This window comes from Nocardia sp. 348MFTsu5.1 (genome assembly GCF_000383535.1).
GTDB lineage: Bacteria > Actinomycetota > Actinomycetes > Mycobacteriales > Mycobacteriaceae > Williamsia > Williamsia faeni.
The window spans coordinates 403,701-445,504 of record NZ_KB911511.1; the positions used below are offsets into that span (position 1 = coordinate 403,701).

The following is a 41,804-nucleotide window of genomic DNA, read 5'->3' on the forward strand; positions in this document are numbered from 1 at the left end:
GACATGTCGTGATCGATCAGAAGCACGCCGATCCCGCTGCCCGAGATCCGCCGCAGTTCGTCACCAAATGCCTTGCTCTCGTGGGTGTCGAGTCCGGCCGCCGGTTCGTCGAGCAATACCAGGCGGGTACCCCCGACGAGCGCGCGGGCGACGCCCACCATCTTCTGCTGGCCCAGGGTCAGTTCGCCCGGCCGCCGATCTGCGACATCGGTGAGCCCAACGATCGCCAGCGCCTCCCCGATGGTCTTCGCGGGCGGTTTCGACCCGGTGAACACATCGGCGACCAAAGCCTTCAAACCCGGACGTTGTACTGCGACAGCGAGGTTTTCGGCCACGGTCAGGTCGACGAACAATTCGCCGGCCTGCCACGTGCGCGCCATTCCGGCGCTGCGCCGGCGATGTGAACTCTGCTTCTCGATGTTTGACCCGGACAACAGGACTTCGCCGGTCGCCCTGGTGAACCCGGTGACGGCGTCGACAAACGTCGTCTTCCCGGCGCCGTTGGGGCCGATCAGTCCGACGATCTCGCCGGCCTCGACCGACAGGGTGATGTTGTCGTTGGCGACCACACCGCCGTATCGCACCGAGAGATCACGCGCCTGGAGTAGCGAGGTGGTGGATTCATCCGACATGGGAACTCGCTTTCGGTTCGGAGTTGTCGTTCGGCGGCTGCGGCGGCGAAGTTTTCGTCGCCGGCGATGTGCCGAACCTGGCCTTGATGTGGGCCACTGACTCCTGGACGGCACCGACGAGCCCGACGGGGTTCAGGACGGCCATCAGCAGCAGGCCACCGGCCGCGATCAGTTGGTAGTACTGCCCGAGATCGAGTGTCTGGGTGAGGAATACGTATCCCACGCCGAGTGGCCCGATGATTCCTGCGATGAATGCGCCCCACACCGACGTGATGCCGCCGACGTAGGTCATCGCCAGCAAGACCAGCCCGACCACCACGGTGAATGATGCCGCCGATAGTTGTCCACGGCTGTACCCGATGAGGCAACCACCAACGCCGGCCAGGAATGCCGATAATGCAAAGCCCAGCAATTTGGTTGCCGCGACGTTGATCCCGACCGAGGCCGCCGCGCGTTCGTTGGACCGGACCGCCAGAAACGCCCGGCCGGTGGATCCGGCCATGAACCGCATGACGATCAGCGTCAGCACGCCGACGACCACCAGCACCATCATCGAGAATGCGAACGTGGTCAGTTCCGTTCCCTGCCGTACCGACAGGTCCCAGCCGAGCAGCTTCGGATCCTTGATCAGGTTGCCCTCGAACGGTGTGATGGACGGATTGTTGAACAAGAAGCTCTGAATGGCCAGGGCTGCAGCCAAAGTCACCACCGCGAGCTGTGCACCCCGGATCCTCAGAGCCGGGATACCCACGACCACACCGACCGCGGTGGCGAACAACGCCGAGATCAAGATGCTGAACGGGAACGGCACACCCCAGTTGGTGGTCACCTTCGACAGCGCGAAGCCGGCGGTACCGGCAAACGCCATACTCGCCAGCGAGATCTGTCCCAGATAGCCGGTGAGCAAAACGAGAGACAATGCGATGAGCGACAGGATCATCGAGGTCACGATCCCGAAACGCCAACTGCCGGAGGTCAACAGGACGGCGATCACCACTGCGGCGATCACCGCGATAACCGGGATCGGCCGAATTCGGGGAATCGTCACCGCCGGCATCTTTGCCTCACCCAGCGAGCCGCGAGACGGGATCTTCCCACCGAGAAGGAACAGTGCGACCACCACGATGACAAAAGGAACGGCGTCACCCACACCGGTCTGCGCCCAGCTCGGCCACCAGTCGAGCGTGCTCGCCCACAGGATGACGGCCTGGAACGATCCCAGTACAAGGCCTGCGGCACAGGCGATCCCGAAGGACGTGAGCCGGCCGACCAGAGCCACCGCCAGCGCCGGGATGATGTAGAACGTGTAGCTCGCCGAGTCCAGGCCGATGGTGTACGCCCCGAGGACGACGATCAAACCCGATGCCGCACCGGTCATCACCCAGACGATCGCGGCAAGCCGGTCCGGGGAGAACCCCGCCAGCCGCGCGGCGAGTTCATCCTCCGAGCCGGCCCTCGTGGCGACACCGAGTGTGGTCAGCCGGAAGTAGGCCCAGAACAGCGCCGAGATGACGATCGCGGTGGCCGCCAGCAGCAGGTCACTGACGTTGATGACCGCACCGGCGAGTTCAAATGTCTTCTCCGGCAGTACCGGCAGCGCCGTCAGCGAATCGGTTTCGAATCGCAGGGTCACCAGCGCCTGGATGAAGAGCATCAGACCGACAGATGCGACCACTTGTGCCAGCGCGGGGGCGCGCCGGAGTGGTCGGAAGATCAGAAGATGGGCCAACAGGCCCCAGATGGCCGCGGTGGCAACACCGATGATGATCGCCGGGACCATCGCCGTCGGATCATCCTCGCTGCCCAGCGAGATCTTGCCGATCGGCAGCACAAAGGTGCCGTCGGTGCGCAGTGCGGCAACAACATACACCGCCCACAGGGCTATGGATCCCTGCGCGAAGTTGATGACCCCGGTCGCGGCGTAGATACCGACGAGAGACGATGCGAACACCGAATAGATCGCTCCGACAGACAGACCGAGGAAAACGAACTGAATAAATTGACTCATGAGACCGTGGTCACCTCACTCCCCTTATGGACTCGGATGCCCCTGACACTGTGTGCGCGGGGTCAATTCGGGGGTGTACCGCACGACTCCTGTCGCGCAGCACACCCCCGAATCTGTAGTGCGTGCCTCTCCGCTACTAGCTGGCACCCGGAATCATGGCCAGCACCTGGGGGGCCGGCTGGATCAGACCGCCACCGATCGGCGCAGTCTTCTTGTCCGCGGTCACCTCGAAGACGAACATCTCCGTGGTGCAGTTGGGGCTTGTCGCCTTACCGCACCCGAGTACCGGTCCCAGCCAGCTCTGGTAGCCGTTGACGGCCTTCAGCGCGGCCAGCACGGTCGGTCCGGTGATCTCGGCCGGAGCCGCTGCACCCAGTGTCCTGGCGAAGTCGACGAAGGTGGCGAAGGTGCCATAGGCGTAGAAGCCTCCGTTGCCACCCTCATCCTCGACGTATTTGGCTGTGATATCGAGGTTTTCCTGCATCGCGGGCGGGGCCGCATCCTTGGACGGCGCCAACCAGATCGGCGAGTAGGTCTGCGATCCGACTGCTTGCGCACCCATCGTGTCGATGAACTCGGTGCACGCCGCCATGAACATGGTGTTTTTGAAGCCGACGCTTTGCAGCGACTGGGCGAGCTTGGTGCAGTTGGCGTCGGTCTGCGAGGTCATCAGGCCACCGACATCGGGGTTGGTCGAGTTGATGGTGGACGCCAATGCGGTGTAGTTCGGGTTGGTCGCCGAGTAGTAGACGCTGTTCACGTCGAGCCCGAGCTGTGCTCCGAGCGGCTTGAGGATGCGGTCGAACGTCTGGTGCGCAGAAGCGACATCGACATTGGCGAGGGTCAGCGACGTCTTACCCTGCTGCTTCAGCGACTGCATGACACCGATGAGGAACGAGGCTTGCGGCGGCCCGAAGTACACCCTGTTGTCCGGTGAGGCGCCGGTGACCGAGTCGAACGGAATCTGTCCGACCAGTGGGATGTTGGCCGATTTCAGAATGGGCAGGGCCGCACTGGAAGCGGCGTCGTACCCGTCGATGACCGCGACCACGCCGGCCTGGACGAGCTGGTTGGCACAACCGATGGTCGATTCCGGGGCCGTGACGTCGACAGCGCAGTTGACGACCTCGAGTGGACGTCCGGCGACGCCGCCGATGGTGTTGTTGATGTAGTTGACAGCCGCCTTCTGTCCGGTCTCCACACCCGGCTGGGTGATCGGCCCTTGCGAAGGATTCAGGAAGCCGACCTTGATCGGCGCACCGGTCGCCTTGGTACCGCTCTCCGAAGGAGCTGCACTGCTGTCACTGCCGGAGTCGCTGTCGTCGCTACAGGAGACGACGGAAAAGACACACACCGCTGCGATAAATGCAGCCGCTATCCGGCCGGTTCTCTTACGCATTTACTTGCCTTTCCCGGCGGCTTGTGGTCGCGATGGATATGCGCGGACAACATCGGTCAGCAGCGCTGAGACGATGTTCGGGCACACACTTGATCCCGGCCAGGCCCTCCGAGTTACACGGGGTTGCAACCGAATAGCGTCTTGCCATCCGTCGTGCCCAATCCGGGTGTGATCTGGGCCACTCGAAAAGTAGCCCTTGCCTTACAGCCGTGTCAAGGTGCAGTTCGGGGCACTTTTCAATGGTGCATTTCGGCCCGGAATCGTCCGTCGAATGCATAGAATGCCGAGGTCAAAGCGGGTCGATCAACCGTTTTAATTCATTCGCTTTGCACACTAACTGCCGTAGGTCAAAGGGCCTACGCGAGTGAGCCACACGGTCGTATAAAGCCACCGGAATGAACCTGCTGTCCGACTTGCCGTCTATATTTTGACAACAAGGTGCGTCAGACGAAGAACAGCGGAGTTGTGTGGGTGTGAAGCGGATAGGCGTGGTGGAGGACCACTCGTCGGTTGTGTTGGGCCTGAAGGCCATGCTGGCCGATCATCCCGGATTGGTGGTGGCGGCGGCCACCCCGACCGTGGCCGAACTTCTCGCCCTACGCACCGAATTGGATCTGGTCCTGCTGGACCTTCGTCTGTCGGACGGATCATCGCCGACCTCCAATGTCGACGAACTCCGCGCCGCCGGCCTACAGGCACTCGTCTTCACCGGCGCCGAGAACCCCTACCTCGTTCGTCTTGCCGCGAAAGCCGGTGTGCTGGGCGTGGTTCGGAAGACCGAGCGCACCGAGGTGGTCGTCGCGGCGATCGCCGCCGCCGCCGACGGACGCCAGGTGGTGACCACCGAGTGGGCGGCTGCGATCGACGGCGACCCTGGACTCCCCGACGTCGGTCTGAGTCCTCGTCAGCGCGACGTCCTGAGCCTGTACGCCTCCGGCGAGAAGGCCGATCGCGTCGCCCGGTTGACCGGTCTGACGCCCCATACGGTGAACGACTATCTGGCGCGTATCCGTGCCAAATACGCCGACGCCGGCCGCCCGGCCGGAACCAAGATCGAGCTGTACAAGCGTGCCGTGGAGGACGGGCTTCTTCCCATGCCCGAGGCACCGGAGCCATGAGTTTACAAGCGCTGCTCTGCCCGAACGACCTCAGAGGCGGGGAGAACACGACACGCCTCGCTCGAATGTTCGCCCGCTTCATCAGCGTCGGCTATCTCGTTTACCTGGCCATCCTGCTTCCGTCCATCTCCATGCTGGCCCCCCTGATGAGTTGGTGGTGGACACCGGTCGCCGTCGCTCTGGTCTTCGGAACCGGACTGCTCCCCGGGGCATTGTCGTTTCGATCGGACCCGAAGCCGATGCGTGTCTGCAGCGGCATCGCGGCGGTGATGTTCCTGGTGGTGGCCGCGAGCTGGCCGGTGGCGTGGAACGGACCGCACATCGGCGCCGACGACGGGGTCTGGCTGGCATTCTTCCCCGGGGTGGCCAGTATCGCCGCGGTGATCGCGTGGCCGGCCATATTGGTCTTCGGCCACCTGGTGATCGGCTGCGTCGTGGTCCAGGTGATCAACTATGTGGCCCGAGGCGAGACCGAGGTGGCGATGCTCGCCCCGGAGATCATGTTCGCGATCATGTTCTGCACCCTGTTCGTGGGCGGCGGTCTGATGGCGATGCGAACCGGACGACTACTCGATTCGACCACTGAGAAAACACATGCCGCAGCCGCGGTGGCCGCAGCCGGACACGCTCGCACGGTCGAACGCGAGAGATTCGACGCCCTCATCCACGACAGCGTGATGTCGACGTTTCTGATCGCTTCCCGCGGCCAACCGCAGGACATCGTCGGCGCAATGGCAACAACCGCACTCACCGCACTCGACAACATCCGCACCGAAGCTGTTCCGGATCAGCACTTCTCGGGCAATCAGGCGATTACACACCTTCGTGCAACATCTGTCGAAGCCGACGACAAGGCACTGTTCCGTGTCACCGAGGGACCCGAGCCGGAGGTTGCGGACCTGCCCGCAGAAGTGGTCCGCACCATGGGATCCGCACTGTCAGAGGCCTTGCGCAACAGCAGACTCCATGCCGGCCCGAACACCACGCGCACCGTGGATGTCAATGTCACCGAGACCGGCTTGGGAGTTGTGGTGGCCGACGACGGACGAGGGTTCGATCCCGATTCGGTTGCCCCGCATCGTCTCGGTGTCGCCGTCAGTATTTTGGGACGGTTGCGCAACCTTCCCGGCGGGACGGCCCACGTCGACAGCCGTCCGGGTGCCGGGACTCGCGTGTATCTGGGTTGGGACGCCCGATGATCGGCTCGTCGAACGCACTCGACGACCCCAACGAAATCCAGGATGCCGGTTCGCTGTTGGGGCTTCACACCGTGGCCGCGCAGATCCTCGTGTTCGCCTATGTCGTGACGTTTGCCGTTGTCAGCTGGACCGATCCGCCACCAGGTGGATTCTGGTACGAGTTCGCGGCGTGGTTTGTGGTCAGCATCGGAGCGGTGGCATTGATCCTGATTCCCGGCGATCCCATTCCGTTGTCCGCAACCCTGGGTCTCACCGTCGTCGGACCGATTGCCATCAACCTCAACCTGGTCAAGACACCTCTGCCCCTCGAAGGGCACCTGCCGCTGTGGGCACTGGGTGCATCAACTGCCATCTACGCCTACATGTGTGTCCGCGGACGCACACTGTGGGCGTGGATCGGGATGCTCACAACGCTGGCGAGTTGCATGGTCTGGACCTCGGCGGGCGGTGAAGGCGCGTTGTACGGGCTCTCGATCTCGGTCATCAACCTCGCGCCATTGTTGATGGCCACGTTCTTCGCCTGGACGATTCGACCGGCGGCCACCAGTATCTTCGAACTCCGAAGGCAGGGGACGCTACGCGTCGCGGCCGAGGCCGCCGGTGTCGCGATCCTCGAAGAACGCGATGCGCGGCTCGCAGAACTCGACGAACTCGCCCGGCCACTCCTCGAACAGATGGCGATGCCCCAGCCGCTCACCGAGGAGGTGCGGCTGCGGGCAAAGCTCATCGAAGCCCGCCTGCGCGACTCGCTCCGCGCACCTGCGCTCGATACGCCCAAGATCGAGGCCGCCGCCCGGTTGGCCCGCACCCGTGGGGTCGATGTTGTGCTCCTCGACGACCACGGCCTCGACGACACACCCCCCGCGGTCTGCGCGAAGATCTACCGCGCCGTCACCGACGCCCTCGACCGCGCAGATACCGGCACCCTGACCATCCGGGTACTCCCACCACAGCGAGACACCCTGGTCACCGTCCTGCACAGCACACCCGACGCCGTCACCCGCCTCGAGTACGGGCACACCGGCGAGGTCCTCGCGCCGCGACTGTAGGCGGCGCCGGGGGCACTACAATCTCGGCGTGTATTTCTCACGTTTTGTTGCCATCGGCGACAGTCAGACCGAAGGTATCGGTGACGGCGATGACGTCAGCGGCCACCGAGGATGGGCCGACCGCCTCGCCGAACAACTGTCGATGATCAATCCCCGGCTCGAGTACGCAAATCTCGCGGTCCGGGGACGGCGGACCCGGCAGATCCGCGATACGCAGCTCGAACCCGCGATCGCGTTGTCACCGGATCTGATCGCCGCGCCGCTCGGGATGAACGATGTGCTGTCGAACTCGATGCTCGACGACGTTCATCAGGATCTCGACCACATCTATTCACGGCTCGCCGCAACCTCGGCGACAGTCATCATCTCGACCTTTCCGAACATGGCCAAGACCGTTCCGATCGCCAAACGCCTCGAACCACGCCTGCTGGCACTGAACGCCATGATGCGCGAGTTCGCGACCACCTACGACTTCGTCCTGGTCGATCTGCACGCCGCGCCGGTATTGGTCGACACGCGTTCGTGGTCGATCGATCGACTGCACGCATCGCCGTTCGGCCATGAGCGGTTCGCGGCCGGCGCAGCGCATGCACTCGAACTCCCCGGCAGCGACCCCAACTGGGGTCGCGCCCTCGACCCCTTGGTCCCGATGTCCTTGGCACAGAAGTCGATCCGTGAGGCACAGTGGGCACGCGCGTTCCTCGTCCCGTGGATGATCCGGCGCGTTCGCGGGGTGTCGACAGGTGACGGGTTGAGTGCAAAACGTCCTGAGCTGACGCCCGTGAGACAACAGTCGACCTGAAAACCAAAACCGCGGCCCGGTTCCCCTTTCGGAGAACCGGGCCGCGGTCTGTGTTCAGCGAACCGAATCAGCTAGCTGTTCAGTATTTTTCGCCCTTGGCCGCTTTGTCGACCAGAGACTGCGGCGGCTCGAAGTGGCTGCCGTACTTGCTCGCCAGATCTCGGGCGCGATCGACGAAGCCCTGCAGTCCACCCTCGTATCCGTTGATGTACTGGATGACACCACCGGTCCACGCGGGGAAGCCGATTCCGAAGATCGAGCCGATGTTGGCATCGGGCACGCTCGTCAGGACACCTTCGTCGAAGCACTTGACCGTCTCGATGGCCTCGGCGAAGAGCATGCGCTCTTTCATGTCCTCGAACGGGATCGTCTTCGAGCCCGAGTTGAACGATTCACGCAGGCCCGGCCAGATGCGGACGCGCTTGCCGTTTTCGTCGTACTCGTAGAAGCCCTTGCCGCCGGAACGGCCCGGACGACCGAGCTCGTCGACCATCTTGTCCACCACAGCAGAGGAGCCGTGCTCGGGGAGCGGCTTGCCCTCGTTGGCGAGCGCCTTCTCGGTTTCCTTGCGGATCTTCTGCGGCAGCGTCAGGGTCAGCTCGTCCATCAACTGCAGCGGCGGCGCCGGGTATCCGGCCTGCGAACCCGCCTGCTCGATGAACACCGGATCCACACCTTCACCGACGGCCGCGATGGCCTCGTTCACGAAGGTGCCGATGACCCGCGAGGTGAAGAATCCACGGCTGTCGTTGACGACGATCGGGGTCTTGCGGATCTGCAGTGTGTAGTCGATGACCTTGGCCAGGACAGCGTCAGAGGTCTTGGCGCCCTTGATGATCTCCACCAGTGGCATCTTGTCGACCGGCGAGAAGAAGTGGATTCCGATGAAGTCCTCGGACCGCTTCACGCCCTCGGCCAGGATCGTGATCGGCAGAGTCGAGGTGTTCGAGCCGAGCACCGCGTCGGGTTCGACGATGTCCTCGATTTCACCGAACACCTGCTTCTTGACCTCGACCGACTCGAAAGCGGCCTCGATCACCAGGTCGACACCCTTGAAGTCGGCCGCATCCACGGTAGGGGTGATCCGGGCGAGCAACGCGTCGGACTTCTCCTTGGTGGTCTTGCCACGCGAGAGTGCCTTCTCCTCGAGCTTGATCGAGTAGGCCTTGCCCTTTTCTGCGGCCTCGATGTTGATGTCCTTGAGGACGACCTCGATACCGGCCTTCGCCGAGACGTAGGCGATGGCGGCACCCATCATTCCGGCGCCGATGACACCGACCTTCTTGGCGGTGAACTTCTCGAAGCCCTCGGGGCGCGATCCGCCACCGTTGATGTAGTTGAGATCGAAGAAGAACGCCTTGATCATGTTCTGCGCGACCTGGCCGGTGACCAGCGAGACGAAGTAACGGGTCTCGATGATGTCCGCGGTGTCGACGTCGACGTATGCGCCTTCGACGGCGGCGGCCATGATGGCCCGCGGTGCGGGCATCGGAGCGCCCTTGATCTGCTGACGGAGCAGCGACGGGATGGCCGGCAGCAGCTGCGCCATGGCCGGGCTCGTCGGTGCGCCACCGGGGATCCGGTAGCCCTTCTTGTCCCACGGCTGTGCGGCTTCGGGATTGGCGGCGATCCAAGCCTTGGCGGCCGGCACGAGCTCGTCCACGGAGGAGACGACCTCGTCGACCAGACCGGTGTCCTTGGCCTTGGCAGCGTTGAAACGGTTGCCCTGCAACAGGACATTCATCAGAGCACTCTGGATACCGAGCAGACGCACGGTACGGGTGACACCACCGCCGCCGGGCAGCAGGCCCAGAGTTGCTTCGGGCAGACCGATCTGGAGGCCCTTGACATCGGCTGCGATGCGGTAGTGGGTGTGCAGCGCGATTTCGAGGCCGCCACCGAGTGCGGCGCCGTTGATGGCCGAGACAACCGGCTTGCCGAGGGTCTCCAGCCGGCGGAGCACGGCCTTGATCCCGTTGGTGTGGTTGCTGATCTGGGTTGCCAGCTCGACCTTGTCGATGCCGCTGCGGTCCGAGGTCATGTCCTTGAGGTCGCCGCCGGCAAAGAAGGTCTTCTTCGCCGAGGTGAGGATGACACCGGTGATGCTGTCTTTTTCGGCCTCGAGCCGGTCGACGGTCGCAGCCATCGACGTGGTGTAGAGGTCGTTCATGGTGTTGGCGCCCTGGTTCGGGTCGTCCATGGTGAGTACAACGACGCCGTCGCTGTCCTGCTCCCAGCCGATCATGTTGTCAGTCATATCTTTTCAAGTTCTTTCGTCAAAGTGGGAAGATGCCTGTCGAGTAGGTCGCAGAGCCGACCGATCTCTCAGACACGCTCGATGATGGTCGCGATGCCCATGCCGCCGCCGATGCACAGCGTGACCAGGCCGTAGCGGCCGCCGGTGCGCTCGAGCTCGTCGAGGCAGGTGCCCAGGATCATTGCGCCGGTGGCGCCGAGGGGGTGACCCATCGCGATTGCGCCACCGTTGACGTTGACCTTCTCGTGCGGGATCTTCAGGTCCTTCATCCACTTCATGACAACCGACGCGAACGCTTCGTTGAGCTCGAAGACGTCGATGTCGTCGACGGTCAGTCCGGCGCGCTTGAGGGCGAGTTCGGTGGCCGGGGTGGGGCCGGTGAGCATGATCGTGGGCTCACTGCCGATCTGAGCGGTGGCGACGATGCGGGCGCGCGGGGTCAGTCCGGCCTTCTTGCCGGCTGCTTCGCTACCGACCAGCACCACTGCGGCGCCGTCGACGATGCCCGACGAGTTACCGCCGGTGTGAACGTGATTGATCTTTTCGACGGTGACGTACTTCTGGCGCGCGACGTCGTCGAAGCCACCCATGGCGGCCAGGCCCACAAACGCAGCCTTCAGCTGGCCGAGGCTCTCGACGGTGCTGCCGGGACGACGGTGCTCGTCGTGATCGAGCACGGTGACACCGTTGATGTCCTTGACCGGGACGACGGACTTGGCGAAGTAGCCGGCCGACCAGGCGGCCTCGGCGCGACGCTGCGACTCGGCGGCGTAGGCGTCGACGTCCTCACGCGAGAAGCCCTCGAGGGTGGCGATCAGGTCGGCACCGATGCCCTGCGGAGCAATGTAGAGATCGAACATGGTGGTGGGGTCGGTGAAGATCGCGCCGCCGTCACTGCCCATCGGCACGCGGGACATGGATTCGACACCGCCGGCAATGACCAGGTCATCCCAGCCCGAGGCGACCTTCTGTGCCGCCAGGTTGGTGGCTTCCAGGCCGGATGCGCAGAAGCGGTTGACCTGGGTGCCGGGGACCGACTCCGGCAGACCGGCCAGAAGCGCTGCAGTCCGCGGGAGCACGCCGCCCTGCTCGCCGAGCGGCGACACGATGCCCAGGATCACGTCGTTGATGTCGGCGGTATCCATGTCGGGGAAACGAACCTTGAGTTCGTTGATCAGGCCGACCACGAGGTCGACGGGCTTGACGCTGTTCAGCGAGCCCTTCCGTTGCTTGCCACGAGGCGTACGAATGGCCTCGTAGATGTATGCATCAGTCACGCTGGGTTTCCTTTCAGATGAACTGCGCTGTCATTCGCGCCCGCCGATAACAATGACCAGGCTAACGCGCTGTAACTTATTTGACCATACCCCGAGTACAAACCCGCATTCAAGGGTCAATCCATGCGCTAGGGTTGATTCACAATGTCTCCACATCCCGATGTCGGATCCGGCAGGACCGCAAGTCGCACTCGCCGTCCTGCCGACCGCAAACGCCAACTGGTCGACCGCGCGGCCGAACTGTTCCTCGACCGCGGGTACGACCATGTCTCGGTCACCGACATCGCCAAGGCCGCCGGTGTGACCGGCCCGTCGATCTATCGGCACTTCGCCGACAAACAGGCCATCCTGTTCGCCGCGGTGATGGCCGGAGTCGAAGAAATCGAGACCTGCACCGACACCGCGCTCTCCCCCGCCGCCGACGGCGAGGTCCCGATCGACAAGGCGATCGAGAAGCTGTGCGCCCTCGGTGTCACCAACCCGAACGCGGCCGCGTTGTGGCGATGGTCGTCGGCTCACCTGTCGCCGGAGCAGAACGACGAGGTCGCGAGGCGTACCCGCAAGGTGCTGCACCGGTGGTCCGGCGCGGTCTTCGCACACCGAACCGGACTGTCATCCCGCGACATCGACCAACTCGCCTGGACCATCCTGAGTGTGAACGGCAGCGTTTCGGTACACCGGACACGCATCTCGACGTCCCGCGCGGTGGCCCGCTTGGTTGTCCTGGTCGGCCGCGTCGTCGAACTGAGCCCGGGCCTGGCCGCACCGATCGACCCGTTGCCCCGCGCGCTCGCCGAGCCGTCCGGACGGCGAGACGAGATCCTGGACGCCGCCGCCACATTGTTCGCCCGGCGAGGCTTCGCCACGGTCGGAGTGGATGAGATCGGTGAGGCCGTCGGAATCTCCGGACCCAGTGTCTACAACCATTTTCCGAGCAAACAGGCCATCCTGATCGGGATCAGCCAGCGCAGCGCCAACCGACTCGAGGCGAGCGCGATCGCCGCCTATTCGGTGGCGCAGGATCCGACCACACTGCTCGGCCTCCTGGTCGACTCCTACGTTCAGGTCCTCACCGCAACACCGGACCTCTCCGTCTCCTTCAACAGCCGCAGCGTGCTCGAGAGCATCGACAATGGCGATCTCATCACCTATCAGCGCCGGTACGTGGCACGCTGGGTGAACCTGGTCGAGCAGATCGAGACCGACCTTCCCAACCCGGAGGCCGCAGTGACCGTGCACGCAGCACTGACCATCGCCAACGACGCCATGCGATTGCGCCGGAACTGGAACCGCCCCGAGATGCCGGCGCTGTTGGCCTACCTGATGAAGGGCGTCCTCGGTCTTCCCCAGGTACCCGCGATCGCGGTCCGATCCGCGTCATGACCGAATCACCGGACATCGCCGCTTCCGCCGGGATCACCGCCGACTCGATCGAGACGCAACTCCTCGGCGGTGAACGCCTTTTCACTCTGGAAGACATGTCCGCCGCGCTGAACATCTCGGAACAACATGCGCGCCGGATGTGGTCGGCCTTCGGCTTCACCATGGACTCCGCCGACGACAAACTGTTCACGGCCGACGATGTGCAGGCCTTGCAACTCGTCCATGACGTCGATGCGGATCGATCACCCGAGCTCGAGGTGGCCATGGCACGAACCCTCGGCCAGACGATCTCACGTCTGACCGACTGGGAGGCGCACAACATGGCCGAACGCATCCGGTCCACCGCCGAGAACGACAGGGACAGTATCGACCTGGCCGCCATGGTCAAGGCGATCTCACGGGTTCAGACACTCATCTGGCGACGACACCTGGCCTCCGCGTTGCAGAATGCCCTGGCCACCACTGACGGCGTGAACCGAACCCTCACAATCGGATTCGTCGATATCGTCGGCTACACGAGCCTCTCACGCCAGATCGACATGAACGAACTCGACAAACTGCTGGAGCGCTTCGAGACCAACGCCTATGAAGTGATCTCCTCTCGAGGTGGTCGGGTGGTGAAAACTCTGGGCGATGCGGTCATGTTCGAGGTCGAGGACCCGATCAAGGGCGCCGAGATCGGCATTGCGCTGCAACAACTTTCCGATGAACACGATCTGCCGCCACTACGCGTGGGGATGGCACTGGGAACCGTACTCACCCGTCTGGGCGATGTGTTCGGTGAGCCCGTCAACATCGCATCCCGACTGACGGGTTCGGCCCGCCCCGGCACCATCCTCGTCGACAGCACTCTGGCCTCGGCCGCCCAGGACGATCGGTTCTTCTTCAAATCGATCGGACCGCTGAGTGTTCGTGGCTACAAACGACTCCGGGCCCGCACCCTGGAGTTGAACAAGAAGTCCGCCGACGCCGGCTGAACCGGTTTGTGCTTCATGCCCCTTCCGTGGGCAGCAACGTCAACCCCATGTCATAGGTCACCTGGTAGCGGGCGATCTTGCCCTGAGCGTCGAGCTGCACCACCCCGACAAAGTCCCCCGCGGCGGTGTCGTTTTCGGTGACCAGGCCATACGCGAACTGCATATCGCCATCTGTTGCGAACCGCAAGATATGATGCTCACGGTCGACCGGCGGACGTGCCCGCAGGTTTCCGAGCATCACCACACGACCCTCAGCGTGCTTGACGCCGGTGGGAAGCACCAGAACCGCCTGAACATCTTCGGCCATCATCTCGACGGCATCTTCTAAGCGGCCGCTGTTGACGGCGATGTAGTAATCCTCGATTTCGGAACTCATACAGTAAATTTAGTTTTCGAAACGTTCTCTTGTCGAGTTCGCCGGGTGGGGCCGACATTGACCCTAATTCATCTCAGGACAGTTAGAGTCAGCGGACACGTGTACATGTCTTACTGCAGGGGGCACTATGACCGCTGATACCGAGGTGCGTCGCGAAGGCCCGCGCTCCAAGCGAACGCTCATCCTGTCGGCGGCGATCGACCAGTTCGGCAAAGTCGGTTACGAACACACCAAATGGGCCTCGATCGCCGACGAGGTGGGCATCGGCCAGACCGCGCTGTACCACTACTTCGAGTCCAAAGCGCATTGTCTGTTGACGATCATGCGCCTCGAGCTCGCCGATTCGGCCGAACGAGTCACCGCCGCCACGGCGGGTATCTCAGATCCTGCCGAAGCGCTGCGCGCAGCCGTAGCCGCGTCACTGGAGGCCACGCCCACCGATGCATCTGCGCGGCGAATCCTGCAGAACCACATGGATTTGCTGGCCACCGAGCGCCACTCCGTCAAAGAAGAGGACGAACGCCTGCGGTCGCGCCAGCTCGTCGGCGAGATCGAGCAGGACTGGGCCGACATGATCACACGCGGCATCAAATCCGGCGACTTCGTCGATTCCGACCCACATCTGCTGGCTCGTCTGGTGCTCGCCCTGGTCATCAGTGTCTGGCGATGGTACCGACCGGGCGGAAAGATCACGCTCGACGAGATCACCGCGCTGGTCACCGACGCCACATTGCGGGTCGTCCGGAAGTAGACCCGGCGCCACAATCGTCCCCTGCAGAGGTGCTCGAGGGCAGATTTCCCTCGGGCCGCTCTGTCGGGACAGTTTTCAGGGGCTCACTGCTGCGTCGGTCTAGCGAGGGCGGTACAGCGTGACCTCGCTGGCCTTGATCACCAGATAGACCTCGTCGTCCGCCACCAAGCCGAGATCGGCGACGGCGGCCCACGTTATTGCCGCGGCAACCGTCTGTGGTCCCACCCCCGTGTCCACGCGGGCCAGATCACCCTGAGGAACTATGCGCGCGACAACCGCTTTCACCACATTTCGGGGGCTGCCCACCGGCGGTGTCCGGTAGATCGCCACCGCGGCCGGTGAAAACGCGGCCATGACGGGATCACCGACGGCCGGCCGGGTGTCGGTCAAACCGGTGATTCCGAAGGATCCGGCATCGAGTGCGTCGCCATCCCACTGCCCGGCAACAAGATTGAGGCCGGCCAGCTGTGCAGCAAACTGATTTGCGGGGCTGGTGAGCAGCTCACGCACCGGACCACGGTCGACGATCTTGCCGTCGCTCAAGATGATCGCCGAGTCGGCCAGCGTCACCGCATCGGCGATGTCGTGGGTGACCAACAATGTCGTGCGGGCCCGATCGGCGAGAATACCTCGCAACAACACCCGGATACGTTGGGCCACATCGACATCGAGTGCACTGAATGGTTCGTCGAGGAGCAGGAGCGCCGGATCGGCTGCCAGGGCCCGCGCCAGGGACACGCGCTGCGCCTGGCCACCTGACAGCTGCGCGGGCTTGCGATCCGCCAGGTCGATGGCATCGACCGCTACCAGCCACCGCTCTGTTCGCGCCTTCACTTCGGCGCGGGGCAAGTGGGCTGCCGCCGGGGCGAAGGCGACGTTCTGCCGGACGGTCAGGTGAGGGAAGAGCATGCCCTGTTGCGACAGCATCGCGACACCGCGCTTATGCGGCGGGACAAACACTTTCGGTCCGATGAGTTGGCGTTCTCCGACAGCGAGCGAGCCGTCGGTGGGCTTCAGCAGACCGGCCAGCAGGTTCATCAACGTGCTCTTGCCGGCACCGTTGGGGCCCAGGATCGCGACCGTGGCCCCGGCCGGAACCGTCAGTTGCAGGTCCAGGAAGGGCACCTCACTGCGGAGTTCGGCGACCAGATCTCCGGTCATACCGCCATCACCTGTCGGGAATCTCGCAGGTGCACTGCGATGACCACGAGCAGGGCAACAAGCACCAGCACCATCGAGAGCGGCAATGCTTGTTCCGGTTCGCTGATCGATTCCACATAGATCGCCAACGGCGCGGTCTGGGTGACGCCCTGCAGGTTGCCGGCAAACGTGATCGTGGCCCCGAACTCACCGAGCGCTCGCGCAAATGCCAGGACCATACCGGAGAGCAGCGCCGGAAACACCAGCGGCATGGTCACTTTCCACAGGGTGTGGGTCGGTGAGGCACCCAACGTGGCAGCGACCTGTTCGTACCGACCGCCGACGCTGCGCAGTGCGCCTTCGAGACTTATCACCAGAAAGGGAAGTGCCACAAAGGTTTGCGCCAGGATCACGGCGGCGGTGGAGAACGCGATGTCGATTCCGATCGCACTCAGATGTTCACCGACCAGACCGAATTTGCCGAAGGCATAGATCAATCCGATACCGCCGACCACCGGCGGAAGCACCAGCGGCAACAACACGACCGCGCGCAACAACCGGACAACCACGCCCGTTCGGCGTGCGAAGACTATCGCCATCGGCACACCCAGCACGATGCACAGCACAGTGCTGACACCTGCAGTCTGCAAACTCAGCTTCAGTGCATCCCGCGAGACGTCGGAGGTGATGTTCTCCCAGAAATCACTCCATGGCGTGTTGACCGCCAGCGCGATGAGCGGCAGCAGGACCAGGGCCACGCCGAACGCGGCCGGGATGTACAGCCAGGCCGGAACAGCTTTGAGCCCACTGGTTCTCAACTGGCGGGACCAAAGCCCATCGACCGCAGCAACGCCGCACCCTGCGGACCGAGCACCATGTCGACGAACTTCTGCGCGGCTTCTTTGTTCTCGCTCGCAGCCACTACCCCGATCGGGTACGTGTTCACCACTGCGGCGAACGCGGGATCGGAGATAGCGGTCACGGTGTCGCCGGCACCGGCTGCGTCCGTGACGTACACCAGTCCGGCGTCGGCCTGCTTGGTCTGAACCTTGGTGAGAACACCGGTCACCGCCGTCTCCTCACTGACGGGTTTGATGTCGACTCCGGTGTTCTCTTCGACCTGCGCAGTGGCGTTGCCACACGGAACATCGACGGCGCAGATCACCGTACTAACATCCGGCTTGGTCAGATCGGCCAGACTCTGAATGTTCTTGGGGTTACCGGGCTGGGTCACGATGGTGAGCACATTGGTCGCGAAGATCTGCGGATCACTCACCGCGTCACCGAGTTTGGCCATGTTCTTCTCATCCGCGGTGGCGATCACGTCCGCAGGCGCACCCTGCTGGATCTGTGTGACAAGGGCCGAAGATCCGTCGAAGCTGAACTTCACCTCGATGTCCGGGTTGTCCTGGGAGAACTCCTCCGCCAAAGCGGTGAAGCTGTTCTTGAGCGACGCCGCGGCGAAGACGGTGAGCGTGACCTTCTCGGTGCCGGACGCGCTGGTGCCACCGGTGTCATCGTCGTTCGACGAGCACCCCACCAGAAGCAGCGTCGCCGACAGCAGCAGAGCGAGGACAGCGATGATCCTGGACTTCATTCGAAAGGCCTCGTTTCGACGATGACGTTCGTGGCTTTGACGACGGCCGTTGCCACCGAACCGGGTTTGAGATCGAGTTCGCGCACCGCGTCGGTACTCATCAGTGAGGTGACCTCGAAAGGGCCACACTGCATCGTCACCTGGCTCATCACCGGATCCGACTTCACCTCGGTCACCAGACCGACAAAGCGGTTGCGGGCCGAGCGTGCGACGGGTGCGTCGGATGATGAGACCACCGGCGCCCGCTGGCTTGCGAGCCTGGCCAGTTCGGCACCGTCGACGACCTGGCGGCCACTCGCATCGGTATGGGCAGACAGTTCAGCCGAGGCGATCAGCCGCCGAACGGTGTCGTCGCTGATGCCCAGGAGTTCTGCGGCTTGGCGGATTCGCAGGTCGGTCACCCGTTGAGATTCGTCCGCTGATGCGGATCTGTCAAGCCGATATCACCGCAAGTGCGGACAGATCTGGCCAACACAATCGTTCCGGAGCACGCTGGTCCATGTCCGTGAAGCCCTCGCGCCGCCTGCCAGGAGGAGACCAACGCAATGCCTGCCATCGACTCACAACCCGACGGCGCTCCCGTCTGGTTCGACCTGTCCAGCTCCGACCCGGCTGCCGCCGCGAAGTTCTACGGAGACCTGTTCGGCTGGGGCCAGTACGAACTGCCGGTGGAGTTCGGCGGCTACTCGTACTTCACGTACGAGGGCAAAATGGTCGCGGGACTGGGCCCCAAACCCCCGGGTGAGGAAATTCCCGATATCTGGTGCACGTACTTCCAGACGTCGGACATCGAGAAGTCCGTGACGCAGGTAGCCGCAGCAGGCGGTTCGGTACTCGCCGGACCGATGGACATCCCCCTACAGGGATTCATGGCCTTCGCGACAGACCGTGCCGGCGCGGTGTTCGGGCTCTGGCAACCGCGCGAGCACCGGGGCTTCGGGATCTTCATGGAACCCAGCGCCCCCTGCTACTTCGAACTTCAGACCACCGACTACCCCGCCGCTCTCGAGTTCTATCGTGATGTCCTCGGCAATCCGGTGATCACCGTCGCCGACACCGACGACTTCCGCTACAGCCAACTCGCCCAACAAGACCTGGAGGCCGGCGAACGTCATGCCGGCATCATGGATGCGTCGAAGGACCTGCCGCCCGAGGTGCCCTCGCACTGGTCCGTCTACATCGGAGTCGAAAGTGCGGACGCCACAGCTGCCAAGGCCACCGAACTCGGCGGCACCGTGGTCCAGGCTCCTGAAGACACTCCGCATGGACGCATCGCCACACTCGGTGACCCCTGGGGAGCAACGATCAAGCTCTATCAGCTCAAGGTGTGAGACTCGCTCTGGCCTCGATGAGTTTTCACGCGCACCCTGGTCTATGCCTGTGAAGCTTTAATCGCCGCCCGGAGGAGACCATCACCATGCCCACCATCGACTCACACCCCGACAGCGTTCCCGTCTGGTTCGACCTGTCCAGCTCAGAGCCCGTTGCCGCCGCGAAGTTCTATGGAGACCTGTTCAACTGGGACTGCACCGAACCCAACGAGGAGTTCGGCGGGTACGCAACGTTCAGCTATCAGGACAAGCGCATCGCCGGCATCGGTCCGAAGATGGCTCCGGATACACCGGACTACTGGGGGATGTACTTCCAGACTTCCGACATCGACGCCTCCGTCAAAAAGGTTTCCGAAGCCGGCGGGAGCATTCTCGTCGAATCGATGGAGATCCCCGAGCTGGGAAAGATGGCCATCGTCACCGACCGTGGCAGCAACCCCGACACCTCGCCGGGCCTCAATCCCCACGGAGCGGTATTCGGCTTCTGGGAACCCCAATCCCACAAGGGCTTTCAGCTCTATAACGAAGTCAGCGCACCCTGCTACTTCGAATTGCAGACCACCGACCACGCCGCGGCGGTGGACTTCTACGGCCAGGTTCTGGACAGTCCGGTGGTGACGGTCAGTGATACCGACGAGTTCCGCTACAGCCAATTGGCCCAACAGGGCCAGGGGCCCGGCGAAGGGCACGCCGGGATCATGGACGCGTCGAGCTACCTGCCGCCGGAGGTGCCATCACATTGGGCCATCTACATCGGAGTCGAAAGTGCGGACGCCACCGCCGCCAAGGCCACCGAACTCGGTGGCACCGTGGTCCAGGCTCCTGAAGACACCCCATATGGACGCCTCGCCACCATCAGCGATCCCTGGGGCGCGATGATCAAGCTCCATCAAGTTGTCGAATCATGATCACCCCGAACTGACTGCACCCGCCGGAATTCCGGCCTCCACGACGATATTTCGAATGGGCGGAGCCACCCGATCCTTGACTTCAAGCGCACTTGAAGTCGCAGGATCGGGGGCAACGCTCTGCACCCAAAGCGACTGAAGGGGAATCCAAGTGTCCGTACTTGGCAGCAAATCCATCGGGATCGGCAAAAAAATCACTGGCACCGTGTCAGACCACGTCGCTACCGTTGCACCCATGACTTCCACCGCCATCGCCACCGATTACGCCGTCGAGGCCATCGACCTGGTCAAAGAGTTCGATGGTGTCCGAGCCGTCGACGGAGTGAGCTTCCAGGTTCCGCCGGGTTCGGTTCTGGGCCTGCTCGGTCCCAACGGGGCCGGCAAAACCACTGTGGTCCGCATGATGACCACGCTGAGCAAACCCACCTCGGGCACCGCGAAGATCGCGGGCTACGACGTAACAGAACACCCCGACCTGGTACGCAGCAATATGGGCCTGACCGGGCAGGCCGCCACGGTCGACGAACTGCTGACCGGCCGGGAGAACCTGTGGATGATCGGGAATCTGTACGGACTCCCCCGCAAGCAGGTGCGCTCATCCGGCGATGCGCTTCTCGAGCAGTTCTCGCTGACGGACGCCGCTGATCGGGTGGTCAAGACCTACTCAGGCGGGATGCGTCGCCGGCTTGATCTGGCGGTCAGCCTCCTGGCATCCCCACCCGTCCTGTTCCTCGACGAACCGACCACCGGCCTCGACCCGAGGAGCCGGCAGGAACTCTGGGATGTGCTGCGATCGCTGGTCAACAACGGCACCACCCTGCTGCTCACCACGCAATACCTCGAAGAAGCAGACCAACTCGCCGACGACATCGTCGTCATCGACAAGGGCAAGATCATCGCCGCCGGCACGCCGCTGCAACTCAAGGAACAGTCCGGCAAGGCCAGTCTGGTCATCACGGTGTCGTTGTCCGACGACCTCCCCGAGGCGACGAGGCTGCTGCGAGAGAACAGCGGCGAGGTCTTTGTCGACGAATCGGCACGCCAGCTCTCCGCGAGCGCCAACGGGATTCACGACCTGACCAAGATTGCCGGAATCTTCGAACGCAGTGAGATCGAGGTCGACGACATCGGACTCACCCGCCCCAGCCTGGACGACGTCTTCCTCTCCCTCACCGGACACCGCGCAGAAGACGCCGACGACGAGGAGAACAACTCATGACCACAACTGCCTCTGGTACCAAAGCCAAACAAACGCCGTCCACCTTCACCGCCGGCAAACCGGATCTACTCCGGGAATCACTGGTGATGGTGCGGCGCAATCTGATTCACACCAAACGGCAGCCCGAGATGTTGTCGGACGTGACCATACAGCCGATCATGTTCGTGCTGCTGTTCGCGTATGTGTTCGGTGCGTCCATCAACCCCGGGTCAGGTTTCGACTACAAAGAGTGGTTGCTGCCCGGGATCATGGGCCAGACGATCGCGTTCTCCGCGTTCATCGTTGCGCTGGGCCTGACAAACGACCTTGAGAAGGGCATCATCGACCGATTCCGGTCGCTGCCGATGGCAAAGTCGTCGGTGCTCGTCGGCAGATCAGTGGCCGGATTGATCCACTCATCGATCGGCATCGTGGTCATGGCGCTCACCGGTTTGCTGATCGGGTGGCGCATCCACGAAGGATTTGCGAAGGCGGTTCTCGCGTTTGCCCTGGTCCTGATGTTCGGGTTCGCGATGGTCTGGTTCGGCATCCTCATCGGTTCGATCATGAAATCACCAGAAGCCGTCAATGGCGTCATGTTCACCCTGCTGTTTCCGCTCACGTTCCTGTCGAACGCCTTTGTGCCCACGGCACCGATGCCCGGCTGGTTGCAGACGGTCGCAGAATGGAACCCGATTTCGTCGCTGGTGCAGTCGATGCGTGTGCTCTGGGGTAACGGCCCGGCCGCGCCCGCGGATGCGCCGTGGCCTCTGCAGAACCCGGAGCTCTCGACAGTGTTGTGGTCGATCGCGCTGACGCTGATCTTCGCCCCATTCGCCTTGCGCGCCTACCACAACCGCACCACCGACTGACCGTGCCAATCCGTCGACCGTGCCGAAAAAACCGTCGAGCGTGCCCCAATTACCATTGACCGTGCCAAAGATGTTGGCGCACCGGTAGTTTCGGCACGCTCGGCGGTTTTTTGGGCACGCTCGGCGGTTTTTTGGGCACGCTCGGCGGCGGTTTGGGCCCGCTCGGCGGAGGTATCTTAGGCAGTACGGGCGAGGGCCTCGATGGGATCGCTGTAGATCGCATCGAGTGAGACCGCACCGGCGGCCTGTTGCTGAACCGTTGCGCCGGAACGGGACACGCGGACGTCGCGTCGCGGGGCGACGGAGGTTTCGCGGACCGCCTGGGCGACCATCGGAAGAGTCGAGGGCGCATCGGTGAATGCCTGGCCACCGAGAACGATGTGATCGGGATTGAAGATGTCGCCGATCAGACCGACCGCACGACCCAGGATCACCGCACGTTCGGCCAGGATTGCCCGGGCGACGTCATTGCCCTCGGCCGCGAGTTGGTGCACCTCGTCGACGTTGTCGATCGCAAGGCCGGCCGCAATCGCGGCATCCACGATGCCGGTGTCACTGACCGTCGACTCGAGCTGTCCGGTTCCGGTCGGATCGAGCAGTTCGGTCTTGCCGACCGGGAAGTGTCCGATCTCCGGGGGTCCACCGGCCGGGGTGTAGACGCTGCCGCCGACGGTGAATGCGATACCCACCGATTCACGGGCGTAGAAGTAGACGAAGCTGCCACCCTCTTTTGCCGGGTCGACCAGCAGTTCGGCCTGGGGGTTGAGCAGCAGTTCGGCGGCGGCCATGGCTTCCACGTGGGAGGCCACCGAGATCGGGAGTCCGATGACCGACGCGAGCACCTCGCCGACCGGTGCGGAATCCCACGCCAATCGCGGATGGGTGTTGCGTCCGGCCTTGTCGACCCGACCGGCCAACGCCACGCCTGTCCACAGCATCTTCTTGTTCGGCCAGCGCGACAGGAATCGCTTGGCACTCAGACCGATCGACGTCAGGGTCTGCTCCGGCGTATCGGCAACCGGTGTCGGGATCTGAATGGCACCGACAACACGGTGGAAGAGGTCGTGGGTGGTGATAGACGTGACCTTGAGGCCGATATGGATGCCCACGGTCAGGAAGTCTGCGGTGTTCAGCTCGAACGGCAGACGAGGGCGGCCGATGGCGCCTGCCGGAGCAAGATCGGCGCGTTCGCGCAGCAGACCGGCCTTGAGAAGTGCGCTGACCTGCCGGTTCACTGTCGAGATGCTGAGCCCCGAAGCGCTTGACGCCGCATCGCGGAACACCGGTCCGTGCAGACGCGCAGCCCGCAACACAACTGCTGCCGGCTTGGTCGACAGATGTAGCTGCGGGTTCGCGATGTGAATCTTGGCTGCCTTCTTCGGGACGGGAACGCCCTGCGGACGGGCAGGGCGACCGGGCGCGGTGACGCGAGAGCCGACGAGGGGTCGCGAACCGCTGCGCTCGGACGGGCGGACGGGGGTAGAGCGGGTGTCGGTGGAGCCAGAAGTGATGCGGTGATCAAGTGTTGCAGTCATCGGAAGTCCTCGTGGAATGATCGCGCCAAAAACCCCATGGTTTCGGTGCGAAGTTTGTTGATGCGGAAAATGCCGCGAGCGCGGCGAGATCAGATCAGGACATTCGACAACAGAGGACGCGAGCGAGTGGCAGACGACATCCCAGCGCGGTGATCACATAGGTGACCTCCGGGATGTGGTGACCGGTGCTCGACATAGGCAAAAACATATCAGCGACGCGACCCGGCTGCCAACAATCCGCCTGGCGGCCGCACGTGATGTGAACCGGATCCGGCAGCGCAGCCAACACCCGCCGAAGACCGGTTCACCGGCGACAATAGACCCGGCGCCCTTCCGCTCGTCGACTTGGAATCACAGCGAACGAAATTGTGGAAAGGGATCGAGGCCGCGGCCCACACTGGGTTGCGATCCTCGTTTCCAACAGAAAGGCACGTGCCGTGTCCCTGCATTTCCACTGGTTCCTGCCGACGTACGGCGACTCCCGGAATCTGATGGCAGGTGGTCACGGTTCGGACATGTCAGGCGATCGTCCGGCGACGCTGCGTTATCTGAAGCAACTGGCCGGCGCTGCCGAGGTCAATGGCTTCGAAGCCGTCCTCACACCTACCGGCATGTGGTGCGAGGACGCCTGGTTGTCGACGGCGATGCTCCTGGAGACCACTGACACCCTCAAGTTCCTGGTGGCGATGCGCCCGGGCCTGACCAGCCCGACGCTGGCGGCACAGATGGCAGCCACCTACCAGTGGCAGTCCCAGGGACGACTCCTCCTCAATGTCGTGACCGGTGGCGAATCCTCTGAGCAGCGCGCATTCGGCGACTTCCTCTCGAAGGACGCCCGCTACGAACGGTGCGGCGAGTACCTCGACATCGTCCGGCGTCTGTGGACCCAGGAAGGGCCGGTCGACTTCACCGGCCGGCACCTGCGGGTGCAGGGTGCCCAGCTCGCCCGTCGGCCCGATCCGTTGCCCCCGGTCTTCTTCGGCGGGTCCTCGGCGGCGGCCGGCGCCGTAGCCTCGAAGTTCGCCGACACCTATCTGACCTGGGGCGAGAAGCCCGACGCCGTCGCCGCCAAGCTCAACTGGATCCGCGGGCTGGCCGCTGCCGAAGGGCGCGAACTGACATACGGGATCCGGCTGCATGTCATCTCCCGCGACACCTCCGAGCAGGCGTGGGCAGAAGCCGACCGACTGCTCGGCGCGCTCGATCCCGCGGTGGTGGCCGGCGCTCAGCAGAACCTCGCGCAGTCCGAGTCCGAGGGACAGAAGCGGATGCTCGAACTCCACGGTGGCGGGGCAGCTTTCAACGCCGAAACCGGTGCCCGGTCATTGGAGATCTACCCCAACCTGTGGTCCGGCGTGGGCCTGGTCCGCGGTGGTGCCGGAACCGCACTCGTCGGATCCCACGATCAGGTCGCCGACAGGATCGCGGAATACGCCGCCCTGGGCCTCGACCACTTCATCCTCTCGGGTTACCCGCATGTCGAGGAGGCCTACCACTTCGGTGAGGGCGTTCGTCCCCGGCTGATCAAGCGCGGATTGCTCGACGCCGACGATCACGCACCCGAACCGGTTCGTGGAGCATTCCTGACCTCGTACGAGCCCGCCAGCGCCTCCTGACAACCCGGCCTCAACAACTTCTGGAGAATCCATGACCACCGAAAAGATTGCCGATCAGATCAAATTCGCCTACTGGGTGCCCAACGTCAGTGGCGGCCTGGTCACCAGCGACATCGAACAGCGCACCGGCTGGGACTTCGAATACAACAAGAAGCTGGCCCAGACGGCGGAGAACAACGGCTTCGAATACGCCCTGTCCCAGGTGCGGTACATGGCCTCCTACGGCGCCGAGTTCCAGCACGAGTCAACAGCTTTCAGCCTCGCACTCCTGGGAGCCACGGAGAAGCTGAAGGTCATCGCGGCCATCCACCCCGGACTCTGGCATCCCGCGGTACTCGCAAAGTTCGGTGCCACCGCCGACCACCTGTCCAACGGACGCTTCGCGATCAATGTGGTGTCCGGCTGGTTTTCCGGTGAGTTCAAAGCCCTCGGTGAGCCGTGGCTCGAGCACGACGAGCGTTACCGCCGCAGCGCCGAGTTCCTCGAGGTGATCCGGAAAATCTGGACCGAGGACAACGTCGAATACGCCGGCGACTTCTACCGGATCCGCGACTTCACCCTCAAGCCGAAGCCGCTCAACACCCCGGAGCGCCCGAATCCTGAACTGTTCCAGGGTGGTAACTCCACCGCGGCCCGCAACAACGGTGGCCGCTACGCCGACTGGTACTTCTCCAACGGCAAGGACTTCGACGGCGTCACCGAGCAGGTGGAGGACCTGCGGGCCGTCGCGCGAGCGCACAGCCGTGAGGTCAAGTTCGGACTCAACGGATTCATCATCGCCCGCGACACCGAGGCCGAGGCACACGACACCCTCCGCGAGATCATCTCGAAGGCCAATCGTCCTGCGGTGGAAGGCTTCCGCGACGCGGTACAGCAGGCGGGTGCGTCGACCTCCGACAAGAAGGGCATGTGGGCCAATTCCTCGTTCGAGGACCTCGTCCAGTACAACGACGGCTTCAAGACCAAGCTCATCGGCACCCCTGAGCAGGTCGCCGAACGGATCGTCGCCTACAAGCGCCTCGGAGTCGACCTGGTTCTCGGCGGCTTCCTGCACTTCCAGGAAGAGATCGAGTACTTCGGAGCCAAGGTGCTCCCGCTGGTTCGTGAGATCGAGGCGGCCGACAAAGCCGCAGGTGTCAGCGCGTCGTGAGCAGCACCGCAATCGCGACCCGGATCGACTCTGCGGAACAAGCACTTTCGACCGCACGCACCCTGGCGGCACACTTCGCCACCGGGGCGGTGGCACGCGATCGCGACCGCAAACTCCCGTACCGCGAGCTCGACGAGCTCTCCGCCAGCGGTCTGCTGGCGATCACCGTGCCGGCTCAATACGGCGGCGCCGACCTGGCCCCGAGCGTCGTTGCCGAGGTCTTCCGGATCCTGGCCGCGGCCGACCCGAACATCGCGCAGATCCCCCACAGCCACTTTGTGTACCTGAATCTGTTGCGACTGGCCGGGACTCCGACACAGCAACGGGATCTGTTCTCGGATGTTCTCGGCGGCGGTCGTATCGCCAACGCGCAGTCCGAGCGCGGTGGCAAGACCATTGCCGCCATCTCCACAACCATCAAGCCCGAATCGGGAAATCTGCGGCTCGACGGTTCGAAGTTCTACTGTACGGGTTCCCTGTACGCCCATACTCTGGCGGTACTCGCCCGACTTGAGGATCCGTCCGGTGAATCAGGTTTGGAGCCAGGCGAATACGTGGCGTTCATACCGGCTGACATCGCCGGTGTCCGCATCGTCGACGACTGGAACGGCCTCGGGCAGCGCACCACCGGCAGCGGGACAATCTCGTTCGAGGCGGTCACCGTACATCCGAAACAACTGGTGGCGCGGGCCAAGGCGATCAACGCACCGGCGGGCTACGGCGCCTTCGCCCAGTTGCTGCACGTGGCGATCGACGTCGGCATCGCTGCCGGCGCCCTGCGCGCCGCAACCGGATTCGCCCGCACGAAGAGCCGTCCGTGGTTCGAGGCCGCCGTCGATCGGGCCATCGATGATCCACTGCTGATCCAGCGTTTCGGTGAACTCGCCGTCGAGGTGCGGACCGCCGAGGCAACACTGGTCGCTGCCGGCCACGCCGTCGACGCCACGTTCTCGTCGACACCGGCCGACGCGACGGAGCGTGCGGCGGAAGCCTCGATCGCGGTCGCGACGGCCAAGATCGTTGCCGACCGGGCCGCCAACGAGGTGTCGTCGGCGCTGTTCGAGGTGTCGGGAACACGCAGCGCCGCCGCTGATCTCGGACTCGATCACTTCTGGCGCAATGCCCGCACCCACACCCTGCACGATCCGGTGCGCTGGAAGTATCAGCACATCGGGCGGGCTCTGCTCCACGATGCACCACCGCCGCTGCACGGCGTCATCTGAGATCAGATCAGGAGTCTGAGTCCTCGGGTTTGTCGAAAGTCACCGTGACCTGCTCGAACCCCTTGAGCCGCTGAGCTTTCGCCTGCCTGGTGTAGGTCTTTCGATCTCCACGGGTGAGGTCTACCTTGTCGGTGAAGGGGGTCAGCAAGGCGCGCGGATACAGCCGGTGTTTACGCACCACGTTGATCTCGCCGGATATGACGATGGCCGTCGCCGCCAGGTAGAAGTAAGCGAGCAGACCCAGGACCACCGCGAAAACACTGTTGGTGGTGCTGGCGTTCTTGACCACGACGTTCACGTAGACCGTTCCGAATGTCTGCAACAGCTGCCACACCACGCCCATGACAACCGCGCCGGGCAACACATCGCGATAACCCACCCTCTCGGATGTCGTACTCAGCCGGAATGCAACGGCGAAGATCGCCGAGTTCACCATCACCACAGTGATCGCCACCCCGGTGCTCTGCGACACGTTCAGTGGGCCCGCCAGACCGCCAACAGTCGACAGCACCGTCGTCGCGATCAGCGCCAGGGCGATGAGGATGAGCAGCACCAGACTGCGCAGACGCGACAGGATCGGATTGGGCCGGCTGTTCCGCGGTACCTGCCAGGCCGTGTTCATCGCGTTCTGGGTGGCCTGACCGATGCCGGAAGCACCATAGAGCGCACCCAGCACACCGATGACGATGGCAGGGGTACCGCCGCTCAATTCCTGCGGTGTCCCGAGCTGGTCGCCGATGACCGGGAACTGGCTCAGCGCCGAATCGATCACGGTCTTCTGTAGTTCGGGATCGCCATCCAGGACGATCCCGACGGTGGTGACCAACAGCAGCAAAATGGGGAACATCGACAAAAACGCGTAGTACGTGATCAGGACCGAGAGATATCCACCTTGATCATCGACGAATTTGTAGATTACCCCGATCCAGAACCCCAGGATCGGGTGCCGCCTCTGCAGCTTGTCCAAACGCTCGATCATCACAGCACCCCAGTCCTACGTGGCGCCGTTTCGAAGATTCATGCGCTGGCGGACAACGCTACCCGAGTGCACTACTCCAGCCGGTCCAGCAGCGACCGTGCGTCGTGTGGCGCACGCACTTTGGCGTCGTTGTCGAAGTAGACATACACGTCGGCACCGCGGGCGCGCTCGGAGAAGCGCGATGCCCACCGGTCGAGGGCGTCATCGGTGTAACCACTGGTGTAGAGCTCGCGATCGCCGTGGAGCCGGGCATATACGAAATCTGCGGTCACCTCATCGATGACCGGGAACTTACCCGCCGAATCGGCGAGAACCAGGGCGATCCCCTTCTCCCGCAACAGCTCTGGTACCTCCGGGTTGTCAAAACTCGGATGACGCACCTCCATCGCGTGCCGGAGCGGTCGATCGGCATCGGTGGTGGTCCAGGCCCGCCCGGCGACATGGTCGCTGTGGCCCTCGGACATGGCTGCGGCCTGCGCGGTGGTCCGCGGCAGCAGGTCGGCAAACGCCGCAACGGCTTCGGGATCGAACGGCAGATTCGGGGGCAGCTGCCAGAGCATCGGCCCCAGCTTGGGCCCGAGCGCCAAGACCCCCGAGGCCAGGAACGTCGCCAGCGGTTCGTCGACGCCGACCAGGCGCTTCATATGCGTGATGAACCGGGGCCCCTTGACGGAGAACACGAAGTCGTCGGGAACCTGCTGCGCCCACTTCTGATAGCTCGTCGGACGTTGCAACGCGTAGAAGGATCCGTTGATCTCGACCGAGTTGAGAGTGCGGGACAGATACTCCAGCTCGCGACGCTGCGCCAGGCCAGGTGGATAGAACGCACCTCGCCAGGGCGGATAGACCCACCCGGAAGTCCCGACTCGAATCACTTCTCAACATGTACACCACGAAGCGCCCGAATTGCCCTTTTGGGCTGGTCGGTGTCGGACCACTCCCGTAATCTGTGTGGCATGACTGTCGAGGCAACAGTAAACGCGGACTTCCTGGAAATCGCCGAGCCGTTCCGCCGCGAATTACTCGCGCACTGCTATCGAATGATGGGCTCTCACCACGACGCCGAGGACCTGCTCCAGGAGACCTACATCCGGGCCTGGCGCGGATACTCCAACTTCGACGGCCGCGCCTCGGTTCGCACGTGGCTCTACAAGATAGCCACCAACACCTGCTTGACCGCACTGGGTTCCAAACAACGCCGGCCGTTGCCCTCAGGTCTCGGTGGCGACTCGTACGACCCCCAGGCCCCGCTGCTACAGGATAACGAGGTGCCCTGGCTCGAGCCGTTTCCCGACACCGAGGAGACGTTGTCCGAGACCGCGGATCCGGCGAACATTGTCGGCGCCCGCGAATCGATCCGGCTCGCGTTCATCGCCGCGCTCCAATACCTGCCCGAGCGCCAGCGGGCAGTCCTGATCCTGCGTGACGTGTTGCAGTGGCGGGCGGCAGAGGTCGCCGAGACGCTCGACCTGACCACCGCGACCGTCAACAGCCTGCTGCAGCGGGCCCGGGCACAGCTCAAAGAGGCCTCACCGGAACGTGACTCCGTCACCGAACCCGACGACGCAGCACAGCGGGAACTGCTTCAGAAGTGGGTCGAGGCCTTCGAGACCTACAACATCGATGCCATCGTGGCACTGTTCACCGACAAGGCCATCTGGGAGATGCCACCGTTCACCGGTTGGTACCAGGGACCCGCCGTCATCGGCAGTCTCATCGAGCACAACTGCCCGGCCGAAAAGGCCGACGACATGGTGCTGCTCCCGGCGACCGCCAACGGTCAGCCGGCATTCGGGTTGTACATGCTCGATCCCGAGGACGGTGTACACCGCCCTTTTCAGCTGCAGGTCCTCGACATCACACAATCCGGTGTGGCGCATGTCGTGGTGTTCTTCTCGGAAACGATGGAAGACGATTTTGCCCGATTCGGGTTGCCGGCAACCGCATCGCCGACAACCCGGACGGCTGGTGCTCAGCCGTTGATCGCCGACTGATCCATCCAGGTGACCTCCCATACGTGACCGTCTAGGTCGCGAAAGCTCCGGCCGTACATGAAGCCGTGGTCCTGCGGGTCCATCCAGGCAGAACCTCCGGTTGCGAGGGCCTTGTCGGCCATGGCGTCCACAGCCTCACGCGACTCGGCCGACACCGCAATCAGGACTTCACGGTCCTTGCTCGTGTCGGTGATCCCACCGGTGATGAAGTCCTGAAACCGGGCCGGTGTCATCAACATCGCGACGGTCAGTTCGTTGATGACCAGGCAGGCCGTGTTCTCGTCGCTGAACGTCTCGTTGAATTCGAATCCCAAGCCCGTGAAAAACGTTCGCGTGGCCGGGATGTCAGTAGCGGTGGTGTTCAGGAACAACATGCGGGACATAGGTGACTCCGTTTCGGCTGTATTTGTCTGTGCACTGGGGCAGACCGTGCCCACTCTAGAACTTAATCGCAGAACGGAGGAATGGACGCCGGTCCGCGCAGGTTGCACAAAGGAATCCATCGGTTGAGCAATCAAAGGGGTCATGAGTGAAAATCGGAATCATCGGCGCGGGTTTCATCGGCGGGACGCTCACGCGTCGCCTGACACAGTTGGGCCACGAGGTTCGAGTCTCCAATTCGCGAGATCCTCAGACTCTTGCCGAGCTGGCCGCGGAAACCGGTGCAGAGGCGGTCTGGGCAAAAGACGCCGCCACCGACGCCGATCTGGTGATCGTGAGCATTCCGCAAAAGAACACGCCTGACCTCGCCGACGGGATCGTGTCGGCCCGCAAACCCGGTGCGCCGGTCATCGAGACGAACAACTACTACCCCCAGCAGCGCGATGGCAAGATCGCAGCCATCGAAGACGGAACACCCGAAAGTGTTTGGGTCTCAGAGTTGTTGGACGCGCCCGTGCACAAGGTCTTCAACGGCATCTACTGGAAACACCTGTTGGAGAAGGGCGTTCCGGCGGGCACCGCAGGGCGGATAGCCTTGCCCATCGCAGGCGACGACGAAGTGGGGAAGAAAGCCGTCTCCGCCCTCGTCGATGAACTCGGGTTCGACCCGGTCGACGCCGGTTCTCTCGCCGAATCCTGGCGGCAGCAACCCGGAACCCCGGTGTACGGCAAAGACTTCGGCATCGACGCAACCGTCGAAGCGCTGGCGCAGGCATCACCGGACCGCACGGCAGAGTGGCGAGCCTGAACTGACAAAAAGCCCACCTTCTTCTGAAGAAGGTGGGCTTTTGTGAATTCAGGCGAGAATGAGCTCGATGCTGTCGACGAGCGCGGTGACCAGCTCATCGAGTGAATCCGACCCCAGCACCCCAACCATCTCATCCGAACGCATGCTGATCACCGACTCGACCAGACGGAACGGCAGATGGCGTCGCGCGTCGGACTCGTCACCCAGTACTTCACCCGCGAGCCGTGCGTAGATGCGAGCCAAGTCGCTACGGGCACTTCGAAATTCGGCAAAACGATCGGTCCGCAGCTCCGGTAGCAGGTAGAGCGCACCGAGGTTCCAGCGAGACCCGGCCAGTTGTCCGGCGTCGAAGCGAGCCAACGTCAGCAACCGATCCAGTGCGGAGCCTTCGGCATCGATCAGGTCCACTGCGTGCTCGAGCGGCGCGAGGACGGTGTCCTGCAACAGCGACTCGAGGATGTCGTCTTTGGTCTTGAAGTGGTGATAGAGCGAGGCCTGACGGATACCCACCGCCTCGGCGATCATCCGGGTTGACGTACCCGAATATCCACGCGTCGTGAACAACTCGGCGGCGGCGTCGAGTATCTCGTCGCGCGCCGTCGCCCCACGGCGGCGCTGTTCCACCAACCGTGGGCGTCCGGGCCCTGCCGCAACCTGACTCACGCACTCACCTTACTGCCGCCCGGGCACATCCTGATGGACCCCGCCGCTACGTAGGCCCCCCACCTGCAACGCAGTGCAATTCCGGAAACATAATTGTTTCACGTGGTAGCACCCCGTTAACAAACCTGTCACTCGATAGAAACTGCCAGGCGATTATCTATCACTCGACAGGTTCACCGGGCCGCAGAGTCCACGACCAGGAAGATTCTCCATGACTGCAACAGCGCAACCACCCTCGGCTCCGGCCACCGGCGGTACCTCGCAGATCGGCGACTCCGACGACCTCTCCGCGTTCGGTTACACCCAGCAGTTGCACCGGTCGCTGGGTACGTTCGCATCCTTTGCGGCCGGATTCTCGTTTGTCTCGATCCTGACCACGATCTTCCAGCTCTTCGGCCTGGGCTTCTCGTTCGGCGGGCCGGCCTTCTTCTGGACCTGGCCCATCGTCTACATCGGCCAGTTCGGCGTTGCACTCTGCTTTGCCGAGATCGCGGCACGCTACCCGATCTCCGGTGCCATCTACCAGTGGTCGCGGCGCATGGGCGGCGAGGTCATCGGATGGTTCGGCGGCTGGTTCATGATGCTGGCGCAGATCGTCACCGCATCCGCTGCCGCCATCGCATTGCAGGTGGTCATGCCGTCGATCTGGGACGGCTTCCAGATCATCGGCACCGACGCCGCACTGACCAGCACCAGCGGCGCGGCCAACGCGGTCCTGCTCGGCTCGATCCTGCTCGTCATCACCACCTTCATCAACTGCATCGGCGTCAACTGGATGAGCCGGATCAACAACATCGGCGTCACCTGCGAGATCGTCGGCGTGATCGCGGTGATCCTGGCACTGTTCACCCACGCCGAACGTGGACCCGGCGTCGTCTTCGACACCGGAATCCCCGGTGAGCAGCCCGGATACATCTGGGCATTCATCGTCTCCGGTTTGATGGCCGCGTACGTGATGGTCGGATTCGGTTCCGCCGGCGAACTCGCGGAAGAGACCAAGAACCCGCGCCGCGTTGCCCCGCGCACCATCCGACTGGCCCTGACGGTCTCCGCGATCGGTGGCGGCCTGATGCTGCTCGGCGCGCTGATGGCCGCACCGACCCTGGGTGAAGAGCTCGCCGTCGGTGGTCTTCCCTACGTCCTCGACTCGGTCCTCGGGTCGTTCTGGGGCAAGGTCCTGTTGTGCGACGTGGTGATCGCGATCTTCATCTGCACCCTGGCAATTCAGACCGCGTGCTCTCGACTGATGTTCTCGATGGCACGGGACGACCGGCTGCCCGCCTCCAAGATCCTGGCCCACGTCAACCCGAAGACCGGAACCCCGATCGCACCGTCGATCCTGATCGGTGTCCTGTGCATCGGCGTGCTGGTGGTCAACGTCGGCAACTCCGCGATCTTCGCAACCCTGGCCAGCGTCTGCATCATCCTGATCTACCTTGCATACCTGTCGGTCACCGGCCCGATGCTCTGGCGCCGGATCAAGGGATGGCCCGGCGAGAATGTCCCGGTCGATTCCGAGGGCAAGAAGCTGTTCAGCCTGGGGCGCTTCGGGATCCCGGTCAACATCTTCGCCGTGGTCTACGGACTTCTGATGGTCGTCAACCTGTCCTGGCCGCGCGCCGAGATCTTCGATCCCACAGGAGAAATGCCGATCCTCAAGTGGGCCGGCCCGATCTGCATCGTCGGCGCGGCGATCATCGGCATCGCCTGCTTCCCGCACGGAAAGACACATCCGATGCCGGTCCCGGCTCCATCGGCCGCAGATTCCAAGTAGCCCGCTGAACAATCCCATACCAGCACAAGGACATTCATCATGACGACAACCGGAACAACCACCGGAACCACCGCAGGCGCCCGTGAACACGCCCGCGCCCAAGCCCAGGCGATCACCGACTCCATGCCGGTCGTCCCCGCCTCGGCCTGGCCCACTGTTCCCGATCAGACTGCACCGCAAGACATGACGTGGGCCGAGACGATCCCCGGTGGCCGCTACAGCGTGAAGGTGCTCGCCCGGGGCACCCGCCTCCGGCTCCGCGACGTGACCGGCAGCGGATGCGCACACCTGCTGCTCTGGCGGTCTGACGCACCGTGGGAACGACTCAATGTCGCCGACACCGTGAAGGTGCCGTGGCAGGCCTATCTCGGCGCCGGACATCCCCTGCTCAGCGATCAGGGCCGGGCCCTGGCGACCATCGTCGAGGACACCTCGGGCCATCACGATGCGCTGTGTGGCACGACCACACTGGCGGCCAACACCGAGAAATACGGTGCCGGCGAGGTCTATTCACACTCGCCCGCCGGACGCGAGCTGTTCACGTTGGCGGCGGCCAAGCAGGGACTCACCCCCACCGATGTCGTGCCGTCGCTCTCCTTCTTCCACAGCATCGTGGTCGGCGACGACGGTTCACTGATCTCGAAGGGATCGGCGGGACAAGATAAGTACGTGGATCTTCTGCTCCACCTGCCCTGCACGGTCGCGATCGTCAACACCGCACATCCACTCGATCCCTCCCCGACGTTTGATGTCGGGCCCGTCGAAGTTCTGGCCTGGAAGGCACTCGCCGACCTCGACGCCGCCGTTGCCGGGCTCGACGACACCGACCCCGAATACCAGCGCGCAGTCCTCAACTCCGAAGATGCCTGGAACGCCGCACATTTCGAAAGGACCGTCTGATGTCCACCACCGCAACATCCACCCCGACCACCGCATCCGCCGCAGACCTGGCCCTGGTTCCCGGTGAGGTGATCGGTGACCACGTGATCGGCGAACGCGCACCCTGGTCTGGTGTCGTGGCCGCCGGCGACGTCCTGACCATCGTCGACCTGCACGGCAATCAAGCCGTCGACACGCTGTTCTTCGGCGCCGACGACCATGCGGTCCGCTACTCCGCACAGGCCACGATCTCTGCGCAGGGCAACATCTTTCTGACCACCGGCACCGTCATCCGGGATCACGACTCGGCACCGATGATGACCATCGTGGCCGACGAGGTCGGCAATCACGACACGGTCGGTGGTGCGTGCTCGCAGGAATCGAACACGCTGCGCTACGGGCACCACACCAAACATCAGCACGCCTGCGTCGAGAACTTCCTCATCGGCGGCGCGCCACACGGTTTGGGCAAGGCCGATCTCGTCGGCAACGTCAACTTCTTCATGAACGTGCCGGTCGATGCCGACGGGTCGCTCGGCATCGTCGACGGATTGTCCGCACCGGGACTGCGATTGGCCCTGCGCGCCGAGATCGACACCCTGGTCCTGATCTCCAATTGCCCGCAGATCAACAACCCCTGCAACGGATTCGACCCCACTGCAGTACGAGTCATCGTGACCCGCCCGTCCGCAGATCCGAAAGGCGCCTGAAGCGATGACGACGATCTCGGTACTGCGGGCGGGCCCGCAGACGACCATCCAGGACTGGCCCGGACGGATCCGGCACTGGCAGGTCGGCGTCCCACCATCGGGACCGATGGACGACCTGTCGTTCCGGCTGGCCAACGTGGCAGTCGGAAACCCGGAGGGCACAGCCGGACTCGAGTGCACGATGATGGGTCCGCGACTGACCTTCTCCGAGGACACCGTCGTGGCGATCACCGGCGCGCCGGTCGTTGTCACGGTCGATTCGATGCCGGCGCCGCAGTGGACCCCGATCACCGTGAAGGCCGGGGAGGTTCTCGACATCGGCGCCGCCGGGCCGGTCGGGATGCGGGTGTACCTGGCTGTGGCCGGAGGTATTGATGCCGAAGAGTATCTGGGCAGCCGTTCCACGTTCACACTCGGCAAGTTCGGCGGCAAGGATGGTCGTCCGCTGATCGAAGGCGACACGCTCAGTTGTGCCGGCGCCGCTCTGGCCAGTGCACCGCGGCGCATCCTGAACGACGAGAAGCCGGCGCTGACCGACAACTGGCAGCTCGCGGTGACCGTCGGGCCCCACAGCGCGCCCGAGTTCTTCACGGCCGAGGACATCGAGGATCTCTACAACACGCCCTACGAGGTCCACTTCAACTCCGACCGGACCGGTGTCCGTCTCGTCGGGCCTCAGCCCCGCTGGGCCCGGACCGACGGTGGCGAAGCCGGCCTGCATCCGTCGAATATCCACGACAACGCGTACTCCGTCGGCGCCCTGGACTTCACCGGTGACACGCCGATACTGCTCGGTCCCGACGGCCCCAGCCTCGGCGGGTTCGTCTGCCCCGTCACCGTCACCACAGCCGACCGCTGGAAGATGGGTCAGCTCAAGCCGGGCAACACCGTGCGCTTCGTCCCGGTCCGCTCGGCCGAGGCTGCCAGCCCGGCCGACCTCGGGTCAGCACGCCGCTCGGACATCAGCGTCGTCCTGTCCAGCGGCGGTGACCACGACGGCGGCGTCCTCGGGTCAACCATGACTGCGGACGGCAGCACCGTTGTCACCTATCGGCGTAGCGGCGACGACAACATCCTCGTCGAATACGGCGACATGACCCTCGACCTGGCGCTCCGGGCCCGTGTCCACGCGCTCGCCGAGCGCATCGCCGCAGACCGGCCCGCCGGACTCATCGACCTCACCCCGGGCATCCGGTCGTTGCAGGTCAAGGTCGATCCGACCAAGCTGCGGCAGTCGGTTCTCCTGGACTGGCTGATCGAGTGCGAGGCCCAGCTGCCGGCCGCATCGGAGCTTGTTGTCCCGAGCCGCACCGTGCACCTGCCCCTTTCCTGGGACGACCCGGCAACTCGGGAGGCCATCCAGCGATACATGCTCGGCGTCCGCTCGGACGCCCCCTGGTGCCCGTGGAACATCGAGTTCATCCGGCGCATGAACGGCCTCGGTTCGGTCGACGACGTGCACCGCATCGTCTTCGACGCGGAATACCTCGTGCTCGGTCTGGGCGACGTCTATCTCGGTGCACCGGTCGCGGTGCCACTTGATCCACGCCACCGATTGGTGACCACCAAGTACAACCCCGCCCGCACCTGGACTCCGGAGAACGCGGTCGGTATCGGCGGCGCCTACATGTGTATCTACGGCATGGAGGGTCCCGGCGGTTACCAGTTCGTCGGTCGCACCACGCAAGTGTGGAATCATCGGCATCCACTGGAGGCGGCCGGATTCGATCCCGAGCATCCGTGGCTGCTCCGCTTCTTCGACAAGATCAGGTGGTACCCGGTGAGTGCAGACGAATTGCTGGACCTGCGGGCCGATACCGCCGCCGGACGCGGCCGGGTTCAGATCGAGCACGGCACCTTCTCGCTCGCAGAGCACCAGATGTTTCTCGACGAGAACGCCGCCGACATCAACGCACAACGGTCGATGATGGAGATCGCCCGCACAGAAGAACGCCGGCGCTGGTCCGACAGTGGCGAGTTCGCCATCAAAACAGGAAGGGTGGCATGAGCCGCATCGCCGAGATCTTTGCCGCGATCGAAGCGGCCGACCGTCCGGAGGTCTTCATCACGCTGCGTGACGAAGCCGACGTGACCCGCGAACACGCTGCGTCACTTGCCGCGGGCGGACCCTTGGCCGGCGTTGTCCTGGCCGTGAAGGACAACGTGGACGTGGCCGGACTTCCGACCACCGCTGCCTGCCCGGGGTTCGAATACCGGCCCGAGATCGATGCCGCCGCGGTCGCCGCGCTCCGTGCCGCCGGCGCGGTGGTCATCGGCAAGACCAACCTCGACCAGTTCGCCACCGGACTCGTCGGGACCCGCAGTCCCTATGGTGCGGTCCGTGATTCACGCCGCGACGACCGGATCTCGGGTGGTTCCAGCTCCGGATCCGCAGTCGCGGTGGCACTCGGATTTGCCGACATCGCCATCGGCACCGACACCGCCGGGTCAGGGCGCGTACCCGCCGGCCTGCAGGGCATCGTGGGAATCAAACCGACATTGGGTGTGGTCAGCAACTCCGGTGTTGTCCCGGCCTGCGCCAGCTACGACTGCGTCACGATCCTTGCCGCCGACCTCGATCTCGCCAACCGGGCGATGGGCGTCATGTCCGATACCGGAACATGGCCCGCCGGCACTCATTTCGCCGCGTCCGAGCGTCCCGTGGTGGCCGCTCCGGACACCCTCACCGCACTCGACCCGGCCTGGCAAGCCGCCTTCGAAGCCGCCGTCGCACAGGCACAGTCGGCCGGCATCGAGGTCAGACGCATCAACATCGACGACTTCCTCGCCGCAGCGAAACTCCTGTACGACGGTGCACTGGTCGCCGAGCGCTACGACGCTGTCGGCGAGTTCATCTCGGCAGCAAAGGATTCCGATGGCCTCGATCCGACCGTCGCCGGAATCATCGGTGCCGCCGACCGCTTCCGCGCAACCGATCTGCTGGCCGATCGCCGGAAAGTCGAAGAGCTCCGAATCCGGGCACTGTCGGCGCTCGGTGACGCCGCCGCACTGATCGTGCCGACCGCGCCGATGCATCCGACCCTCGAGCAGGTCGCGGCCGACCCGATCGGCGTCAACGCGACGATGGGCACGTACACCAACTTCTGCAACCTCTTCGATCTGTGCGCGGTGGCCGTCCCGGTCAGCGAAGTCGTCGAATCAGACGGCAGCACTGCCCAGTTCGGTATCACCGTGGTCGGTCGTGCATACGACGACGCGGTTGTTCTCGACATCGCCGGACGCATCGGCAGCAGCTTGCCTGCCACCGGGCCGTCCTGGCCGGAACGTGCGGATGCCGAGGTCGCCGAAGTGTTTGTCGTGGGGGCGCATCTGCGTGGACAGCCGCTGGCCGGACAGCTGACCGGCCGCGGGGCGCGCTGGTCGGGTGAGGTCGCAACCGCACCCACCTATCGGCTGGTCGCCCTCGACACCCAACCCGCCAAACCCGGACTCATTCGCGACACCGACCACGGACAGTCGATCCGCGGCGAACTCTGGACCCTGTCACCGGCCGCGCTCGGCGAGTTCCTTGCCGAACTGCCCGCGCCGATGACCCTGGGCCCGGTGGAACTCGCCGATGGACGTTGGACCGTCGGCTTCGGCTGCAGCCACGACTCCGTGGCAGCTGCCGAACCCCTGACCGCGACACACTGGCTGGAGCGCTGACCCACGCGCCACATGCGGTTCAGGCACTCAGGTCGAGCACTGTACCTGTGCCGTTGCGTAGCGCGCAGTCCACGAGGATTCTCGCAGTAACCAAGTCCTGCAACCCGATTCCAACGGAGCTGAATACTGTGATCTCGTCATCCGACCGGCGTGCACGGTCGAGATGGTTCCGGTCGGACTCGCGGTGCCGAGACGTTACTCGGCCGACCCCCTTGGCTTGAAGCACGTTGCGTGGAGGCTTTTCATCTCATCCTCGAAGATTCGGACTGGTCCCTCTACGAGGACGTCCGGCGCGACCGCGTTGATCGGCAGGGACGCGACCGGCGACGGCGGTACCTCCCATTCCGTCAGCCACTCGGTCAGCTGAGCGCCGGAAACCGCATAGACGATGCGGTCCAATCCAACCCAGGCGTGCGCGGCTGCGCACATCGGGCAATGTTCTCCGGAGGTATAGACGGTCGCCTCGGCGCGTGCCACCGGAGACATGTTCGCCACTGCCCACAGGGCGATGGTCAATTCGGGATGGCGGGTGTGGTCGCCTCCTTTGACCCGGTTGCGGTCCTCGAAGATCACCTTGCCGGTGCCGTCGACCAGAATCGATCCAAACGGTTGGTCACCGTCGTCGAGGGCTTCGGACGCCAAATCGACGCAGCGCCGCAGATGTTCGATGTCACGATCGGAGATGCTCACAGCGACAAGGATACGGGTTACGAACCGCGCAACTCTGTGATGACCCGGCCATAGGCCTGCAGATCAGCACCGGAAGGGTCGATCGGCGTGATGTACGTGATTCCGAACCTGTCTCGCAGTTCCCTGATCCTGGCCACGACGTCTTTCTGACTGCCACGCAGTCCGTTTGGCAGTGCCAGGAGTTCGGCATCGGTGGCGCCGCGCCGATGGCTCCTCAAAGTGTCGAGGTCGGGTTCGCGGTCAATGGCGAGATCGAAGATGATCAGGTTGATCTCGAGTTCACCGAATCGGTTGCCGGCCTTGGACCGCACGAAGTCGACGCGCTCGGCCAGGGCGGTGTCGTCGGCGACTGCGGCGAGGGCAACGATGTCTGCGTGCTGCGCCGCCAGGGTCAATACCTTGTCACCGATACCGGCGATCATGATCGGCGGTGGCGTCTGCACCGACCGAGGCTCATGGTCGGTGCGGCCGAGGAGCTCCCTGAGCGTGAACACGGTCTCGCGGAGGTGCTGCACCCGCTGTCCAGGCGTTCCGAAAGGGATTCCGGCAGCATCGAACTCGGACTTCACATAACCGGCACCGAGCCCGATCTCGAACCGTCCCCCACTGAGTTGATCAATACTGGCGATATCGCGCGCCAACAGAGCCGGCCGATAGAAGCCGGCATTGAGGACGAAGGTCCCAACCCGCACGGTCGGAGCAGCGCTCGCCGCGGCAACAAGCATCGGGAACGGCGCCCCGAGCTCCAGGTGATCGGGCAAAAGGACGACGTCGACACCACAACCTTCAGCTTCGCGAACCTGTGCAAGGAAATGGTCCACCCCGCCGCGTCCAAGAAGATTCACTCCGAAACGGAAGTCACGCGCTGTAGCCATGAAATCCAGCGTATCGAACGTGTCGGACCTCGTCGCTATGATGAGGGGTTTGGTTCGTTCGTGCGAGTTAAAGATGTTGTAGTGCAATAGAATTGGCTGCCTCGAACACTTGTGCTAACCGGGATTTGCGGGTACCTTGGAGTCATGGACTTCGGAGGAATGTTCGCCAGACTTTCTGATCTGGCAGGGGATGCGGCTTTGGTTGCCGGTGATGACACTGAGTTGTCATCACGTACGGTGGCGGTCATTCGACTCAATCATGTAGTGGAACAACTACTTTTCCGACTGGTGGGTGAAATTGACACTCGTGGGATCGCGCAGAAATCCGGAAAGGGATCTACAGCGAAGCTGCTACAGGAAGCCGGGATGGCGCCAGTGGTGGCCCACCGCTACGTGCGGGTGGGCAAAGCACTGAAGGACATTCCATCGGTCGCGTCGTACGGGGTGGACGGAACACTCTCGGGTGAGCATGTGGACTCGATTGTGAAGGGCCTCAACCATATTGCCCGACGCAACCCGGAACTTCCGGACACTGACCGTACGGACTGTGTGCGTGGCCTGCTGGCCGAAGCGTTGACCACCAACCC

38 protein-coding genes and 1 pseudogene (1 of these 39 only partly in view) are annotated in these 41,804 nt (G+C 63.8%); 22 read left to right on the forward strand and 17 right to left on the reverse strand.

The features are described from left to right. The 3 genes from H290_RS28130 to H290_RS0108245 form a co-directional block, all read right to left on the reverse strand. Positions 1–632, reverse strand: the 5' portion of a protein-coding gene (locus H290_RS28130) for an ABC transporter ATP-binding protein (protein ID WP_020106315.1). The gene continues 193 nt to the left of window position 1, outside the view; 632 of the gene's 825 nt are visible here — the first part of the coding sequence; its start codon is at positions 630–632; the stop codon falls past the left edge of the window. Further along, positions 622–2,640: an ABC transporter permease gene (locus H290_RS0108240; protein WP_020106316.1), complete on the reverse strand. Its 2,019-nt coding sequence runs from the start codon at positions 2,638–2,640 to the stop codon at positions 622–624. Before H290_RS0108240 ends, H290_RS28130 begins: the two co-directional genes overlap by 11 nt. A gap of 136 nt (positions 2,641–2,776) precedes the next feature. Continuing rightward, on the reverse strand, positions 2,777–4,039 hold the full coding sequence (locus tag H290_RS0108245) for an ABC transporter substrate-binding protein (RefSeq protein ID WP_196809518.1): 1,263 nt from the start codon (positions 4,037–4,039) through the stop codon (positions 2,777–2,779). Positions 4,040–4,506: 467 nt separating this feature from the next. Here H290_RS0108245 and H290_RS0108250 point away from each other — a divergent pair, with 467 nt between their 5' ends. From H290_RS0108250 to H290_RS0108265, 4 genes are read left to right on the forward strand one after another with little or no spacing between them, the layout of a single operon-like run. Next, a complete protein-coding gene (locus H290_RS0108250; protein ID WP_036518327.1) occupies positions 4,507–5,157 on the forward strand; it encodes a response regulator in 651 nt (216 codons plus the stop codon). Continuing rightward, complete coding sequence (locus H290_RS0108255; protein WP_155976750.1) at positions 5,154–6,356, forward strand: sensor histidine kinase; 1,203 nt, start codon at positions 5,154–5,156, stop codon at positions 6,354–6,356. Before H290_RS0108250 ends, H290_RS0108255 begins: the two co-directional genes overlap by 4 nt. Then, positions 6,353–7,405: a hypothetical protein gene (locus H290_RS0108260; RefSeq protein WP_020106320.1), complete on the forward strand. Its 1,053-nt coding sequence runs from the start codon at positions 6,353–6,355 to the stop codon at positions 7,403–7,405. The genes H290_RS0108255 and H290_RS0108260 overlap by 4 nt, the downstream gene beginning before the upstream one ends. Before the next feature lie 28 nt (positions 7,406–7,433). Continuing rightward, positions 7,434–8,207 carry an SGNH/GDSL hydrolase family protein gene (locus tag H290_RS0108265; protein WP_020106321.1) on the forward strand — a complete coding sequence of 258 codons (774 nt, stop codon included), beginning with the start codon at positions 7,434–7,436 and terminating at the stop codon, positions 8,205–8,207. Positions 8,208–8,286: 79 nt separating this feature from the next. Here H290_RS0108265 and H290_RS0108270 read toward each other — a convergent pair whose 3' ends face one another. Both H290_RS0108270 and H290_RS0108275 read right to left on the reverse strand, forming a co-directional pair. Then, entirely contained in the window at positions 8,287–10,464 is a 2,178-nt protein-coding gene (locus H290_RS0108270; protein ID WP_020106322.1) for a 3-hydroxyacyl-CoA dehydrogenase NAD-binding domain-containing protein, read from the reverse strand. A 68-nt stretch (positions 10,465–10,532) separates the two neighbouring features. Then, the gene (locus H290_RS0108275) at positions 10,533–11,741 is read right to left on the reverse strand and encodes an acetyl-CoA C-acetyltransferase (protein ID WP_020106323.1); all 1,209 of its coding nucleotides are present in this window, start codon (positions 11,739–11,741) and stop codon (positions 10,533–10,535) included. Between the two features lie 144 nt (positions 11,742–11,885). On the opposite strand from H290_RS0108275, the gene H290_RS0108280 reads away from it, so the two are divergent. Further along, complete coding sequence (locus tag H290_RS0108280) at positions 11,886–13,124, forward strand: TetR/AcrR family transcriptional regulator (protein ID WP_020106324.1); 1,239 nt, start codon at positions 11,886–11,888, stop codon at positions 13,122–13,124. Beyond that, positions 13,121–14,101: an adenylate/guanylate cyclase domain-containing protein gene (locus tag H290_RS0108285; RefSeq protein ID WP_020106325.1), complete on the forward strand. Its 981-nt coding sequence runs from the start codon at positions 13,121–13,123 to the stop codon at positions 14,099–14,101. Before H290_RS0108280 ends, H290_RS0108285 begins: the two co-directional genes overlap by 4 nt. 13 nt (positions 14,102–14,114) lie before the next feature. Here the strand turns inward: H290_RS0108285 and H290_RS0108290 are convergent, their stop codons facing one another. Then, a complete protein-coding gene (locus H290_RS0108290; RefSeq protein ID WP_020106326.1) occupies positions 14,115–14,477 on the reverse strand; it encodes a hypothetical protein in 363 nt (120 codons plus the stop codon). Between the two features lie 127 nt (positions 14,478–14,604). Here H290_RS0108290 and H290_RS0108295 point away from each other — a divergent pair, with 127 nt between their 5' ends. Next, a complete protein-coding gene (locus tag H290_RS0108295; RefSeq protein WP_020106327.1) occupies positions 14,605–15,228 on the forward strand; it encodes a TetR/AcrR family transcriptional regulator in 624 nt (207 codons plus the stop codon). Between the two features lie 99 nt (positions 15,229–15,327). Here the strand turns inward: H290_RS0108295 and H290_RS0108300 are convergent, their stop codons facing one another. Genes H290_RS0108300 through H290_RS0108315 form a run of 4 tightly spaced genes read right to left on the reverse strand, consistent with a single transcriptional unit; the run spans position 15,328 to position 18,366 of the window. Continuing rightward, complete coding sequence (locus H290_RS0108300) at positions 15,328–16,389, reverse strand: sulfate/molybdate ABC transporter ATP-binding protein (protein WP_020106328.1); 1,062 nt, start codon at positions 16,387–16,389, stop codon at positions 15,328–15,330. After that, positions 16,386–17,186, reverse strand: coding sequence for an ABC transporter permease (locus H290_RS0108305; RefSeq protein ID WP_020106329.1), 801 nt, complete (start codon positions 17,184–17,186; stop codon positions 16,386–16,388). Before H290_RS0108305 ends, H290_RS0108300 begins: the two co-directional genes overlap by 4 nt. Further along, positions 17,183–17,965, reverse strand: a complete 783-nt coding sequence (modA, locus tag H290_RS0108310; RefSeq protein WP_020106330.1) for a molybdate ABC transporter substrate-binding protein — start codon at positions 17,963–17,965, stop codon at positions 17,183–17,185. The genes H290_RS0108305 and modA overlap by 4 nt, the downstream gene beginning before the upstream one ends. Continuing rightward, positions 17,962–18,366: a molybdopterin-binding protein gene (locus H290_RS0108315; protein WP_020106331.1), complete on the reverse strand. Its 405-nt coding sequence runs from the start codon at positions 18,364–18,366 to the stop codon at positions 17,962–17,964. The genes modA and H290_RS0108315 overlap by 4 nt, the downstream gene beginning before the upstream one ends. Before the next feature lie 144 nt (positions 18,367–18,510). Here H290_RS0108315 and H290_RS0108320 point away from each other — a divergent pair, with 144 nt between their 5' ends. From H290_RS0108320 to H290_RS0108335, 4 genes are all read left to right on the forward strand, one after another. Next, on the forward strand, positions 18,511–19,296 hold the full coding sequence (locus H290_RS0108320) for a VOC family protein (RefSeq protein ID WP_020106332.1): 786 nt from the start codon (positions 18,511–18,513) through the stop codon (positions 19,294–19,296). 86 nt (positions 19,297–19,382) lie between these two features. Then, positions 19,383–20,204 carry a VOC family protein gene (locus tag H290_RS0108325; RefSeq protein WP_020106333.1) on the forward strand — a complete coding sequence of 274 codons (822 nt, stop codon included), beginning with the start codon at positions 19,383–19,385 and terminating at the stop codon, positions 20,202–20,204. 235 nt (positions 20,205–20,439) lie between these two features. Further along, positions 20,440–21,423, forward strand: a complete 984-nt coding sequence (locus H290_RS0108330; protein ID WP_028462947.1) for a daunorubicin resistance protein DrrA family ABC transporter ATP-binding protein — start codon at positions 20,440–20,442, stop codon at positions 21,421–21,423. Then, positions 21,420–22,274 carry an ABC transporter permease gene (locus H290_RS0108335; RefSeq protein WP_020106335.1) on the forward strand — a complete coding sequence of 285 codons (855 nt, stop codon included), beginning with the start codon at positions 21,420–21,422 and terminating at the stop codon, positions 22,272–22,274. The genes H290_RS0108330 and H290_RS0108335 overlap by 4 nt, the downstream gene beginning before the upstream one ends. Positions 22,275–22,450: 176 nt before the next feature. Here H290_RS0108335 and H290_RS0108340 read toward each other — a convergent pair whose 3' ends face one another. Then, complete coding sequence (locus H290_RS0108340) at positions 22,451–23,809, reverse strand: ROK family protein (protein WP_020106336.1); 1,359 nt, start codon at positions 23,807–23,809, stop codon at positions 22,451–22,453. A gap of 437 nt (positions 23,810–24,246) precedes the next feature. Between H290_RS0108340 and H290_RS0108345 the strand changes: the two genes are divergently transcribed. Genes H290_RS0108345 through H290_RS0108355 form a run of 3 tightly spaced genes read left to right on the forward strand, consistent with a single transcriptional unit; the run spans position 24,247 to position 27,798 of the window. Continuing rightward, positions 24,247–25,425: an LLM class flavin-dependent oxidoreductase gene (locus H290_RS0108345; RefSeq protein ID WP_020106337.1), complete on the forward strand. Its 1,179-nt coding sequence runs from the start codon at positions 24,247–24,249 to the stop codon at positions 25,423–25,425. 31 nt (positions 25,426–25,456) lie between these two features. Next, positions 25,457–26,575 (forward strand): dimethylsulfone monooxygenase SfnG, encoded by a 1,119-nt coding sequence (sfnG, locus tag H290_RS0108350; RefSeq protein WP_020106338.1) that lies wholly within the window; start codon positions 25,457–25,459, stop codon positions 26,573–26,575. After that, entirely contained in the window at positions 26,572–27,798 is a 1,227-nt protein-coding gene (locus H290_RS0108355; RefSeq protein WP_020106339.1) for an SfnB family sulfur acquisition oxidoreductase, read from the forward strand. Before sfnG ends, H290_RS0108355 begins: the two co-directional genes overlap by 4 nt. A gap of 7 nt (positions 27,799–27,805) precedes the next feature. Here H290_RS0108355 and H290_RS0108360 read toward each other — a convergent pair whose 3' ends face one another. Then, the gene (locus tag H290_RS0108360) at positions 27,806–28,777 is read right to left on the reverse strand and encodes a YihY/virulence factor BrkB family protein (protein ID WP_020106340.1); all 972 of its coding nucleotides are present in this window, start codon (positions 28,775–28,777) and stop codon (positions 27,806–27,808) included. Between the two features lie 71 nt (positions 28,778–28,848). Beyond that, complete coding sequence (locus H290_RS0108365) at positions 28,849–29,652, reverse strand: DUF72 domain-containing protein (protein WP_020106341.1); 804 nt, start codon at positions 29,650–29,652, stop codon at positions 28,849–28,851. 81 nt (positions 29,653–29,733) lie between these two features. Between H290_RS0108365 and H290_RS0108370 the strand changes: the two genes are divergently transcribed. Beyond that, the gene (locus H290_RS0108370; protein ID WP_020106342.1) at positions 29,734–30,771 is read left to right on the forward strand and encodes a sigma-70 family RNA polymerase sigma factor; all 1,038 of its coding nucleotides are present in this window, start codon (positions 29,734–29,736) and stop codon (positions 30,769–30,771) included. Here the strand turns inward: H290_RS0108370 and H290_RS0108375 are convergent. Next, positions 30,750–31,154 (reverse strand): VOC family protein, encoded by a 405-nt coding sequence (locus tag H290_RS0108375; RefSeq protein ID WP_020106343.1) that lies wholly within the window; start codon positions 31,152–31,154, stop codon positions 30,750–30,752. The genes H290_RS0108370 and H290_RS0108375 overlap by 22 nt on opposite strands. A 146-nt stretch (positions 31,155–31,300) precedes the next feature. On the opposite strand from H290_RS0108375, the gene H290_RS0108380 reads away from it, so the two are divergent. Then, positions 31,301–31,960 carry an NADPH-dependent F420 reductase gene (locus H290_RS0108380; protein ID WP_020106344.1) on the forward strand — a complete coding sequence of 220 codons (660 nt, stop codon included), beginning with the start codon at positions 31,301–31,303 and terminating at the stop codon, positions 31,958–31,960. Positions 31,961–32,008: 48 nt separating this feature from the next. Here the strand turns inward: H290_RS0108380 and H290_RS0108385 are convergent, their stop codons facing one another. Then, a complete protein-coding gene (locus tag H290_RS0108385; protein WP_028462948.1) occupies positions 32,009–32,623 on the reverse strand; it encodes a TetR/AcrR family transcriptional regulator in 615 nt (204 codons plus the stop codon). 211 nt (positions 32,624–32,834) lie between these two features. Between H290_RS0108385 and H290_RS0108390 the strand changes: the two genes are divergently transcribed. The 5 genes from H290_RS0108390 to atzF are packed head-to-tail and all read left to right on the forward strand — an operon-like array spanning position 32,835 to position 39,652. Further along, positions 32,835–34,397, forward strand: a complete 1,563-nt coding sequence (locus H290_RS0108390; protein WP_020106346.1) for an amino acid permease — start codon at positions 32,835–32,837, stop codon at positions 34,395–34,397. Positions 34,398–34,436: 39 nt separating this feature from the next. Then, complete coding sequence (locus tag H290_RS0108395; protein WP_020106347.1) at positions 34,437–35,297, forward strand: urea amidolyase associated protein UAAP1; 861 nt, start codon at positions 34,437–34,439, stop codon at positions 35,295–35,297. Further along, complete coding sequence (locus H290_RS0108400) at positions 35,297–35,986, forward strand: urea amidolyase associated protein UAAP2 (RefSeq protein ID WP_020106348.1); 690 nt, start codon at positions 35,297–35,299, stop codon at positions 35,984–35,986. Before H290_RS0108395 ends, H290_RS0108400 begins: the two co-directional genes overlap by 1 nt. 4 nt (positions 35,987–35,990) lie before the next feature. After that, complete coding sequence (locus tag H290_RS0108405; RefSeq protein ID WP_020106349.1) at positions 35,991–37,994, forward strand: 5-oxoprolinase/urea amidolyase family protein; 2,004 nt, start codon at positions 35,991–35,993, stop codon at positions 37,992–37,994. Further along, positions 37,991–39,652: an allophanate hydrolase gene (gene atzF, locus H290_RS0108410; RefSeq protein WP_020106350.1), complete on the forward strand. Its 1,662-nt coding sequence runs from the start codon at positions 37,991–37,993 to the stop codon at positions 39,650–39,652. Before H290_RS0108405 ends, atzF begins: the two co-directional genes overlap by 4 nt. Before the next feature lie 195 nt (positions 39,653–39,847). Here atzF and H290_RS0108415 read toward each other — a convergent pair whose 3' ends face one another. Further along, entirely contained in the window at positions 39,848–40,342 is a 495-nt protein-coding gene (locus tag H290_RS0108415) for a nucleoside deaminase (RefSeq protein WP_020106351.1), read from the reverse strand. A 17-nt stretch (positions 40,343–40,359) separates the two neighbouring features. Continuing rightward, positions 40,360–41,217 carry a TIGR03621 family F420-dependent LLM class oxidoreductase gene (locus H290_RS0108420; protein WP_036518330.1) on the reverse strand — a complete coding sequence of 286 codons (858 nt, stop codon included), beginning with the start codon at positions 41,215–41,217 and terminating at the stop codon, positions 40,360–40,362. Between the two features lie 144 nt (positions 41,218–41,361). Here H290_RS0108420 and H290_RS0108425 point away from each other — a divergent pair. After that, positions 41,362–41,804, forward strand: a pseudogene (locus H290_RS0108425) (DUF222 domain-containing protein); the annotation flags it as partial.

Bases quoted from the DNA above. Each gene is read 5' to 3' on its own strand.
- H290_RS0108240 (WP_020106316.1), bottom strand. From the start codon at position 2,640: ATGAGTCAATTTATTCAGTTCGTTTTCCTCGGTCTGTCTGTCGGAGCG.
- H290_RS0108245 (WP_196809518.1), bottom strand. From the start codon at position 4,039: ATGCGTAAGAGAACCGGCCGGATAGCGGCTGCATTTATCGCAGCGGTG.
- H290_RS0108255 (WP_155976750.1), top strand. From the start codon at position 5,154: ATGAGTTTACAAGCGCTGCTCTGCCCGAACGACCTCAGAGGCGGGGAG.
- H290_RS0108260 (WP_020106320.1), top strand. From the start codon at position 6,353: ATGATCGGCTCGTCGAACGCACTCGACGACCCCAACGAAATCCAGGAT.
- H290_RS0108270 (WP_020106322.1), bottom strand. From the start codon at position 10,464: ATGACTGACAACATGATCGGCTGGGAGCAGGACAGCGACGGCGTCGTT.
- H290_RS0108280 (WP_020106324.1), top strand. From the start codon at position 11,886: ATGTCTCCACATCCCGATGTCGGATCCGGCAGGACCGCAAGTCGCACT.
- H290_RS0108285 (WP_020106325.1), top strand. From the start codon at position 13,121: ATGACCGAATCACCGGACATCGCCGCTTCCGCCGGGATCACCGCCGAC.
- H290_RS0108290 (WP_020106326.1), bottom strand. From the start codon at position 14,477: ATGAGTTCCGAAATCGAGGATTACTACATCGCCGTCAACAGCGGCCGC.
- H290_RS0108295 (WP_020106327.1), top strand. From the start codon at position 14,605: ATGACCGCTGATACCGAGGTGCGTCGCGAAGGCCCGCGCTCCAAGCGA.
- H290_RS0108300 (WP_020106328.1), bottom strand. From the start codon at position 16,389: ATGACCGGAGATCTGGTCGCCGAACTCCGCAGTGAGGTGCCCTTCCTG.
- modA (WP_020106330.1), bottom strand. From the start codon at position 17,965: ATGAAGTCCAGGATCATCGCTGTCCTCGCTCTGCTGCTGTCGGCGACG.
- H290_RS0108320 (WP_020106332.1), top strand. From the start codon at position 18,511: ATGCCTGCCATCGACTCACAACCCGACGGCGCTCCCGTCTGGTTCGAC.
- H290_RS0108325 (WP_020106333.1), top strand. From the start codon at position 19,383: ATGCCCACCATCGACTCACACCCCGACAGCGTTCCCGTCTGGTTCGAC.
- H290_RS0108330 (WP_028462947.1), top strand. From the start codon at position 20,440: ATGACTTCCACCGCCATCGCCACCGATTACGCCGTCGAGGCCATCGAC.
- H290_RS0108335 (WP_020106335.1), top strand. From the start codon at position 21,420: ATGACCACAACTGCCTCTGGTACCAAAGCCAAACAAACGCCGTCCACC.
- H290_RS0108340 (WP_020106336.1), bottom strand. From the start codon at position 23,809: ATGACTGCAACACTTGATCACCGCATCACTTCTGGCTCCACCGACACC.
- sfnG (WP_020106338.1), top strand. From the start codon at position 25,457: ATGACCACCGAAAAGATTGCCGATCAGATCAAATTCGCCTACTGGGTG.
- H290_RS0108360 (WP_020106340.1), bottom strand. From the start codon at position 28,777: ATGATCGAGCGTTTGGACAAGCTGCAGAGGCGGCACCCGATCCTGGGG.
- H290_RS0108370 (WP_020106342.1), top strand. From the start codon at position 29,734: ATGACTGTCGAGGCAACAGTAAACGCGGACTTCCTGGAAATCGCCGAG.
- H290_RS0108375 (WP_020106343.1), bottom strand. From the start codon at position 31,154: ATGTCCCGCATGTTGTTCCTGAACACCACCGCTACTGACATCCCGGCC.
- H290_RS0108390 (WP_020106346.1), top strand. From the start codon at position 32,835: ATGACTGCAACAGCGCAACCACCCTCGGCTCCGGCCACCGGCGGTACC.
- H290_RS0108395 (WP_020106347.1), top strand. From the start codon at position 34,437: ATGACGACAACCGGAACAACCACCGGAACCACCGCAGGCGCCCGTGAA.
- H290_RS0108400 (WP_020106348.1), top strand. From the start codon at position 35,297: ATGTCCACCACCGCAACATCCACCCCGACCACCGCATCCGCCGCAGAC.
- H290_RS0108405 (WP_020106349.1), top strand. From the start codon at position 35,991: ATGACGACGATCTCGGTACTGCGGGCGGGCCCGCAGACGACCATCCAG.
- atzF (WP_020106350.1), top strand. From the start codon at position 37,991: ATGAGCCGCATCGCCGAGATCTTTGCCGCGATCGAAGCGGCCGACCGT.
- H290_RS0108420 (WP_036518330.1), bottom strand. From the start codon at position 41,217: ATGGCTACAGCGCGTGACTTCCGTTTCGGAGTGAATCTTCTTGGACGC.